The organism is Vibrio intestinalis, from assembly GCF_025195085.2.
Classification (GTDB): domain Bacteria; phylum Pseudomonadota; class Gammaproteobacteria; order Enterobacterales; family Vibrionaceae; genus Vibrio; species Vibrio intestinalis.
Genome location: NZ_JANAVY020000007.1, coordinates 1 through 57,671 on the forward strand (window position 1 = coordinate 1; position 57,671 = coordinate 57,671).

Here is a 57,671-nt window from a genome sequence, read left to right on the forward strand (position 1 = left end):
TTCAGGAAGTCAGAAGGGAGCGTGTCTGTACCAAGGAAGATGAATAAGGCTACGTGGGACAAAGATTATAGAGCAAAAGTTCTCTTTACATCAGCTTAACAAAGTACGTTCGCGCCCTTAGGTTACTTCCGAGATCCCAACGTGGCGTGGGTTCAAACCCCACAATGGTTCTTTGATTTACCCGAAGGTGAACGCTTACCTAAATTTTTGGCGCGTAAACTTGGTAAATGGTCGTCTTTCATCGGAACGGGCATAGAGAAAGTTTATGGCCCTGTTACCTTAGGCGAAGACCCGTTCGTCAATGACCCTCAAATGTTTTACGACGTGATTCAGCGACGTCGCAACTGGGTTAATGCCTCTTTCTGTTGTGGTGCAGGCTCTATCCACCGCCGTGAAGCGGTTATGGAAGCGGCGCTACGTGCATACGCAGAGCAAATCACCAAAGAACAAGACGAAGTTGAGAAACAGATTCGTCGCTTGACCAAAGAGAAGCAAGTCGACAGAGATATTTCCGACAATCTACGTAATGAAATTTTGTTCGATACCGAATTTACACCGTACAAATTCCACGTATCAGAAGACTTATATACCTCAATTGTTCTGCATTCTGACAGCGAGCGTAACTGGCGTTCGGTGATGCATCCGCAGGTCGAAAGTAAAATGCTGTCGCCCCAAGATTTGCAAACGTGGACAGTGCAGCGTTTTAAATACTCCGGTGGCTCAATCGATATCTTCATGAACGATAATCCCGTGTTCCGCAAAGGGCTTAAGTTCAAGCAAAAGCTCATGTATGGCGCGAGTTTCTGGTCAAACTTATCGGCCATTTGGAACATCATTTTCTTGGCGTGTCCAATCGTTTACTTCTTAACTTCTATCGCGCCAGTCAGTGCTTACGATGTGACCTTCTACATGCACTTCTTACCTTATGTACTCACTGCAGAACTTGCGATGATGATCGGAACATGGGGCGTGGCCGGATACAAAGGCAAAACCAATTTCCTTTCCTTCTTCCCTGTGAATATGCGGGCACTATGGACGGTTTTACGTGGGCGTAAAATTAGCTTCCCAACTACACCTAAAGAGCGACAAACCGGTAATTTCTTCAAACTGGTGTTACCACAAACTGCAGTGTTCTTGTTGAGCTTGTTCAGCTTGGTATTTGCGTGGGTAGGGCATTCGACAGGTATGTGGGGTAGCTATTCGTTTGGTGGCTTAGTGCTCAACACTTTTTGGATAATAAATAACATGATGGCAATGTGGGGCATGATGGCCGCCGCATTCTGGACACCCCCTTCATCGGATGAAGACCAAGAATCTGCGACAAATTCTGAGGAGCTAAAGTATGGCGTTTAAACAGGGATTATTAACAGCTCGACATCACATCGTATTCATTCTCGGTTTAGCCACCGCACTGGCCATTGCGTTCAGCATTGAAACTCGCCAGCAAGGCCATGTGCTAGGTAATATTACCTTTGAACAAGAAGAGAATATTCCGTTCAAGGATAATCGAGTTTTAACCACCCAAGAGTTTGAGTGGGCCAATATTGCTTGGCAGTATTTCGAGAACAATTACCAAGAGAATACCGGCTTAGTGAATTCGGTAGATGGTTACCCTTCAACCACCATGTGGGATACCGCTTCTTATTTGATGGGTCTAATTGCAGCTGAAAAGCTCAACGTGATCAGCACTGACGTGTTCAAGATGCGAATGGAAAAAGCCTTAACCACATTGGCGCGCTTACCTCTGGTAGACAACAAACTGCCTAACAAAGCGTACAACACCCAAACTTTGGAAATGGTGGATTATGCCAATAATCCAATGGAAAACGGTATTGGCTGGTCAGCGATTGATATCGGGCGAATTTTGGTGCCGATGAACATTTTGATTTGGCAATACCCAGAATACAACAAACAAGTGAATGATGTGCTAAACCATTGGAACGTCAATGCCATGCTGGTGGATGGCTACATGTTTGGTGCTCGTCCTAGCTCGAAAGATGGCACCATGGAGCGAGTACAAGAAGGCCGTATAGGGTATGAAGAGTACGCCTCTAAATCTCTTGCTCTGATGGGACGAGATGTATTCAACTCAATGAAATATATCGACTTCTTAGAGTTGATTGACGTATATGGCATCGACATTCCAACCGATAAGCGTGACCCCGCTGAGTTCCATGCTCATAACTATGTGGTCAGTGAGTCCTACATTTTGGATAGCATAGAGTTTGGCGCTGATTCGGTGTCTAAAATCTTCGCTCACCGTGTCTATCTAGCTCAAGAACGCCGTTATGACGAGACCGGCATTGTCACCGCCGTCAGTGAGGACAACGTTGATGAAGCTCCTTACTTTGTCTACAACACAGTATTTTCAGACGGTAAAAAATGGAATGCCATTTCCGATGACGGTAAAGACCAGTCCCATTTAAAAACCTTGTCGACCAAAGCCGCATTTGGCTGGTATGCCTTGTATGAATCGGATTATACCGACTTGCTGATGGAAGAAGCAGGTGAACTCTACTCAAGTAAAAAAGGTTGGTATTCAGGCCGTTATGAACTGGATGGTCGAACCAATAAAGCGATTACCGCCAATACTAACGGCATCGTCTTAGAATCACTGGCTTATATAGAGAATGGACCTCTACTCACCATTGGTGAGCAATAACCATGATGCCAAAGGCAAGACGAAAGTAATGGTTAAGGAATAAAAATAATAACGCAGAGGAAGGTGTATGCGCAGGATTAGTTTATGTTTGATCGCTCTGGCCATGGTTGGGTGTGGGAATAAATATAATCAGTTTTCAGAGGATATTATTGACCGTAAAACGCATTGGGATATACCTCAACCTAGAAGTGGCGAATTGACCGAGAAAGAGATGGATATGGCTCGGATCGCGTGGAAGTATTTTGAAAACAACTACCAAGAAAATACCGGGTTGGTGAATGCGGTAAACAACTACCCGTCGGTGACTTGGTGGGATGCGGCTTCCTATATGGCGGGCATGACCAGTGCCTATGAATTGGGGATCATTGAAAAGGAAGAGTTTGACTCTCGTCTAACTAAGATTCTGACCACTCTGAACAAGCTCGACTTATTCATGGGTGAGCTACCTAACAAAGCGTATAACACTCAAACCGCTGCGAAAGTGGATTACGGCAACCAACCGGGTGAGATTGGCTATTCCGCGTTGGATTTAGGCCGTCTTCTGATTTGGCTGCATATTCTTAAACATCGCTACCCAGAGTTTGCGACCAGTATTGACTCGGTTGTATTGCGTTGGAACTTCTGTAACGTGGTGGACGAGAATGGCACTATGTTTGGTGCACTGCTTGAACCAGGTAAAGAAGTGCAGTATCTGCAAGAAGGCCGCTTAGGTTATGAAGAGTACGCAGCAAAAGGTTTTGAGCTATGGGGCTTTGATACCACTCAAGCGGCAATGCCAGAACCATATTCAACCATCAATCTATTTGGTTATGACGTACCTTATGACACCCGAGACCCACGTAAACTGAAAGCTCATAGTTACGTTGTAACGGAAAGTTATGTTTTGGATGGCATCGAACTTGGTTGGGACGTCGTCTCCGATCGCTCACCCCATGATAGCACCTACTCACATGAGTGGATGGCAGAGTTCGCTTTGCAAATCTACCGCGTTCAAGAAGAGCGCTATCGCCAAACGGGTATTATTACCGCGCGTACTGAGCACCAATTGGCTGGCGCACCATACTTCGTTTACGACACCATCTACACGGATGGTTTTGCGTGGAACACCATTTCAGAGGTAGGGGACTTCCTTCCGCAATTTGCAGCGGTTGCGATCAAAGGTGCGATGGGGATATGGGTACTTTGGGATACACCATATACCGATTTAGTGTTTGATCATGTGTCTACGGCTTATGACCGCGAAAAAGGCTTCTACGAAGGTATATTTGAAAACGGTACAGGCTTAATTAACACCTTTACCTCAAATAACAACGGCATCACGTTAGAAATTCTCTTGTATAAGCAGCAAGGTAAGCTATTGACCTACAAAGATGACGTCGCGCCAAGTCTATGGGAAAAGGCGTTAGAGTCGCCATTTGGTTATGAAGGGCAATGTTTACCGCGTAAGAAAATTGAACCTGTAGAGTAAAGGGCGCTAGATGCTAAAGAGTTGGGTTGTATTAGCGTTAGCAATACTTCTTTCGTCTTGTGGGGTTGTCTATCAAGGTGTGAATGATGGCATTACGGCCATCAATCATTCCCAGATGCTACGGCAAGGTAGGCACGGTCCATTAACGGAAGAGGAACTTGCGTGGGCTCAAACTGCGTGGAAGTATATTAAAAATAACACTCAGTTATCGACTGGGTTAGTCAATAACCTAGATAGTTTTCCTACCACCAATATGTCGGGTATTGGTGATTATCTCATTTCGCTTTTAGCGGCCAAAGAGTTCGAATTCATTACTAATAAAGAGTATGACGAGCGCTTAACCATGGTACTGACATTTTTGAATAAAATGCCACTTAGCCAAGGGCAAGTGCCGAATAAGGTGTATGGCACTCAAACCGGTGAAATGGTCAATTATGGTAATCAATATCAAGATATTGGCTGGTCATCGTTGGATGTAGGCCGCTTGCTGATTGCATTAGCGATAGTCAAACGCCATTCGCCAGAGTTTACCGAATACATTGATAAAGCGGTTCTGCGCTGGAACTTCTGTGAGTTGATTAGTATTGATGGCGAGCTTTATGGCGGCGCTGTCAATGACGGGCAAGTTACTCGCTACAAAGAGGGGCGCTTAGGGGTTGAGGAGTACACTTCTTATGGTTATCTCGACTGGCAAATTGTGCCGGAAAAGGCGATGAATATAGAGCCATATGACGTGGCGACCATCTACGATGTCGATTTGATTTTTGATGGCCGAGACCCCCGAATTTTCAACGTGTTAAGACCGGTCTACAGCACCCCTTATCTCTGGATGGGATTAGAATTCAACTGGGATAAAGTCGGCGATGTGTCATCAAGCGATGCGACGCATACTAACAACACGTTATCCGCAATGGCGGATGCGGTTTACCTTGTGCAACAAAAGCGCTGGGACAATGAACGGATATACACCGCCCGTGGCGAGCACACTGTTTCCGGAGATCCATACTTCGTCTATGACGCGATTTATGCGCTGGGTACGCCATGGATTACCTTAGCTGACGATGGCTCATCGCACGATCACCTAGCGTTGGTATCTACTCGTGTCGCGTTTCAGATGTGGGCTTTGTGGGATACCGACTATACCGATCGCTTGATGGTGCTGGTGAAAGAACTGTATGACCCACAGCGCGGTTGGTACGAAGGGCGTTTTGAAATGACCAGCGCGTATGAAAAAGGCTTAAGTCTTAAAACCAATGCAGGGGTATTGGAAGCGTTACTGTATAAACAAATGGGTAAGCTCTACAAACATGGAGAAACCGTGGAGTATCGAGATGTGAAGTTTAACTCTCGATTTGATCATCCAGGGCGTTGCTTAGTGGAGACATTCAGATGAAGCGATGGATATGGATACTCTGGTTTGTATCGTCGACTTTAATGGCGATCGAGAAGCCAGTTGTGGATGCGTTAACCACACCTACTTTGCTGCTAGGCCAAGGGCGTTACGCGCAAGCCGCGGCGAGTTTTCATCTTCAAAGCACGCTAATGTTAACACTAGAAAAACAGCTCGGGGTCAAAGCCATGTGGCAAGCCGCTGGGCTAGCAGAGGGGCTTGCGGCGATTGCTGCTGAAAAAGATCAAGACCCAATCGCTTATGAGTACTGGGGCAATAGTGTGCGTTATTTCTTAATGTCCGGATCTAACTGGGAAAGTTTGCAAGCTGAGCTGCATCAGGAGTTTGAGCAAGCCAACACGCGTTTGCAAAGTAATGCTTCTGTCACGGGTGTGGGGGCGATACTCGACAATCATTGGTTACAGCTATTCACACTTGTTGAAGTATGGCAAGACAAGCTCAATTACTTTGCTTATAAAGCGCCTTCATCCGAACTCGCCACAGCGGTGATTCAATCTGCGGGCAGCCAAGGGAATGAGCCACCATCATCAGGTACGCAGCTCAAACAGTTTTCACCAAAAAAACAGCTGCAGTTAGACGCCGGATTTAAAGCTAAGCAAACCTTTGACCCGAGTTTAGCGATTCCTCCTACCACGCCTGCGCCCAAAGGTGAGAAAGATACGAAGAGTTCCACTGGGCTTCAGCTTAAAAGCAGTGAGCCACAAAATCCGCAAACTACTAACCCGCAGCAGCCGAAGCCATCGACTAGCCAAACTGTGAGTGGGGATAACATTAAAACATCTGCTCCTGTTGCACCTAAAGCGCCAGTGGTGAGTTCGGGCTTGATTATTGGGCCATCGCAAACCGAGTCACCAGTTAAGCAGCAAACCGATGAGAAGGGGGTTACTGTAGTGACACCAATCGATTTAGGGGGAAACATCGTTGAACATGATCACGATTCATTACCCACCAATCAAAAAGCCCCAACAGAATCTGTCCCCGCATCCCCTGCAGTCCATAGTACGGAGCAACAGATTTCGCGTTCTAATTTAGATTCACAAAGTACCGGTGGAGTGAAGGCCACTCAGCGGCGCAGTTTTGCACCTGTTGCAGATGAGTAATAACTTCAATGGATGATATTTTGACTAAGTCGGTTTAGTGACGTGCAAATTCATCATTATGCATTACGCTTATTATTGAATAAACAGAATGCATATAACAATGATGAATATTTTCCGATTTTTATTTTTAAGCCTGATCATGACAATTTCTCCGCTAACTCAAGCATTTGAGGACGAACTTACAAGCCTAGACTCAGAAAAGTGGTGGGTGGCTGATGGGTGGGAGAACGGGTTCCCTTTTGTTTCCCGTTGGGAAGATGAAGCGATAAAGTTTAATAAGCGTGGCATGAGTATTACGCTTAAAACCGATCGTGGCCGAGATGAACAGGGTAATCGCAGTTTCTATTCTGGTGAGCTGAGAAGCCATGGTTATTACTCTTATGGCTGTTATGAAGTAGAAATGAAACCAATCAGGGCGCCTGGGGTTGTTACGTCTTTCTTCTTGTTTGCAGGCCCTTACGATAAGCCAGAAAACGGCAATGGTAAGCACAATGAGATCGATATTGAATTTCTAGGCTCAAACACCAACATGGTTCAACTAAACTTTTGGACTGATGATGATGGGTATGAGAATACTCATGAAACCTTAATCTTCCTCGATTTTGATGCTTCGCAAGCGTTTCATAAATATGCCATTTATTGGTCTAAAGAGAGTTTGGAATGGTTTATCGATGGAAAATCTGTTTTAAAGGTAAGAAACAACAAGTATGACCCAATTCCGAGCGCAGAGTCTTCACATCTGCGAATTATGGCCAACGTATGGGCTACAAATTCCGAGATTTCCAACTGGGCAGGTTTATTTGATATCAGTAAGAAACAGTCGCACAAAGCGCGCTATAGAAACTTCAAATACACGCCAGATGTACGCTGCCAATAAAATCTAAACTGACAACTTGTATTCAACTATATGCGTACTACCTTTTAAGTAAAGGTACAAAAAATAACAACGTCAGCTAGGGCATAAGTATGGATACATCTCTCACAATAGCGTATCAGCTATTAAAAAACTCGCGTGTCAATTTTGATTTAACCGACTACTCTCACCAACAAGGTCTACTTGATTTAGCCGACCACCTGTTAGCGTTGGAAGACCTCAATCAGCAGCAACTCTCCACACTCGCTCAAGAGCATAATGCGCCATTGGAGTTCCAACTGGCACTTAAGTTAGTCCATTCTCGTCAACAAGTATTGCAACTCTCTAAACCAACCAATATCGGGGTAGTGTTCGCGATGTGGGGCGAGCATAACCGCCTTCAGCCAAAAACAGCGACCAATCAAAATGGCGAAGATTCACTAAGGACGAAGATTCGTCAGTTAAATTGGGTGGTAAAAGATTCATTAGTCGATTGGCAGCTTTATGCCGTTGATGATGGTTGTCCTCATGATAGCGCGCACATTGCAAAACGTATCGCTAATCAACAGCCAAGAAACATCGCAGAAAAAGTGCATGTATTGCAGTTGAGCAACGCGATCCCAGCTAAAAGTGGCCCTTTGAATAATCTTGCCCATGTGGATGATTCGCGTAAGGGCGGCTCAATCATCCTAGGCTGTCAAACCGCACTGGCGAACGGGGCAGATGCAATCGTGTATACAGATGCGGATAACTCAGTGCATCTTGGGCAAATAGGCTTGTTATTGGATGAGTATGTTGAGAAAGGTAAACAAGTGGTATTGGGTAATCGTAAACACCCTGATTCCATTTTGGTTAAACAGGAAGAACGCTGGGGCGTTGGGATTAAATCACTGCGTCACATGCAGCGGATGATTGGTGCGCAAATTTTTGAGCAAGGCATCAAAGATACTCAAGCCGCGTTTAAACTTTACAGTAAGCCCGTGCTAGAAAAAATACTGCAAAAACCGACAGTATATGACTTTTCGTTTGATACCGATTGGATTTTTGCCGCGATGGAAATGAACCAACCAATTTCAACTGTGCCGTTTGCCTTCATTGATTCGGCGGCAGAATCCGCTTCTATTGTGCAAGGACCAATGACCACTTGGTATGTATTGCTAGATGGTTTAGTGAAAGCCGCTAAAGCAAGACACGCAGACTACAGTGAGGAGATGGCCGATGTATTTGTCAAAGAGGTCAAATCACACAAAGATCTAGAATTGATTATTGATGTGTTGCCTCCAGAGCTTGCTATGGCGAGCGATAAAGATTTAGGCAACCCGAAAGTGATGTCGCCTCAATCCATGCGTGATTGGATTGTTAGTGCTAAAACACTGCGTGCGCAAGCGGTAACCCCAGCCTAACGTATATCGGATAAAGTAATAAAAAACGCCTGACTATGTAGTCAGGCGCTTTTTAATTATCTGTTCTAGGAGCATCTATTTGGAAAGTGATTATTTCAGAGCGTTCCCTAGCGTTGTAGCGTAGATTAAATCCAGTTCCTCTTGTGTTACTACATCAACGACTGATCGAGGTTGACGGCTCTCCTCAAGATATGCGATTAATTGTTGTTTCTCATCTAAGCTCATCTCATCGACGGTTTCATAGACTTCTTTTAGCTCTTGCACACTCATACGCTATCTCCTTCCAACTATGACTTTGTACGAATATTGTTATGCTATCGTTCACTCCCATCCTTGGTTGCGGCGAACGAAAATGCATTGGGCGGCGGGGCAGAATAGCCATGTTGCTTGCCTGTCACTACCCAATTGTTCCAGTTTGGTGGTAAGTCTAAACTATTGAGTTCTGATAGTAATTTGTTTAGGTGCTCATCGTGGATGCAGTCAAAGCGGTCACATTGAGCATGTAAATATTGAATCTTCGCTTCAGACGAGTGAGGGTATTGTTTGAGTAAATCTTGATAAAGTACCAACTCGCTATTGTTCTGGTGAAAATCAAATCCGCTGTAGGCAGCGTCTTCATTTTGGAAGAATCGTTTCGGCAGCTGAATGTTATTTGGATTAGCCCCGCGCGATTTCAATACGCTGACTAAGGTGCGTGAGATTTCTCGCTCGCCAAATAAGTCCAGTGCGGGCAAATATTCCAGTAATAAGATGACTGGACACTCAAACAACTCATCATAATAATTCGCTAAGCTTTGTAGCAGTTTACGGTGGCCAAGCGCCTCATTATTTTCATGGATCAACACATGACATTGGAAAATCAGATGTATCGATTGTAAGTGTTGAATCCGCTTTGGCGTCAGGCGTCGACTCGCGGTGTGGATAAACTGATTAGCATGATGCAATAGGTCGGTTTTAGCCGTGGTGCTTTCCGTTTGCAGATAGGTTTTTTCCAGTGATTGAAAATGGCCTATCACGGCTTTTAACCAATTGACATCGGCCATCGACATATGTTGTGCGTAGCTAAGGCCGACTTTGTAAAGAGGGGCTTTTTTGTTTGCTACTGCCAACAACTGGCTGGCATGAGAAGCGCGTTCACCAATGCTTGGGGTTAATTCAAACGCTTTTACCGCCCATATGGCCGCTTGTTCGTGTTGTTCTGAATCCGCATAGAGTTGAGAAATCGTATCAATCACTCGAATCGATAAAGGGTTTTCAATTAAGAACTGGTGCAACTCTTCGAGGGCTTGCGTAGTGTTATTGTCTCTATGCAGCAAGTGGGCAATCGCGCACATTTTAGAAGCGTGGCAGGATGTCGAAGAGAGCGTGATATACACATCCAGTAAATCCCATTGGTTTTGCTGCATGAAGTGCTCGATCAAATGGGCCTCAAGGCTGATGCTAAAGCCAGAACGATTGATCATTTCAAACAGGGTTGCGGCGTCAACGGTTCTATGGGAGAAGAGGTATTGATTGATTTGAACGAGCTTTTGGCTTTCTCTATGTATCACTAGGAGCTTTTCGGCCAACGAACTATTGCTCAATGGTTTAGTGACAAAGTGACGGACTTTGCCTGAAAGAGCAGTTAACACCGTCTCTTGACGCGCATCACCGGAGATCATCAATACCCCAGTGGAGTCACCAATTAAGCGGTTTCGATAGAGCAGCATAGCCAATTCGTAACCGGTTAAGTTTTGTTCTAAATGGTAGTCGAGAATGAGTACATCAAAGTGTCTAGATTCAATGGCTTTGATTGCGTTTTGATAGCGTTCAACGGTGGTGATTTGGTTGTGCTCAAGCCCCAGCGCAAGAAGCTGTTGTTTCAACAACAGTAAAGCGGTGCTTGAATCATCCACAATAAGCACTTTCATTTGCTTGATGTATTTTACATCCGCTTTTTTCAAGTCAGCCTCCTGCCAACAAAATTAAGCCATTAGTATGATGTTAGTCTACATGTTTCATAATGGGCAAGTTATTCATTTAAAGGGAAGAGGGTGTAAGGTTTTTAAGCGGTATTTATGGTATTTCGTTGTGAATAAGTACCAAGAGATTCGAGACTAGAGTGCTATAAAATTGAGTAAATGAGATTTGAGAGTGATTTTGTTGCTTGATCAGCTAATCGTATTGAGTTTGGTAAAAACGCTTTTCTCCAAACCTGCAAACAGGTAATAAAAAGCCCAAAGTATTCACTTTGGGCAAGCAGGATTAGCTAGTGATATTCATGGTGAGTTGTAAGTTTAGATCCAGTGGTGACAACTTCTGCTTCAATAGACGGCGAGCTTTTTCAATTTCAGCGACTTCAACGTGTTTGTTGTCACAATGCACATCGATATTCACTCTCAGCTCTTGGCCAACTTTAGCAACACCAGCAAGTTCCATATGTTGTGAGACTTGCTTATCGATATTGGTGACTTGCTGATTCACCGCTTGGTGGATATCGTCACTTGGCTTCATCATCAGTAGCTCTTTAACCGCCTGACGTAACATGCCAAATGGTACTTTGATGAAGTAGAAAGACATCGAAATCATCATCATTGGGTCAGCGTAGACACTTAGGTATGCAAATGGTGTTAACGTTACGATAAACGCACTCACAAAGCCTAAAGTCACAGTCACGCTCAATAGGGTATCCATTTGCCACTGCTTAGCTTCGGCCTCAATCAAACCTGAAGAAAACTGTTTGGATTTGTTGGCGATATACCACCAACCGTAACCACAACCGATCACGTTGACCACACCAAACAGCGTTGCAATCGATGGGTCAACAGCGCGACCACCAGTGAACATAGAACTCACCGCTGAATACAATGAGTAACCTACAATCGTAAGGATCACACCACCTTTGATCGCAATGACCACAGGTTCAATAACCGCTTTACCAAATTGGAATTGGTCCTTTGTAGGGCGGTTGATATAACGCGAAGCTGCCAGTGACAATAATGTTAACAGTAGGCTGACTAACGAATAGACACCGTCAAATACGATGACCAAAGAACCCACCCATAAGCCAAGCACAAGCCCACCAACAGCAAAGCCCGACGCTAAAAGGGCTGAGAAGGTTAGGATACGGTTTTCATTTTGGCTTGTTTGGGCACACATAATGAATTCTCAATTAAAATCTTACTGACATTCTTCAAATATCTGGGCAAATATACAAACTACTTCTGCCTCTTGAGTCAGTGTAAATTCATTGGGAATGTTAAATTTTAATTTAAATCAATGACTTATGTTGATTTTTTGCTGTCAACAAAATTGACTCTGGCTGTTTTTTACGCGGAGAGATTTGATTGATTTAAAAATCAAATAGATATTCGTTCAGTTTGTCTGCGAGCCAAGACATACCAGGGTGCTCTGCACGCCCCACCGCCGTAAACATACAAAAGTCTTCTTGAGTCATGCCGTAGGTGTGCTTAATGACGGCAAGATCTTGTTTTCTTAAGTGGTGACGAATTAACGGCTCTGGCAATACGCCCCATGCGTTTTCAGTAAGGATTGTGTTGAGAATGTAGTCGAAGCTAGAAAAACCAATATGGCGCAATGAGAGCGGCTGTAGCTCAGGGTTATCTTTCTCGTTGAGATACACCATAACTGCTTGCATCGAGTTACGCAGTTCATTGTCGGATACCCGGCGCATTTTGCTTAAAGGGTTGGCAGCATTACATACCGACATCATGCGGATCTTACCCAGTGGCTGATAGGTCACGTGAGGGTCATCAATGCGTTCGTAATCGACGCCAAAAGCAAAGTCGACTTGTCCTGTAACCACGAGGTTTGCCAAATCACCGGATGACGCCAATACGATATTAAAGGCGGTGGCGGGGAAGCGTTTATTAAGTCGATGCGCTAAATCTTGCCACATTTCATCGGGTAGTGAGTCGTCTCGTGCTATCCAAACCTCTGCGTTGAACTCACCAGTAACTTGCGCGCAAGTCTGTTTAATGCGCGCTTCGGTGACGAGTAAGTTTTCGCAATCTTTATAGATCGCTTTTCCTGCTTCTGATAGCGAGAGGTGGTTACCAGTACGCACAAATAGTTCAGTGCTAAGCTCTTTCTCTAGTGCCTTGATAGACATACTGAGTTTGGTGCGATTGCAATCGAGTTGGCGCGCCGCCTCTGAAACAGAGCCAGTGTCTGCGACGATACAAAAAGCCTGAATTTGCGACAGATTCATACAATAGCCTGCTATCGATTAGGGTAAATGATCTATATAGTATTCGTTGACGTTAAATGTGTTTTATGCATAAATGCGGCATGTTTATTCATCTTTGCGTTTGACGAATAGTATGTAATCATTGTTTTTCTCGCACATAAACGTGTAACAGTACAGCGCTAAGCTGTTGAAGTATATTAATTGAAGTTTGGTTCTATGTCTGTTTGGCAGACGTCAAAATTAATATATTGTTGGTTAACGCGAGGAATTCGCCTTCAGTAGGCATGATGTCAGGGAGAGTATTATGACTATCGATTGGGATGAGCACGCCCAAAACTGGGAAAATGATCCAGCCACCATTACCTTTGCAGAAGAAGCTTTTTCAAGCTTAGTAAAAGAGGTCGATATCAGCGGCAGGCACGTCTTGGACTTTGGCTGCGGTACCGGGTTGCTCAGTGAAAGAATGTCGCAGCGAGTAAAAGACATTGTCGCTTTGGATGGCTCAGAGGCCATGATTGAGCAATTGGATAAAAAATCACTCTACAACGTTGAGCCAGTGGTGGACTTTCTTACTCGCGGATTAGTGGCAATGCACCCAGCATTCCGTAATCAGTTTGATTTAGTGGTCGCGTCATCCGTCTGCGGCTTGATTGATAACTACGCTGACGTGTCAGACATTATCTATAGCCTGCTCGAAAAAGGCGGTTACTTTGTTCATTGGGATTGGCTTGCTTCGGCGCAAGATGAAGAACTGGCCATGAGCCCAGATTATGTAGAGCGTGTTTTAACTGGTGTTGGCTTTAAAGAAGTGACGTGCAGTGTGCCGTTTGATGTATCAACTACTCAAGGCATGTTCCGCGTGCTTATGGTGGTGGCGCGCAAATAGCCTCACCTATGGCTGAAATTTCCTTTAAGACCTCGGGGTTGGCAATAGCGCCGAGGTTTTCTATTTCATGACCTTGTAACAACTGTTTTACCGCCAATTCCACCAATTTTCCCGAGCGTGTTTTCGGTATCGAACTGACCGCATGAATTTGCCATGGCACGTGTCTTGGTGAACACTGAATCCTGATATAACGTTTTATCTGCTCGATTTTTCCAATACTCAGCGTTTTACCTTGTTGCATCTCTACCAGCAGTACAATCTTTTCGTCATTGTCTGCGGGATAACCCACGGCAATACAGTCAGTAATTTCTGCTATTTGATTGACTTGACGATAAATCTCTCCTGTACCAATTCGCACGCCTCCGGGGTTTAAGGTTGCGTCGCTGCGACCAAAAAACCGCATCCCGCCAGTCTTAGTTTGCATAACATCATCACCGTGGTGCCAAGTATTGCTAAAGCGCTGCCAATACGCTTGGTGATAGCGACTGCCATCATCGTCATGCCAAAAGCCTGAAGGCTGATTGGGAAAGCTATTGCGACAAACCAGTTCGCCTCTATGCTCTGTAATAGCTACGCCTTGTTGATCAAATGCCGCAACATCCATGCCTAGTGCTGGCCCTTGGCATTCACCTCGATAAACGGGGGAGATGGGATTGCCCAACACAAAACAGCCGCAAATGTCGGTGCCGCCTGAGATCGAAGCCAGATGTAAGTCTTGCTTGATATGCTGATAAACAAAATCGAACTGCTCAGGGTAGAGCACTGAGCCTGTCGAGCATAAGGTGCGCAACGCAGGAAGGGCAAAGTGCCGATTAGGATGATATTGCTGTTTTTGTAATGCTTCTAGGTATTTTGCTGATGTGCCAAACAAGCTGATGCTATGTTGGCGCGTAAACTGCCAAAGCCTATTTATATCAGGGTAGGTCGGGCTGCCATCGTAAATACACAAGCAAGCGCCAGAGGCTAAGGCTGATACGTGCCAGTTCCACATCATCCAACCGCATGTGGTGAAATAAAATACGCGATCACTAGGTTTAATATCACAATGCAGTTGATGCTCTTTAAGGTGATTGAGCAAAGTGCCGCCTACGGTGTGAATAATGCATTTGGGTTTGCCAGTCGTCCCTGAGGAATAGAGAACAAAAAGCGGGTGATTAAAACTGGCTTGGTAATAGTGGATGTTAGTGGCAGAGAACGTTGTGAGCAGCGTTTGCCACTCGGTGCTTGGTATAGAGCTATCTAGCTCTAGGGCTTTATCAATTAAGCAAATACCCTTTAATGAGCCCAGTTTGGCCTGCAATGCAGAGACTTTATCCTGCATATCGTAGTGCTGGCCGCCAAATTGATATTGTGCACATGTAAACAGCGCCTTGGGTGCAACTTGGCCAAACCTTTCGGTCACGCTGTCTATGCCAAAATCGGGAGAGCAGGATGTCCACACTGCGCCTAAACTGGTGGCAGCAAGCATCGCTATTACACTGTGATAGCTATAAGGCAGGTAACCAGCGACGATGTCACCTGCTTTTATGTCTAATGAGATAAGCCATTGCTGAATGCAAGACACTTGTTGTTTTAGTGTTTGCCAGGTTATCTGTAGATGCTCTCCAGACTCATGTTGGTAAATGATGGCTAATTCATCATCGGCCATGTTGGGAAGTTCAAGTAAGTTTTCAGCGTAGTTGAGTTTGCATTCAGGGAACCATAAAGTGTCACGCGCGGGCACGGCTTTCTGATCAAGGCGTCGTTTGGGGGCTCCCAATAGTTTAATCGGCGGGTTTTGTTCTCCTATCACGTGCGCGTATTGCCACCACAATTGCCAAAAAGTATCACTATGTTGTATCGACCACGCGTGCAAAGCGGCGTAATCCGATAACGTAATGCCTTTGGTGGATAGAAAGGACATAAACGACATCAGGTTCGAATGTTGGATACGATTGGCAGATGGTACCCAGCAAGGGCTCGATTCAGACATAAACTACACCTCCTAGCGTCATATAAGTATTTACCGTTATTGACCATTTTCAAATTGAAGCAATGAAACGAGCGTTAACCAAAACTGCGTGTGTAAAAAATATGTTACAAAATTCAGTGCTCATGTAAGCGTCAAATAGCGGAACAATCTCTGAAATTGCCATAAGGTTTAGATAGGGAGTTTTGATTTTAGGTAGGTGCAGTATGACTCAGTATCAATCTAAGCCAGTCGACACGGAAGGTCGAATTGCGTGGGACGATAACGAAAACTCAATCTGGCATGATTTAGTACAGCGGCAACAGCAACTGGTACAAACAAGGGCATGTCGTGCCTACCTTGATGGCTTAAAACTTCTGGACTTACCCACCGAACGCGCACCGCACTTATATGAAATCAACCGAGTTTTGCTTGCAACCACAGGTTGGCGGGTAGAGCCGGTACCTGCATTAATCAGCTTTGACCGATTTTTTGCATTATTGGCGGCTAAGCGTTTCCCAGTCGCGACCTTTCTTCGCTCGCGAGATGAGTTTGATTACCTGCAAGAGCCAGATTTCTTCCACGAAATTTATGGCCACTGCGCTATGTTGACCAATCCAGACTTTGCTCACTTTACTCATGTTTATGGACAACTAGGGCAAGCCGCTGAGCCAGCAGAACGTGCTTATCTCGCACGGCTCTATTGGTTTACCGTTGAGTTTGGCCTAGTTGAGGAGATGGGTAAGCTGAAAATCTATGGTGGCGGCATTCTTTCATCTCCAGGTGAGACTCGTTATGCCCTTGAAAGTGATCAAGCTCAGCGGGTGGAGTTTTTGATTAACCGCGTACTTAGAACCCCTTATCGTATCGATATCATGCAACCTATTTATTTTGTGTTGGGTGAAATTAGTCATTTGTACCAACTCAGTCAGGTCGATCTGATGCAAGAAGTAGGCAAAGCGCAGCAGCAAGGACTATTTGCACCATTGTTTGAGCAAAAGGCGGCAATTTAAAAGCAACTAATGAGGGAAGAAACATGTTAATAAACAAACAGTGTGCGCCGTGCAATGGCGAGTCTCAAGCGTTGAGCACGGATCAGCAAAATGCATTGCTCAAACAATTGGTTGATTGGCAAAGAGTGGTGAGAAATGATGTACCACAATTAGAAAAGAGCTATCGCTTCAAGAACTTTAAATTGGCGTGGGCATTTAGCGATAAAGTGGCTTCATTAGCAGAGGAAGAGTTTCATCACCCAACGATTGTACTGGAGTGGGGTAAAGTCACGGTTACGTGGTGGAGCCATTCAATAAAAGGACTACATGAAAACGACTTTATCTGCGCCGCCAAATGCGATGCGCTGTTTGAAAGCAACCAAGGCTAAAGTTTTCACCAACTTGCCGTTATAGTAGTTAAGCTTTAATTTAACTTGGACGGTAAAATGAAAAAAGTACTGATGGTTGTGTTACTACTGGTGGGCATTGCGCTTGCTGGTGGTGGGTACTATATGTTTTATCTAAAACCAAGCCAAGATGCACAGCAGGAAGAGCAAGAGCCAGAACCTGCCGCTAAACCTGTTCAAACCGAACCTATCCCTGTTCCTGAACCTGTACCTGAGAAAACGGACTACTACGTTAGCCCAGAAAAACTCGGTGTGCGAGAAGCACCTAATTACGATGCGTTTATTGAATCCGTTCATTATCGTGGTGACAAGCTGCACGTGTTAGAAAAGCGCGATGGTTGGGGACGAATCTCGCCGTATTACGTATATAAAGAAAATGGCCCTGAAGTGGCGGAATGGGTGCCGATGGAGGCATTACTTGAAGTGCCGCCAACCATCACCAAGCAGCAACGTATTGAGACAATCAGCAAATACATTGAAGGCTCGGATGACTTTAAACAGTACTTTGATGTGTTTATTAAAACCACCGACGATTTGATCAAAGAAGGGATTTGCATTCCGCTCGATTTCGAAGAACTGAATGGCTGGGTTCGCTCAGTGACTTACAAAGAAGAAGACGTGTACTTTGTTTATTGCGGCGGCTACAAGCAAGCGAATAAGATCTATCTCAACGTTCAAACCGGTAAGATATTTTACCGTTAATTGTTTTCTATCCGAATGAAACTAAAGGGGTTTACATTGTAAATCCCTTTTTAGTTTGTGCCGAATCAAAACATGGTTTAGAGTGAGCCCTTCGCGGTGTTTCATCACGTTTGACACCCATTAAGAACAAGTAGGACGGGCCATGAAGTACGATTGGATTCTTTTTGATGCGGATGAAACATTGTTTCATTTTGATTCTTTCCAAGGCATGCAATTGATGTTTAAGCGCAAAGGGGTAGAGTTTACCGAGCAAGACTTTGCAGAATATCAAAAAATCAATAAGCCTCTTTGGGGCGATTATCAAGATGGCGTGATTGACGCACAGCAGATCAAACACATTCGCTTTGAGTCTTACGCCAAACAGCTTAACACCACAACCGCAGAGCTAAACTCCGCCTTCTTGGATGCTATGGCGGATATTTGTACCATGATCCCTGGTGTGAATGAGTTTTTGGATGCGGTTCGAGGTAAAGCAAAGCTTGGTATTATCACTAATGGGTTTACCGAGTTGCAGCAAGTGCGCTTAGCTAAAATGGGTCTAAGTAACACCTTTGAACACGTGATCATTTCAGAAGAAGTGGGCGTGGCGAAGCCTGATGCCGGCATTTTCCATCACGCAATGGAGATGATGGGGCAGCCTTGTAAAACGAAAGTTTTGATGGTGGGCGACAACCTGCACTCAGATGTTCTAGGTGGGGTAAATTTCGGTATTGATACCTGCTGGTTTAACCATGCTAGGCAGCAGGGTACGGCAGAGATTAATCCAAGTTACACCATTGAGCATATTGATGAGCTAAAACATATTTTGTTGGCATAACTGCTTGTATGATTAACGGCTTAGGTGCGTGTTAAAATAAGTGAAATAAGGCTTCCTAGTAAATGGAAGCCTTTTATCTATGGAAGGAAAGGGATTTGAAAAAGGTACTAGTAACGGGTTTTGAGCCTTTCGATGGGGCGAAGATAAACCCGGCATTAGAAGTGATTAAACGGCTAGATGGTGAGCAGCTAAATGGCGGTGAAATAGTTACCTGCCAAGTGCCCGTAACACGATTTGAGTCAACTCAAGTTGTTATTGAGGCTATAGAATATTTTAAGCCAGACTATGTGATTACTCTTGGGCAAGCCGCTGGTCGAGCTGAGATTACGCCTGAACGTATTGCTATTAATATCGATGATTACCGAATTCCGGACAATGCCGGGAATCAACCTATTGACCAGCCTATCGTAGAAGATGGCCCCGCCGCTTACTTTTCTACTTTGCCAATTAAAGCTATCACTCAGCAATTGCAGCAAGCGGGTATAGCTTGTCAGGTGTCAAACAGCGCAGGTACTTTTGTTTGCAATCACCTTTTTTATGGGCTGCAACACTATTTGGTAGGACAGTCTATTCCCCATGGATTTGTGCATATACCTTTGGTGCCTGAGCAAGATACGACAGGGTCACAGCCAGTCATGCCTTTAGATATCATTGTTGATGGGCTGAAAATAATGGCTCAAACCGTCATTCAAACAGACGGTGACATCGAGTTTGGAGCAGGAGAAATTTGCTAACACTTTAATAGGTGGTGAACCACCACAAACGCGCGTCTATGGTGGCTAAAGATACGGGAGTAAGTAACTAGAGGTTTGGTTTCACTCTATCAATTTGCTTATACATCTTATCAAGATGTCGATTCGATGCGAGACATAAGCAACTTGCGACAAACATGGTTATGTTAAACCAAGTTATACAAAAGTATGATTCGATAACGACCGTCAGCCCTAAAAACGTGGTAGACAATACCAGAAGAACAGAAGGTGCGACGTTAAAGTGTCGAGTTCTCAACCATGTTGTTAATACGATTACGCCACATAATACGAACCAGTAAACCGTTCCGTCTGACATCCCTTCATGGCCACTTTGAGTTCTTATCTGATACCCAAACTGACTGAGCTTTCCAGACAGAGAGTAGAGAAATAGCAGGCCATGGTCTTCACATCGAGCTTGGTAGACCAGTGGTTGAAACCAAAATAGTAGAACGACGGCACAGCAAATTGTAATAAGTATCTTTTGGCCTAGAAAGTTACTTGCATCAAGCGCTGATACAATATTGTCGAACATTGTAGGTTGTTTGGATTGTTTGTTACTGTTCACAGCCTTTCCTTATTTCATCGTGTTCAGATACTTAGCGAGTTATCAATAAATAATTGAAGCGCCGGAGGTTATCACGTCAATGGCATACGCATACAGTGGATTGTTTGCGTTTTTGGCTCGCAATCGATTTTTCCGACCGATTTTCAGCACGTCGCTATGTACTTGTTTAATCGGGTAATAAGCTAGATGCTTGTTAAAGTACTCCCCATAAATTCATACTTTTGGGATTTTGTTTTAATGCATAATTTGAAGGCAGACGCTGAAGAACAAAGGAGAGAGTATGTCATTGAGCAAAGTATGCGACACTAAAGGAGTTAGGTTTACTCAAGAATCTATAGACGCTATCGATCGAATCAATAATAGGGTTGATTTAGCTAATCAACTAACGGGGTTACTCGCGTTTTCACCCGTAGTAGAGATATTCGGTAGCAAAAAGTCGTTTTCAAATTACTCAAGAGATATTTATGAATATCATTGGGAAGAGTTTGGAGATGCGATGGGAAGTATTAATCCAATATTGAAAAATCGTGTTTGGGAAGAGGCAACATATGCCGCGATGTCGACCACAGGAGGTGAGCGTGAGTTTTGGGAATGCGTTATGGAAGTTTCTCGCTAGCATCGCACTTTTAGCGAGTACTGGTTTAAAAGCTGATGACTTAAGGCTGTACGACTTATATAAACTATACGAGCAAAAAGTGGATGTTTGTTTAAGTCAAACTAATGGGATCTCTGCCCTATTACTAAAGCAACCTTGGTTATTAGAAGTCGACGACAATCAGTTAAAGGAAGTGATTGTCTATTTTTCTCGTTACGCTTTAGACCAGTGTTCATCTAAGGAGCAGGACAGTTTTGAACGGGCACTGAATAACGAATCGCTGAGTAGTCAGAAAATCATTTTAGAGTGGCTAGAATTCGATGTGCAGTTAGAGCCTCCTAAATGGTTGGATTCAGAAAAACTCAGAGAGATTCAGTCGAACGATATATCCCCATTTAATCCGATAGAAACCTATAAGCACATCAAGCAATCTAAATAGGAGGAGAGACGGATGATATGCTTATCGGAAAATTGCTTGTTCGATATCTGCTAACATGTTTTGTATTACTATTCTGATGGTTAAGTTAGCAAGCAGTTAAGTGGAGAGCGCATGGTAGAGCAATACGAGAAGCAGTTTTTGGACTTCATCAGCAGTGAGATGAAACAAGATTTAGCCCATGATTTGAACCATGTAAAAAGGGTAGTGAAAACAGCTAAAGAGCTGTGCGCTATTGAAGGAGCGAAGCTTGAGGTTGTTTTGCCCGCGGCATATTTGCACGATTGCTTCTCTTTCCCTAAAAATCATCCTGATCGAGCCAAAAGCTCTGAAATTGCAGCGGAAAAGGCACTGCGGTTTTTAGTTGATATTGGCTACCCATCTCAATATCACCAAGCAGTTCGCCATGCGATTATTGCCCATAGCTTTAGCGCAAATGTCACGCCAGAAACCCTAGAGGCCCAAATTGTACAAGATGCCGACCGACTAGACGCACTAGGTGCTATCGGCATCGCTCGCTGTATTTTGGTCAGCGCTGCGCTGCAAGTGGACTTATACAACTCAGAAGACCCGTTTTGTAATAGCAGAGAGGCCGACGATAAGCAGTACACGGTTGATCATTTCTATACTAAGTTATTTCGTCTTGTGGAGTCGATGCAGACCAAGACGGCCAAAATCGAAGCGAAAAAGCGGACGGAATTTATGAAGAGCTATTTGACTCAGTTAGGCCACGAAATTTTGGATTAGGTCAAAGACTCTCGGCTGATGCATAACATCTGCCGAGAGTCTATAAGTGTTCGAGTTAAGCTACAGTTGTTCTTGTAACTCTTTTCTAATGATTTCTGCTCCTTGGCTTAATGCGCTGAGTTTGCCTCTGGCGATAGAGCGAGAAAGGGGAGCCATGCCGCAGTTGGTGCAAGGGTATAATTTGTCTGCATCGACAAATTGCAGAGCCTTACGAAGCGTATCCGCGACCTCTTCTGGCGTCTCTATTTCGTCTGTTGCTACGTCAATCGCACCGACCATCACTTTTTTACCCCGAATCAGCTCTAGCAGCTCAATGGGCACGCGCGAGTTGTGGCATTCCAATGAGATGATATCAATATTGGATTTTTGCAGTTTTGGAAATACTTCTTCGTACTGTCGCCATTCTGTACCCAATGTATTTTTCCAATCGGTGTTGGCTTTGATGCCGTAGCCATAACAGATGTGGACAGCGGTTTCACATTTTAGCCCCTCAATCGCACGTTCTAAAGCCGCAATACCCCATTCATTGACCTCATCAAAAAAAACGTTAAAAGCAGGTTCATCGAACTGGATGATATCAACACCAGCTGCTTCGAGTTCTTTTGCTTCTTGATTAAGTATTTTGGCAAACTCCCACGCGAGCTTTTCTCGGCTTTTGTAATGGTCATCATAGAGGGTATCTATCATGGTCATTGGGCCGGGTAGTGCCCACTTAATGGGCTTGTCTGTTTGTTTGCGCAGTACTTTCGCATCTTCAACAAACACTGGTCGCTGGCGAGATACCGGCCCTACGACTGTAGGCACACTTGCATCGTAGCGATTACGAATTTTAACCGTTTTACGCTTGTCAAAATCCACTCCACTGAGTTGCTCAATAAATGTGGTAACAAAGTGTTGGCGGGTTTGTTCACCATCACTGACAATATCGATGCCCGCTTGCTGCTGCTCTTGCAGTGAAACACGTAAAGCATCGTGTTTGCCTTCGGTTAATTCTTCGTTGTCGAGTTTCCACGGAGACCATAGCTTTTCAGGTTGAGCGAGCCATGACGGTTTCGGTAGGCTGCCTGCTGTCGATGTTGGTAGTAGTAATTTCATAATCTATCTTGCTCTATTTTTGAAGAATTAAACGCTGTAGTTGGCTGACCACTGTTCAAGCAGAGTTTGGTAAGGCTTGATGAAGTGCTCTTCTGCGAACTTACCTTGCTCGATCGCAAGCAGACTACGCTCTTCACGGTCATAGACGATTTGCGTTAACGAATGGTCTAGGTTCTTCAAATTAGGCTGGTAGCGTTTCCCAGCGACCGCATTGGCGTTGTAGATTTCTGGGCGATATATCTTCTGGAACGTTTCCATGGTGCTGATGGTGCTAATCAACTCAAGGTTGGTGTAATCGTTAAGCAAGTCACCAAAGAAGTAGAAAGCAAGGGGCGCAACACTGTTAGGCGGCATAAAGTAGCGAACTTGTAAGCCCATCTTTTGGAAATATTGTTCAGTTAATGACGAATCATTAGGTTGGTATTCATAACCTAACACAGGGTGTTGATTTTCTGTGCGATGATAGGTTTTATTATCGGAAACACTTAGGCAAATAACAGGGCGTTTATTGAAATGTTGTTTGTAGATTTCTGAATCAACGAAATACTTGAACAACTTGCCGTGCAACTCTCCAAAATTATTAGGGATACTAAAAGTATCTTGATCTTTGTTGTGATCTAGCAGTAATACACTGAAATCATAATCGCGAACGTAAGATGAGAAATTATTACCAACAATACCTTCTATTTTTTCTTGGGTTTTATTATCAATAATATTGGTTTTTAAAATTTCAATTGAAGGGAATGCCTCATTGCTGCCTTCAATTTTCATATCAACAGAAACAATGCCGAGCTCGATAGAGTAGCGATCACCTTGAGGGTTATCCCAATGAGCTAGAGCGTTGAAACTGTTGTCAATCATCTTCAGTGCGTTACGCAAGTTTTGTTGGCGGCTATCACCACGTGCCAAGTTAGCGAAGTTGGTGGTGATTCGAGTATTGTCAGCAGGGCGATAATTCTCATCGAAACCAATGGTATTGATCGCAAATGTAAAATCTGTAGTCATTGTAATTATGTATCCTATTCCTTAGATGAAAGCTGAATTAACGCCTTGTATTAACTGAGTGATAATAACCCTAGTTAAACTGTTGTTTTATTATTTGCCTCTGACGAGCAATATCAGAGATGAACAGTATTGTTTTTAAGTGCGTAACGTTTTTATAGATTGAGTAGGGGATGATTAATAGTGGTATTATTTCACGTGCTACATGAGAAATATTCATGATGATTAGTGTTTGAATATTCAATTAAGTGTCAGTTATATTATTTGCCCTTAATATGGAACGATTTATATATTCAGTTAAATAACCCTAATTATATTGTGAGATCAAAGGAATGAGTGAACTCGTATTACTGATAGTATGCTGCGCGTTATTAGGCAGTGTGGTTGGCTTTTTGGCCGGATTGCTAGGCATTGGCGGAGGGTTAGTGATCGTCCCGATACTCAGTCTTATTTTGCTTCATTTTGAAGTATTGCCTTCTGAACAGATTGTGGTTGCAGCCATTGCGACCTCTTTAGCTTCTATATTGTTCACTTCTACCTCTTCTGCACTTGCCCACCATAAGAATGGTAATGTTCCCTGGAGCCTTGCCCCTTGGATCATGACAGGCGTTGCCCTTGGTGCTCTCGTGAGCGGATTCATGGCAGCTTTGCTACCAGAAAACGTGGTGCGACTTGTCTTTGCTATCAGTGTGGCGCTCATCTCTTTGAAAATGTTTTTCAGTGGTGGAGAATCAACAAAACGCAGCATGCCGAACAAAGGGATTTTAACCGTTCTTACCACCATCACAGGGGGCTTGTCAGCGATGATAGGCATTGGTGGCGGGGCGCTTTTAGTACCTCTATTAACCTTCTTCTCTCTCGATATCAAAAAAGCGATTGGTTGTGCTTCAGCTTGTGGCATCGTAATTGCCTTGTTTGGCTCGGTGGGTTACATCAGCTCAGGTAGTGCTTACTTTTCGCTACAAGAGGGCTTTGCAGGGTTTGTTTATCTGCCTGCATTGCTCGGTATTGTTTGTACCTCATGGTTTACCGCGCCATTAGGTGCAAAGGCGACCCATCATATGCCAGTCGCGACCATCAAGAAAATTTTTGCGGCGCTGCTTCTTGTGATGGCGGCCAATATGGCCTTCAGTTAATCAAGGGGCATGGTCGGCACTAAGCAAAACTGTTATTTCGACCGATTAACTGCGATGTCGCAGTGTTCATGAATGACCCAAGCCGTTAACCTGCTATTCGGAACGGGTTCAAAGTCTGGTGACAGGCTTTGAACATCAATTTAGCCGGATAAAAGGAATGCAATGGAAGAGCTTCAAGGTGGTCGAGAACACTCGATCTATCGTTCTGATGAAAAAGTTTACCGACCTAAAGGCGATTGGTCGGAAACAGTGCAAGATCTGTTGGCTCACATTGCCAAATCAGGATTTGGCGGCGCTCCGCTGCCGTTTGGTTTTGATGACAGTGGCAACGAGATTCTCTCTTACGTTGAAGGTGACGTAGCAAACTACCCGCTGACAGGAAATATCGCCTCAAATAGCGCTTTGATCTCGGCGGCGAGGTTGTTGCGTCAATACCACGATGCTTCGCAGTCGTTCTTATCGGCGGAGAGAAAGAACAACTTACAGTGGATGCTTCCAAGTCGCGAACCGATGGAAGTGATCTGTCATGGTGACTACGCTCCTTACAATGTCGTTTTACAAGGCGATCAAACGGTCGGTATTATTGATTTTGATACGGCTCACCCAGCACCTAGAGCTTGGGATATCGCTTACGCGCTTTATTGTTGGGCGCCGTTTAAAACCAACGAGTTTGATGCCATGGGTGATATTGCCGCGCAGTCTTTAAGAGCAAAGCAGTTTTGCGACGCTTATGGCTTAGCTATCACAGAGCGAAGCAGCTTGGTTGAGAAAATGATAGAGAGGCTGCAAACCTTAGTTAATTTTATGCATGCTCAAGCAGCGCAAGGCCACGCCGGTTTTCTCGACAATATCAACGATGGCCATCATTTGGCTTACTTGGCAGATATTGATTATCTATCTAAGCACAAGCAGTTCATTACCGATGTTCTTGTACAAGAGGGATAATGTACTCAATAGCCGAAAGATGTATTGCTGTGGAAGGGCGAGAAGTCACGTATACTCGCCTTTGTAATTAATAATCTTAGGTTTCTTTATGTCTGCGTCACTACAACAGCAAATTGGCAACATCGCCCTTGTGGTTGATAACTACGATGATGCGATCGCTTTTTACACTCAAAAACTGCAGTTTTCCTTGGTCGAAGATACCGATTTAGGTGGTGGTAAACGTTGGGTTCAGGTGTCTCCGCCCAATTCAAATGGTACGAATTTGCTTCTTGCTCAGGCGACAACCGAAGAGCAAAAGCAAGCCATTGGTAATCAGACTGGTGGGCGAGTCTTTCTTTTCCTCCAGACCAATGATTTTTGGCGAGACTACAACAGCATGAAGGAAAACGGCGTGGTGTTTACCGAAGAGCCTCGCGTTGAGGCGTACGGCACGGTGGTGGTATTTCAAGACTTGTACGGCAATAAGTGGGATTTACTCCAGTTAAACAAATAGTGATGAAGCGGCACAATCTGAAACAGTGAACGGATTAACGGCTCTATGGGATTCATAGAGCCGTTTCTTTTTTAGCAATTCGTGTTTTAGCGATTTGTGTTCATCAATGCTGATAACGTAACGTTATTATATTTATAATTATTGATAATTTTCTGAAATTGAAATGTCTCCATATACTGCATCCAACGAAACGAAAGACCCCTAAGAATTTGGAGCAGATTATGAAAATGAATCACGTAGGCATCATGGTTGGCGATATGGATAAAGCGGTAGAGTTTTATACCAAAGCGCTTGGACTACGTATTGTAATGAACAACACAAAAGTTATTGAAGAGCGTGAAACCGCAATCGGCCGTATGTGTATTGCCGTGTTTGGTGAAGGCTTCAAAGGCTTTAACATTGCTCACCTTGTAACCACAGATGGTATTGGTGTTGAGCTGTTTGAAATGAAAGAACGTCAAGAGCGCCACGAAGTAGATTTCTCTCGCCTTGGTATCTTCCATTTCTGTCTTCAAACCGATGACTTTGATGGCGTTATCAAACGCGTTGAAGAGTTTGGTGGTAAAGCTCGTATGGATATCATGCGCTACCACCCAGAAGACGACAGCAAGCCAGCACAAATGATCTACATGGAAGACCCGTTTGGTAACCTGTTTGAGCTGTACTCACACACGTACGAAGAAACTTACGCATCAGACTACGAGTAACTAAACTCGCTCAGTTGATATTAAGGGCTGCCTGTTGAGGCGGCCCTTTTCGTTTTTTGGAGTTGGAGTGGAGTAATACAAAGTTATTTTTGCTCGGCGTAGAAAGCGGCAATGTCTTTTAGATCTTGCTCATTAAGTTGTTTCAACTGTGCTTTCATCATTTGCCCCATTGGGCTAGTGCGCTTGCCGTTTTTGTAGTCCAACATGGATTGATAGAGATATTGCGCGTTTTGGCCGTTTAAGTGTGGGTAGCGCGGGTTGAGTGCCTCCCCAGTTTCACCATGACAAAATACGCAGCTAGGCGATTTAATTTTGCCCAACTCAGCATTACCAAATGGCTCAGCTTGAGCGTTACTCGTCATAAGAACCAATGAAAAGAGAATGAATTTACGCATTGCTTAAGTGCTTTTTATATTTGATTTGTTTTTATTGTAAAGCTTCCCCTAAGGGGAAGCTCAATATGATAAAGAGCGTGAATCTAGCGGAACTGCGCAAGCGCTGAGAGGGCAGTTTCAATATCGTGCGCGGAAATGTCTTTGTGGGTGACAAAGCGCATTGGATTTGCCGCTGAAGCTGTGATGCCTTTCTCCGTTAAATAGTGAACTAAGGCTTTTGCGTCGATCTCTTCACCGAGTTTGGCAAACACGATATTGGTTTGCACGAAGTCAGGATTGACGTGGAAGCCTTTGATCTCCGCAAGTCCTTGCGCGAGGCGCTTAGCATTTAGGTGATCTTGTTTAAGCTGCTCGACCTGTTCAGTCAGTGCGAGTTTTCCCGCTGCTGCAAGGATGCCCGCCTGGCGCATTCCACCACCGACCATTTTACGTAAACGGCGCGCTTTGGCGATGAAGGCTTTATCACCCAGTAGCAACGAGCCAACAGGAGCGGCAAGCCCTTTCGACAAACAGACCGTCATTGAATCGAAGTATTGAGCAATTTCTTTTACATCAATATCGAGTGCGACTGCTGCGTTGTACACTCGCGCTCCATCTAGGTGAAGGGATAGGTTATGGGTATCGACGAACTCACGTGCCTGAGCCAAATAGCTCATCGGTAACACTTTACCGTTGATGGTATTTTCTAGACTAAGCAATTTAGTGCGAGCGAAATGGCAATCATCTGGTTTGATGGCCGCCGCAAGTTTATCTAAATCAATGGTGCCATCAGGGTTGTTCTCTATCGGTTGAGGCTGGATTGAGCCCAATACTGCAGCGCCGCCCGCTTCAAACTTGTAATTATGAGCTTGTTGACCACACAGGTATTCATCACCGCGTTCACAGTGTGCCATTAAACCAAGAAGGTTTGCTTGAGTGCCAGATGTGGTAAATAAGGCGGCTTCAAAGCCGTGTCGCTCTGCAGCCCATTGCTCCAATGCGTTAACTGTTGGGTCATCACCATAAACATCGTCACCAACAGGTGCTTGAGCCATGGCTTGGCGCATTTGAGGGGTAGGTTGAGTTACGGTGTCAGAACGAAAGTCCATCTAAAATTCCTATATGTAGCCACACAACTTGGCTTTGCTAAGACAGGCGATACTCTTAGCATCGCTAATCTCTCCATTAATGATCATTTGTTCTAGTTCATCAACTGATAAATGTATCACTTCGATGATTTCATCGTCGTCACATTGGTAACGAGCGGTTTTATTTAAGCCCTTTGCGACAAAAAGGTACTGAATTTCATCGCAAAATCCGGCGAGTGGGGTAACTTGCCCCATAGGAATGATTTGTTGGGCGCTGTATCCGGTTTCTTCTTCAAGCTCGCGTGCTGCGCATTCAGCTATGGGCTCGTTATCTTCGAGCGTCCCGGCAGGCAGTTCAATCAGCCATTTTTTAAGTGAAGGGCGAAATTGATTGATTAAAACGACTCGACCTTGTTCATCAATTGGTAGGATTACCGCGGCCCCAGGATGGGCAATGGTGGTATGTACGATGTTAGAGCCATTTGGCAGTTCAACGGTTTCTTCAACTAAGGCAATTCGCTTCCATTTATGGAGCACTGTTTTCTGATTCGTAGGTGTCATTTATTGTAATTCGTTGTTTTCTTAGCGCTGCGGTTACATTAGCGATTATTGAGGGCGAATAAAAGGTGAATAATATCGGCTGCTGATTTATGCGGCATGGCACTTGTGAAGTGACTCCCAATAATGCAAACAATGATTGCAGCGAGTTTCGTCTATGGGCCATCTGCTATAAAGGTTGGTCCGATTCTCGATTTGTTACCTTGTGAAGATGGCCTCAGCCATTGCCAGATAAGGGGTGACAAGCTGCTTAGGAGCTCTACATTGAACAACACATCTAGATTGAGTCACTCAAATAAAGCTTTGCTCTCTGAACGTATTACCAAGTTAGCAAAAGCCTTGTCTGATGGGGTGTACGAACGTGAAGATACGATCAAAATGTGTTTGCTTGCAGCGTTAGCGGGTGAAAGTGTTTTTCTACTTGGCCCTCCGGGAATCGCAAAAAGTCTTATCGCCAAACGCCTCATTCAAGCGTTTGATCACTCCTCATACTTTGAATATTTAATGACGCGTTTTTCAACGCCTGAAGAAGTATTTGGCCCATTAAGTATTCAAGAGCTCAAAGACAATGGCCGTTATCTGCGCCTTACTAAAGGATACTTGCCAACCGCACAAGTGGTGTTTTTAGATGAGATCTGGAAAGCAGGCCCAGCGATACTCAACACCTTGTTGACCGTGGTGAATGAGAAAACCTTCAAAAACGGTAGCGATATTGAACGTGTGCCGATGCGTTTGCTGGTTTCTGCGTCAAACGAACTACCTGATGAAGACAGCGGTTTAGAAGCATTATATGACCGTATGTTGGTGCGCATTTTCGTCAACCGAATCCAGAATAAGCAAAACTTCAAATCTATGCTGACTGTGGGAACGGTACAAGAGGCGGAAGTGCCGAAAGAGTTGGTCATCACTGATCAAGAATACCACCAATGGCAACAAGAGCTTGAACGCTTAACCTTAAGCAATGAGGTGTTCGAAAAGCTATACCAATTAAAAACCATGCTTGAAGAGAAAGCGAAACAGGCAGGTGTCGAGTTTGCTCAATCGGATATGTATGTATCAGACCGTCGCTGGAAAAAGGCGGTTAAGTTGCTTAAAGCGAGCGCCTATTTTAACGGCCGCGATGAAATCAATCCGCTTGATCTGCTGTTATTGCAAGATTGTTTGTGGAACAGCCCTGAGTCACTAGAAATCGTGCAAAGTGTGCTTAAAGAATTTGCATTGAAACACGCTTTTGACCAGCAAGAAGTGGAGCACCAAATCAGCGTGTGCCGCGAAGACCTTGCTGAGATTCAAGAAGAGTTAGAGTCTGAATTTGCGATGATGTTGTCGATGGAATCGACAACGGGACTGATTAAAAAGCAAATTCATCATTTTGATATTTCTAAAGCCAAGCAATACAAGGTGGGTAACGCGACGGATTTGGTTAAGCTGGTACTACTGCAAAGTAATATGTCGGTGTCTGAATCTGAAAAAGGCGACAGCCGCTGGGTGTACGTGCCGAAAAACGAACTTGAGCGTGTAATCAAAGATGGCCAAGGCGATGTGTATGGTTATGTTAACCAAAATACTAGCTTGTGCCGTATTCGCTTTGAGATGGATGCCGCCAACAACCTAGTGATTAAAGACATCGCAAACCGCGCGGTATTGGTTGGATTGGTGACCAATAAAGGGTTGGACGCGTCCTTGTATCAAGAGTGGCAAAGCAAATCCCAGCAGGCACTAGCTCAGTTAACTCATGCAGAACATCATTTACGTCAGGTAAAATCAAACTTCCGTGGCGCACTGCCACACGGTTTTGTTAACCCTGAACTACCAAGGTTGATGGAAGCCAGCCTACAGCAACTGACTCAACAGTTAGAATCGACCAAAACAGAGTGCGAGCGCACTGTGTTTAGATTCAACAATCTTGATCAGTTCTTCTCTTAAGGGTTTGTGATGTTAGGTGTTGATGGGTTAAACCTTGCGTTAATGGTGGCCGATTCCGGCATTATTGATACCGCAGTAAACGAGGTTATGGTTCGCTCACAAGTGATTGCGATGGCCGAGAATAACGGCGTGAAAGCGTCGGTAAAAAGCCACCTTGCTAAGTGGAGCAGCAGTGTAAAGCAACGTATCACTAAAGTGTGTGATACCGAGTATTTTCAACAAGAGATCGGCTTGTATCAACAAGTCATCCATTGGGACGAAGCTGAGTTTTTTGAGCGTATTCCTGATGTGATCAAGCAGCTAGAGTGGCACAGCAGTTTTTACATGCAAGCTCGCCAATTAATGGAAGACAACAAAGGGCTACATAACCCTATGTTCCCTCATTACTTCTGTGACCAATGGTATAAGAGCCTATCGGAGGCCGTTCGCCAAGCGCAGTTAAACGAGCTCGAAGTCAACAAAGAGAAAGTACTTAAAGATCTCTACCAGCGCATGGAAACCATGAAAAACATGGATAAAGTGACGCAAGAAGGGGATGCAAGCAGCGTTGGCCGTTTATGGGATATGGCGTCGGCCAAGCTTAGCAAATCTGATTTGAGTGTCATGAAACGTCACGCTGAGTTCTTGAAAAAGCACAAAGCGCTGCAAGAGATCGCTGAAAAACTTGGCCGTATGGCAAGTGATGTGAGCGATCCGAGTTTGTTCAAAACGCCCGCCGATGATTTGCAAATGGTGGAAGAGAAATCCGATGAAGCGACAGACGATATTGTCGGTATTCATGAAAGTGATGATCTCAATAAGCTGCTGCCAAATGAGACTATGTTCCTAGCGTACCCAGAGTTGGAAGTGGTGTTCTACAAGCATTTAGTGGATAAGCGCTTAATGAACTATCGCATGCAGGGTAAATCTCGCACCTTACGCAAAGTAAGAGCGCATAAGCCAGACAATAAAACCGCGGATATCGATAAAGGCCCATTTATCGTATGTATCGACTCGTCAGGCTCTATGAGTGGTTTTCCCGAGCAATGCGCAAAAGCGATGGCGTATGCTCTGATGCAAATAGCGCTAGCAGAAGATAGAGACTGTTACGTGATTCTATTTTCTACCCAGTTGATTACCTATCAATTGACCAAACAAGACGGACTGCGTGAGGCAAGCGACTTTCTAAGTTATAGCTTTCACGGCGGAACGGACTTAGAGCCTGTCATTAAACAAACGGTTGAACTGATGCAAGGCGATCAATATCGCAACGCAGATATGGTGGTGATTTCGGACTTTATTGCGCCATGTCCAGTGGAAGAAGCGCAGCAACAAGTGGCTGCACTTAAAGCGTGTTCTAACCGCTTCCATGCGATTAGCTTGTCTAAGTATGGTAACCCAGATCTATTGAGTATGTTTGACCACAGTTGGTCGTATCACCCTAACTTGGTTGGTCGTTTGATGAGAAAGTGGTAGAAGCCACTTTCTGCTCTTTATTCCTTTTCAACCCGCTGACTATCTGTGGTAACAGCGACATAGCAACCATTCCCGCCATGAGTAAGTATTGAGTCGGGCTGTAGTCGTCGCCGATCAGCACCATGCCAAACACTATACCTGCAATCGGGTTGGCAATCCCGCCAAAGGTAAACTCAACCACCGTCATTCTTTGTAGTACCCATACATACAAACCGTACCCAAGTGCAGTGTTAAGCAAAATGACCCAAGCTAAACCACCAAGGTTTAATAGACTTATATGTTGCAGTGCATGGAGGTAGCGCTCTGGGTTGAGAACACCATCAAACAATGCCGCAACACTTAGCACAACGCCGCCTAAGATTAACTGCCAGACCAAAACCTGCCACCAGTGCATCTGTTTTGCGAGAGACTTAGTTACGTCACTGCCTATCACGATACTGATGATGGCCGCGAGCATTGCCAGTAAGCCTAGTGGGTTGAGCGCCATCTCTCCCGGGCTAAATAGCAGCCATGCAAAAACGACTAGTAGCGTGCCACTGACAATTTGCACTGCACTGGGCGTGCGTTTGTGTAATAACCAATGATAAGCCATGGCAAACACGGGTAATGACATCATACCGACGCTGGATATTGCTGAAGGTAAAGTAAGCGCCATGACAAAAATTAAGCAGAAAAACACCGCGATGTTGATTGTCCCTAAACAAGCGAGTTGAAGCCATTGTTTGCCTTTAGGCCAGATTGGTTTTATCGCGAGCAAGAGCAAGCCTGCTGGAAGTGCGCGTAGCGCGCCCAATAATATCGGCGGCCAATCAGGCAAAGCATATTGAGTGACAGCGTAGGTTGAGCCCCAAAAAAAGGCCGGGATCATTGCGAGAAAAATCATAATTCATTCATTTATCTTTACGTGAAGATATATCGCCAATTTACTGCTGCGAAGGCGTAATGTAAAGTATCTTTATATAAAGTGACTTTATGTAAAGATATTTGAGCAGTCATTAGGTGACAAATGGATACTGTTGAAAACGCTATTTGCCAATGGGCAAAGGAAAAACCTAAATTAGATACCCAGCCAATGGCGATCATTGGCCGAATGATGCGGGTGACGAAACATCTCGAAACTCAAATAGCGCAGCTTCATAAACAGCATGGGCTTAAGTTAGGCGAGTTCGATGTATTGGCGAGTTTATTGCGCAGCGGAGCACCTTACTGTTTGACGCCAAGTGAGTTAATTTCTGCTTTAATGTTGACCTCAGGCGCGATGACCAATCGCCTTAGCCGATTGGAAGCAAAAGGATTGATTGCTCGCATTCACAGTGAACAAGATAGACGCAGTGTGTCAGTTCAACTCACTGATCAAGGTTTTGCTTTAATTGATCCTCTAATATCAGAGCATGTCGCGCTGCAAACTCAGCTGGTGGAATCAATTCCTGTAGATCAGCGCGAGCAACTGAATCAGCTATTGTGCGGGTGGTTAGGTCAATTTGAATAGGAGCCGATGATGACCAATAAGGAATTAGCCAAATATCTAGATACTTTTATGGCGGCTGAGGCCGATTACCCATTCGGCCCTGATGCATTGGTGTACAAAGTAAAGGGCAAGATGTTTGCCATTCTCGCCAAGCGCGAGGGGCGTGAATACGTCACGTTAAAAGTACAGCCAGAAGATGGAGAAGTGCTGACTTCGCAGTTTGATGATATTACTCCGGGATACCACACCAATAAACGTCATTGGATCACCGTGTATTACCCGGGCGATGTGGAAGATGGCCTAGTGCATGACCTTTGCGAGCGCTCGTATGAGCTGGTTGTCAAAGGCTTGAAGAAACTAGAGCGTGTCGCGCTAGGGTACGATTAGCCTATATCAATAGTGCTAAATGACTGGCAGATTTTATTCAATTAGATCAAAGCATCACCGAATTGTTCTATTTGTCGGCAAACAAACAGATTTATGTCGATTTTTGTTTGACTCTTTTTTTCTAATCCGTAGAGTAGGCACCCGAACGCAGCGGTGGGTATTCAAAGCGTTCAAACGGTAAGGCGCCTTGGCAGAGTGGCTATGCAGCGGATTGCAAATCCGTGGACCTCGGTTCGACTCCGGGAGGCGCCTCCATTCTACTTCTCTAAGTAGAATAAAAAGCGACACTAGCTCAGTTATTGAGCGCAACCTTACCAAGGTTGAGGTCATCCCCTTTTGTTTAGGATAGAAACCTAGTGTGTTGCTCCAAATTTAAAGATGGTGTTTATCTCATTAAACGGCATCACAAAGTAATTTGTGTGCCCTGGTGGTGGAATTGGTAGACACAAGGGATTTAAAATCCCTCGACGTTCGCGTTGTGCCGGTTCAAGTCCGGCCCGGGGCACCATCTCAATACAATATGTAAGGCGCCTTGGCAGAGTGGCTATGCAGCGGATTGCAAATCCGTGGACCTCGGTTCGATTCCGGGAGGCGCCTCCATTATTCGACAAAGCCCCAGCAGAAATGCTGGGGCTTTGTTGTTATTGAGCTATCAAACTCTCAACTCAATAATGTCACCTTCATATATAACTCGATTGTTTACCGCTTTAAGTTTTGATTGTTGTTAGGTACTCGCTTGGTGTAATTCCAAACTTTTCTTTAAAGCGCTGACTAAAGCGCGCTTCAGATTGATAGCCACACATTTGTGCGAGCATCGTGATACTTTGTTTTTCATTTTGCATTAAGTACAGGGCATGATTGAGCCTAACTTCAATTAAAACTTCTTTGTACTTGGTGTTTTCTTGCTTTAGTTTTCTGATTAAGGTCGAGCGGCTGATTGCGAAATGCTGAGCCGATGATTCAAGGGTATGTTCATCGCTGGGGCTATGCGCAAGGTAGCGACTTAAGCGCTGGTTAAAAGGGATGCCTGTTTTAGAAAATAACAAATGCAGAATGCCACGCTCCGCCAGTTGCTGATATAAGGCATTTAACCAAAACATCTGCGTGTCTTGACTAAAGAGACCAAGATCAAAAGTAGATAAAACATCTAGCGTAACTTCTAGAGCCTTGTCAGTGCCATATACTGGGGATGTTAAATTGGCCGCATTGTGCTTACTTAGATCAATGGTGGCATCGCTTGGTGGGTAATGAAAACTAAACACTCGAGAGAGAAAGTATCCTTTGTTCGGTAAGTTTTCAAAGCTCAACGAAGTGGAAGCTTCACACAGTAATAGGTTCGAAGGCGTCAAAATCATCGCAGATTCTCTCCAGTACAAACGCTTACTTCCGGAGACAACTTGAATAATGCAAGGGGAGTGCATCCTAACGTTTCGAAGCTTTTGCAATTGTTGAGCTCGAAAAGGTGTTACTTGATACAGATTATTCATCACTCCCCTCAAGTCTATTTAGTGTAAGTTGCGGTTAATCTGGCTTTATCTAAAGCCATACTATTTAAGTTAAAACCCACGACAGCGGCTGGCGTATCTTGCGTAAGGTTTAATTTTTTCGTTGGCAATGCCCAGACTGTAAATTGATAGCGATGCATTCCGTCACCAACGGGTGGGCACGCGCCTCCAAAGCCTACGCTATTGTAATCAATGCGAGTTTCTTGCCCGCCCAATTTTTTAATATCGACTCCACGGGGTAGTTCTCGAACAGATGCCGGAATATCAAATGCGACCCAATGCCAAAACCCACTTTCTGTTGGAGCATCAGGGTCATAGACCGTTATCGCGAAGCTCTTAGTTCCTTGTGGTGGGTCTTGCCATGAAAGTTGAGGAGATACGTTCCCTCCATCACACCCCCAGCCTTTATATTCAAAAGTCTTCGCCATTGGATGACCTTCTTGAATATCAGAGCTCGTTAACTCGAATGCTTGGGCTGAAAAAATGGTACATAGGCTTAGTGTCAATATAGACTTAGTGAATATCTTCATAGTTGAGTTTCCTTTTAAAGTTCGAGTTAAGTCTACGTTTTCTCTAAAAGTTATACGTAACAGTAAGTTTCACATCGCATTCCTAAATGGGAGTTTTTGATACTTTTATGCTCAAGATGCTAAATGTGTTTTCCCACAATTAAAAACGCCAAACCCTGATTGAGAGTTTGGCGTTGGTAAAGCACTGACGATTGTTTTTATGTGATTAGAATTTCACTTGGTAATTCAATGTGTAAGTTCGGCCTCGACCTTTATAGTCATACGCAGCGGCATCATAGTGTGCAGCATAGAGGATTTGAGCGCGTTGACCCCAAACGGTGGTGTAGTCGTTATCAAATAGGTTTTGAATACCGAAACCTAAACTGCCAACTGGTAATTGATAAGTACCTACAAGGTCAAATACTGTGTAACCATCGAGCTTTTTCTGCGCGTCATCTTCATAGTCAAACATCGTTTGGCTTTGTAGTTTCAATGCCAGGTCTGAGCCCTGCCATGATGCTCGAAGAAACAAGGGGTACTCATTTTTTAGGTTCTATTTATAGAGTCAGTGGCGCAAGAATAGATAAATTCAACCCTCAGTACAAATGATTCTCGTTCCTAAAAAGGAAAAGCCTTAGTGATAGCTAAGGCTTTGTATTGATAGATTGGCCTTTAAAAAGGCGGAGTTTTTACGCTTGCTTGGTTTCTTGCGCTTGGAACTGCTTCATTAATCGCTGCATCGCTTCAATGTTTTCTACCAGTTCACGTGTACGGTCGATAGAGCTGTGTGATGTCTGAGAAGTTTCATCAGCAAGTTGTTTAATGTTGGTGATGTTGCGATTGATCTCTTGAGTCACAGACGCTTGCTCTTCGACAGCTGTGGCGATTTGATGGCTGCTGTCTGTTACGCCGTTTAACTGATTAGAGATGTTTCTCAATACTTCGCCTGTTTCATCGGCACGTGTTTTACACCTGCTAGATAGTTCAATACCTTGATCCATTGCACTTACGGCGTTGGCTGCTGTTTCTTGTAAGCCGCGAATCATCGAGTGTATCTCACTTGCTGACGAGCCTGTTTTTGATGCGAGGTTACGTACTTCATCGGCAACAACGGCAAAGCCTCGGCCTGCTTCCCCCGCTCGCGCCGCTTCAATAGCAGCATTAAGCGCCAATAGGTTGGTTTGCTCAGAAATAGCGGTGATAACCTCTAAGATTCCATCGATTTTTTGCGTATCTTGGGCAAGTCGATTAATGATGGTTTGCGATTGTGCTAACTCGCTGGCGAGAACGTTCACTTCACCAATGGTCGCCTCAATACTTTCTAAGCCAATGGATGATTGTTCGTTTGCTTGCTCCGCGACCATAGAGGCGGCTGACGCTGCGTTAGCCACTTCCGCTATTGAGTGGGTAAGTTCTTCTACCGCGGTTGCCACTTGCTCAGTTTCAGCGCATTGCTGACTTAAGCTCTGGTCGATAGTTTGAATAGTGCCGAACTCATCTTCAGCCGAGATCAGAATGTGCCCAGAGGTTTCTGTTGCGCGGCCTGTAATGGCGCGTAATTCCGCTTTACGCATCATTAAAGCCAGTTCCATTTGCGAGTAATCGTCAAACTTACCGGTGTAGACTTTTTCCATTAATGGGTTGTCATAAGCTTGTTTCGATAGCGTTTGCATGCGCTTGAATCGACTGTATTGATAGCCAAGCCCGCATAACATGACCGTGGATAGAGCAAGTAGGAAAAACGCTAACCAGTGGGGCTGTAGCACTGCATGCGCAAACGCAGCGATGAATAACAACGTACTCACTAGTAGAGAAAGGGTGTGGAACCCGACACGCTGTAGGCGTGGCGTTTTACCTTCGCGAAGCTTTTTATACAAAGATTGTGCTCTTGCCACTTGTTCTGGCGCGGGTTTTGAGCGAACCGACTGATACTCAATGATATTGTCTTCGGCATCTTTAATCGGGGTAACAAAAGCGGAAACCCAATAGTGCTTTTCGTCGTTACACTGGTTTTTCACTAAGCCCATCCAACTATTGCCAGATTGCAGGTACTTCCACATTTGTGCAAAGGCAGACTTAGGCATGTCAGCGTGGCGAACCACGTTGTGAGGTTTACCTAGCAACTCTTCTTGTCGGTAACCTGCAATGTCGCAGAACTCATGGTTAGCATAGGTAATGTAGCTGGATGGATCTGTGGTCGAAATTAAGTTGGCCGCATATGAATAGTCTTTATTAAGTGATGCGTCATCGAGTGAGGCATCGATGTTTGATTTATTATCGTCTTTTCCGGTAGTCATAATCATTCCATTTATGAATCAAGGCTTTCTACAAACAAAAATATTCTTATAGTTCTCGTTGCGTATAATAAAATCTCAATGCTTCCAAGTTATGATATAAATCAATTGCGTCGATTGATGTTGCTTTAGTAGGGCAAAATGAGACCAGATTCAATGGGTTTTGAAACTGTAATAAAAGATACAGAGCGCCGATTGGTAAGGGTTTGAAGCGATTTTCCTGATTGAATTACTGTCCAATAAGAGGAATTTGGAATAAAAGAAAACTTAATTTACATAAATGACACTTTGGTAGTTATAAATTCTGTCAATTTATGGGTTAGTCCTTTTTCCAAATTGGTTTTAGTAGCAAAGTGTAGGCTTTTAAATATTGAACAGAAGTGATGGCTGTTTTTACCGCGGGTTGTGAGCGTGATTTGATCGGGTTGTGCTTAAAGTAACCATCTGATAAATAGAAGCAAAATTATAGTTGACCGTAAGACATAATCCGGTAAAGTACGCATCGTTCTCAAGGCAAAGCCAAGAGGATGATGGTGTTTCCATCGCATGATTGCGTTGCCCTGGTGGTGGAATTGGTAGACACAAGGGATTTAAAATTAGTCGCATTTCAGCGCACTTTGATTAAATGCCTTGTAAATACAACCACTTAACACCAAAAAGAGACAGAAAAAAAGTTATTACATAGTGTTACATATCTCAGATATTGCACTAAGTAGTTTGAAAATGCGGCTATGGTGGAATCGGTAGACACAAGAGATTTAAAATCTCTCGCTTTAGAGCGTCCCAGTTCAAGTCTGGGTAGCCGCACCATTTTCAAGCTCAGATATTAATTTATCTAATGCGACACTAGCTCAGTTGGTAGAGCGCAACCTTGCCAAGGTTGAGGTCACGAGTTCGAACCTCGTGTGTCGCTCCAATCTCTTCTTTTCGTCTAAGAGACTGACTTGTTGATCAAGTCTTTGCTATTAAGCAAAAACAATATGGCGTTTTGGTAGATTGGTTATACATCGGATTGCAAATCCGTGGAGAGCGGTTCGATTCCGCTAAACGCCTCCAAATTTTTAAATTAAGCTACTCATTGAGTAGCTTTTTTTATATCTGTAATTCCTTCCATTACAAAAAACACTCCTAAACGACCTTAGAGCGATTCTAAAGCTCAACTCGATACATAGGACAGAAAACACGTTAAAACGATTCAGAAGCGTGTTTAGAGCGTTGTAACTTTGATTATGAAGAATCTGAACAGTGAAAGACTCAGAACGATATGAGAAAGGGAAGGGCGATCACTGGTTAAAGGATAGGATTTGCTTCAACCACTTCAAACCAGATCTAAAGCTAAGTGAAACGGAACAAATTTAGGTCTTCAAGTGTTTGCAAAACTTACAACTTACAGACTTGGATTTTTTACCCGTTTGTGAAAGTTGGATTTTCGCAAGTGTCGTTGATTTAAACACCCCACACAAAAAGGTGATGTGTTTTTCATCGTTTTTCATTATAGAAATGCACGTTTTATCTTGTGGCTTTGCTTTTGTTGATTTGTAAAAGCCCTTGTTGGGCTTTTACAACGATAACTTACTCGAACTTTTGAATTTATCCGACAAATCAAGTCCCAACTCATCACCCAAGCTAGTACAGTTACATAGCTCTTGTTTTACCTCTAGCTCGGATAGTTTTTTCTCTAGGTTTTTAGCTGCTGTTCCATAGACATTGATGCACTTTTTATCGGTGTAAACCGCCAGCCCTTTATCTAGCTGGTTGAACCCAACAATGCGCTGATTTTTCAGAGGGATCATTAATCCGTAGGAGCGTGATTGAGTATTGATAAATTCGTTTAACTCTTGGTGATACTGCTCATCAAAATCTATTCTTGTATCTAACTCGTTAGGGATGCTGTAAGTGGCTTGATTGGCAAGTTTTAGTTTGTGACTCGCTACCTTATCCGCTATGTACTGCTGTGCATCTTTGGCTTGTTTGCAAATGCTTAACAGTGTTTTTTTCTTATCTACAAAATTGTTCGCCCAACTTTCAAGGTATTTTGCGTGGGAATGAAAAGTTTCTAATCCTTCATCTAAACACATAAACATAGTTGCTGTTTCAGCGATCAGTTCTTCCTTGGCATAACTCGCTGAACCAAAAGGATGGTTTATCTCTCTGCCTAATGCCTTTGCGGTTGAATGGCTTAACTCGTGCAATACCACGGCAAAAAATGCCTTGTCAGATTTAAATTTATTGCGAGGAGGAACAATAATACTGTGCTGATTTGGTGAGTAATAGGCTCGATCTTCGTTTCTTTCTATAATAGGAACGCCCATTGCGTCAATGATCAACTGAGCTTGTTCTATAAAGCGTTGATCTTCCATTTCAGGTGACATCGTTTGAGCTTCTAGCGCTTGTTGTTTGGCAAAATAATCACGTTGATTGATGAAGGATTGTGGTAGTAGATGTTTGATTTTCTCAATAGGAAAGACCTTGTAACCTCTCAAACCCTTACGAACTTCATAGCCCTTATCTTTCATTTGTTTAAAAGATAATCCTTTAGTCCCTTTTTCAAATTGGCTTTTGCTGATCACTTCGCCATCTTTTTTGTACGACTCTAAATATTTCACAACCTGAGCATTTAATTTAATTCCTTTCAATGGCTTATCAGGATCAAAATCATCTGATTTTGGTGGTAAATGTTGTTTGTTTTGCTCAAGCAAAGCTGAGGCTTGTTTAAATGTTGCATAGATTGGCACTTTAGTAGCAGATTCTTCTTGAGCCATTAACAACATAACAATATTTACACCATTGTAATTATTATTATGAAAATTCTTCGGTAGAGCATTAAGTGCGGATTTGTAGAAACTCACTTCAATATCACTATCAGAGGTTGGTTTTTCGCCTTTAGGTTTTGAAAAGTAATCGAATAATCTATCTAATATTAGATCTTGTTGGCTCTTTTTCTCGTTAGTGTGAGTTGCACTCGATTTTGATTTATCCATAAATAACTCCTTTATAGTGGCTGTTACTTATGTCGTATCATGAAAATAAACTTTTAAAAGTTATTGATGGAAATAGTCCATTTGTTATTAATTGATTTTGATATTTATGATTAATGAAATTTTAAATCAGAAACAAATTTGCGTTAGCCATAAGATAAATAATATTGCCAATATTTAGCATTGATTAAAGAGGTTATTATTAAAAGAGTAATAACCTTAAATGTGTTTATCTTATTAGGACACCACTTATCAGTATTTGCTAACACCATTAATAATCAACTGCTACCAACAGTTATTATGCACTGCACCCACCACTTTAAATTTGACTTATTGTAATTTTATGTATTAATACTCCTAAGTAACCATTATAAGGAGAACATATGATTAACTATATTACTTTACCTCAAGAATTGATTAGCAACAAAAACAACTTTCATTACAAGTTGTTTGATTTTGATAATATTTATCATTTTAAATTGTTTTTATTTATTCTGGCAAAAGCAACGGTTATATATAAAACGAATAAGAAAAGAATAAAAGGCATGCAAAGTTTTCATATTAGTGAGATATTCACGAATAATGATGTGTTATCTAAAGGTTCAATGACCTATGAAAATATAAATAAGTTTATTAATGGATTAGATACACCTTTCTTTAAAGAGATCGGTTATTCTAATAAAGAGGTGAATTTTAAATTGTCACATCAATATATTAAGTTGCTGCTATCCACAGAAAACCACTACTGCTTTGATTTTCAAAAGCTTAAAGGGGTACGAGACGTAAGAGCTGCAAAATTACAGGTATTGCTGGGTATCTATAAAAAGTCAGGTTTCTTTCATTTGAACTATCTTTTTAAAGTATTAGATCTTAATAAGATAGCAAGGCGTGATCGCAAGATCTATAAGATAAAACACTGTTTTAATAGCTTGGGTGTAGAGTTTAACTATAAGCACCCTGTTAATCAATATACTGAAAGGAAAGATGAAGATTATAAATTTCATTATAATCTTGAAGCTAAAAATATTTCTAATGAAAGGCTGGATGACGATAAGTTAATTGATGATATTTTTAATGCCGATGATCTTTTTCTTAATAATGAAGAGGTTGAAAAGTCAATAATCTCATCAAATAATCTTTTGCTGGTCAATGAGGTTATATATGGAAATGATGAATAAGAAACAAAGTCTATTACATTCAAAACGATTTGTATGTGTTTCGAGATAGGATTTTTTGTTGTTTAGCAAATTCTCTCTCATAACGTCTTGATTGATCTTGTTGTAATCCTTGTTTCACCTCATCCATTAAAATTTTTCCAGCTTGTTCTCGCTCTTGAGCAAGTGCTAGATGAAGCTCGACAGGTTTAGTTAGATCTTGATCAAGGCTGGATTTTTTGAACGTTAATAAGCCGTTAAACCATTGTTCAAATTTTTCTTCAAACCATTGTGTAAGATTGGCCTTGGTACGTTGGAATAGCTCCTTTTGCTGTTTAGCTTTTTTGTTCCAGTTGATAGCTGTTCTTCGCTCCTGACCAGCTTTATCTTTCCAGTGTTGTTCTTGGTGTTTAAGATCGCTTACTGCTTCCATCAGTTCTGTTTTATCACCATTAAGTTGATTTACTCCGTTGTGAACTCGTTGTCTGATCTTTAAGTTCGAGTAGTGATGAGCATCTTTTTTTACTTGTTCGGGGGTTCGTTTTACTGCATTGATGCTATAGCCTATTTTTTGTAGCTGAGTATTGCAGTATTTGAACATAATATTTTGGTAGAGCTGTCCGAAGTGCTCTACCTCATTAGGGGTCAACTTACTCCATTTTTTACCCCTGAAAAGATCAGGCTTGTTATATAGTCTACGCACCATATTTAATTCGTGATCGGGTAGGTCAAATTGTTTGGTAACGTTATTGTAACCGCTTAATCTATGATGAGCGTGGGGGTTCTCTTGTTTTTCGTCTAGATGGATCGCTGTGTAATAAGCGTCATAATCACTATAAAATTGGTTGTGGAACTTCTGGATCAACGTATGCCAATCCTCTGCTGATATGGTAGTTTCGTGTTGGTCAGGAATTTTAAATATTTTTTCTGATGAAATTACTTTTAGTGACATTGAACCATTATCGTGTATTTTTAGTAGTTTGTTGCACTTCTCCAACTGATCTAGGGCTTTTTTCTTGTCGTTAAACTTTTTAATTTTGCCAAAGCTGGAAAGCGTTTTAAGTGCCTTTTTAGCATAAATTTTCTCCACGCCAACCCTAGATAGTAATTCATTGAAAAAGTCTCGCTCTAGTGGGTTTGAAGCGTTATTTGCCCATTTTTTTAGTTTCGATTTGCTCTTAGAGCGAGTCAAATTCAACTCACCGACATATTTATCCGACATACCGCCTTTGATTTGTTTTAGCTTGTTCTGTTGATCTTGGTCTATCTCAGCAAGTAGGGCGGATAATTGTGAGGATTCAATAATCTTGCCCTGTCGGAATACTACATTATTTTTGGTGCGTTCTGGATGGTAATTACGCTCTTCAGGTGTAAGGTCGTCAAGTCTAAAGTTATGTTTATCAAATCCTATTTTGTTCTTGTGGAAGCCGTAAGTATGCGCTGTTCGGCATAATAATCGTATTTGTTTCACTGCTCTTTTTTCTCCTTTTTATTTGCTCAACTTTTTGAAAGCTGGCCAGCATTGATACCCACTTTACTCAAACGGAGAGCTGAGAAAGTCGGTATCAATACAAGCTGGTTGTATTAATGCTTACTTTTAGTAGTCCACAGATATCAAGATTTGCAAATTTTCAGCGGTCAAGGTGCTGAATAGACTTCGGTTCTTCTCTTTAGTTATGGCGATTTTATGGTTGAAACGGGTCCATCTTTTAGCCACAAAATTGTCTACCACTTTTGTTATTAGCATTAGGGTACGGATGATCTTTTTACTACTAACCTATTGTCATTGCTTGTTTTTGTGGTAGTTCAATAAGTATGGATAGGAGAAAATTATGAGTGGAAAGAAACAAGAAAGCCGATTAGAATCCGCAGCAAAAAATGAGCTGAAAAAAACACAAGAGTTGGCGAACTCTGACTTCATCAAAGGTCAGTTTAAAGAGTTTATGAACAACAAGCTTCGCAAAGACATAGTTCTGCGTGATGACTTAATCAAAAACGGGTCTGCACCGCCTGAAAAACTGATTAGCCGAATAGAGGGAAGACAGGAAGCTTTGGATGAGTTAGTCGCTGAGACTTCGACTACTCAAACAGAGCTGTTAGGCACTTACGATATTTTTAAAGCCCTGATTAGTGAGCTAAGAAAATACGCCCCCGAAAAAGCGGATAAATTTGAAGGCGCACTGGCTCTAAAGATTCAGCAAAGTGGTTCAACAACTTATCGCTGGGGTGAGTTAAAGCGGGCTAGGTAACAAGTTTAGAAGTTAGAGTGAACTTTTTTTTATTAGATACTATCTCAAATATGATATTTTAGTTAAAATGTCGAGTGTGAGTCTTAGAAAGCGAGTGTGGAAACGATGAACGAGTTTAAAATAAAGATAGCGGGGTCTATCGGAGTGCTTATTGCTGTAATAGTTATTACATTGATTAGTATTAATTATTTTTCTTTTAAAAATGAAAGTATTGAGTTAAATAAGCAACTGCTAATTGAGAAGAATTCTACGATAGAGACGTACTTCACTCAAAAAATTAAAGGGCTTAAAAGGGTTTTTTCGGCGGTAAAAGTTAACAATTCTGATATAAATGAGGCTAGGCTTTCTAATGAAGGCGTTTCACAGTTGAAGATGCTTTATGATGCTCAAGCTGGGTTTGTAGAAGAAACCTATATTATAAATAAAGAAGGTTCTATATTTAATCGAGAAGGCGATAAATTAAACTTTAATGTGAGAGACTTGGAACGTACATATTATAATGCAATGTTCAAAGAAAATAAGAGTTTTTATATTTCTGCTCCATTTATATCTAAAGTTACACGCAAAGAAGTCATTACTATGGCTTATAAAGTCGACACGGATATTGCAGTTATTGCAACGCTGTATTTAGATTCTTTAATACAATCTGTGGTGGAACGTAAAGATTTATTTTTATACGCTGAAGATGGAACAATTTTCGTTGCACCTTATCCAGAAATGCGAGGTAAAAACATCTATCAAGAACATCCACTTTATAGGAAGTTTACAGCAAGTAATCCCGAGCTTCATTACACAACAAATTTGAATGGCAATGATGTTGCATTTACAGCATTTTGGACGCAGCTTGAGATTACTGGGTGGAAGTTTGTTAGTTTTATAATGGACTCTGAAATTGAGAAAGGTGCTCAGTCTCAATTTTATACTTCTGCAATTATCGGAATTTTGAGTCTCGTGTTAGCATTATGTGTATTATTATTAGCAGTTAATAGCTTGGTTTTGAAGCCAGTAGGTGGTTCACCAAGGGAGATTGCTGTTTTAATGGAAAATATTGCGGACGGCGATCTTTCCCAAAAGATCAATCAGACTGGTAAAGAAACAGGTATTTATTTGTCATTGATCAAATTGTCAAAACAGCTGTCGGAATTAATAAAAAATTCACATGGTATATCAGAGAACGTTTCGTCTGCTTCTGAAGAATTAAATGTAATAATGAATGATTCGAAAACAAATGCACAGGAAGAATTGTCTCAAGTTGAGCAGATTTCAACTGCTATAAATGAACTATCTTCAACAGCTCAAGAGGTGAGTCAACAAGCTGGTGTAGCAGAAGAACAAGCAATTAACGCTATTAAAAACGTTGAATCTGGAAAAGATACATTAGAGCAGAATATTACTTTAACTAACTCCATTGACTTATCTATTAATGAAAGTGCAACCATAGTTAATGAGCTAAGGCAGTTTGCTATTGAGATAGGTTCTGTTACAGAGGTCATTAATTCCATTTCAGAACAAACGAACTTACTCGCCTTAAATGCGGCGATTGAAGCTGCAAGGGCTGGTGAACATGGGCGTGGATTTGCGGTAGTAGCGGATGAGGTGAGGAGTTTAGCTTCTAAAACTCAGGAGTCAACGGTTAGCATTCAAGATATAATTGAAACACTTCAGAAGCAATCTCAAGTGGCCCAAGACAATATGGTTCATAACATTGAGCTTATTGAAAAATCAGTTCAGCTTGCGGATAATGTGAAAGCCTCTTTTGAGGACATCTCTAAATCAGTTCAATCAATATCCGACATTAATACAATGGTTGCGACTGCTGCTCAAGAACAATTTAGTGTAACGGAAGATATATCCAAAAATACCACGCTTGCGTTTGATTTGGTTCAGCAGAATGTGTTAGGTACAGAAGAAACTCTTCAAGCATCATCTGAACTAGCTAAGTTAGCGGAAACTCAGAAGACAGAGTTAGATTTTTTCAAAGTATAATTATAGATATCAGTAGGATGTGGTGTCAGTCAGCGATGATGATTGACACCACTCGTATATAACGTACCACAGGATAAAGATGTCAAGCTATAAATATGAACGCTTACTATCTACTACTGTAGATAATGCATTGCTACATTTATTTATTTCAGTTGCATATTCAGAACGACACGTTACGAGAGAAGCACGTAACCAAATTTTGCTCAGATGGTTTAAGCCACGATTAAAACAAAATAAATATAGGCTAATAAAAAAAGAGATTAAGTCAATTATTTTAGCAGGTAAGGAACATCACAGCTTATTGGAGGAACGGCTGTGTGATTTAAGAGAATTATCACAACATTATCAGACAAAGCTTAATGATATGCATAAGCTACATTATCTTCTAGAGCATCTCCGAGAGGAGCACGGAATAAAAGCAGATTTATCTGACGATATAACCCAATACCAACCTAATACGATCTATATTTCTAAGCAACATCTAGAGCAGTGTTTTTCAAATGATAAAAAGCAATTGAAACCTCTGTTATTTATTTTATCGAAAGTAGATATAAATAGTTTCACAAAGTTTGTAGGTGATTTTGGTTTCCATAAATTAGAATTAAATGAAGAAATGATAAATGATATGGCTGCGGTAAGAGTTTATTCCATTACCTAGAGAGTGGAATAAATAATACACTTTATTTTTTGAATAATAAATCTAAATGTAATCAATCATCAAAGGTCATAGGTACAAAATATTCATCATCACTCAGATCAAAAGAATCTAACAGTTCTTTCATTTCTTTTTCTTCTTGCTCTTTTTGAAGGGCTTCACTGAGTTCTTTATGGCGATTAGGGTTAATCACATCTAGTTCTTGCTCTCGCTGTTCCATTTGAGATAGAAACTCTTCATTTTCTCTATCTCTGAATGTCATAGTGTCGATATTATCAACTTTCATCATTTGAGCAGCGTGATCGTAGTGAAGACGAATCATATCAGGCGAGTTACCCACGAATTTTGATAGAAGATATATATCAACGTCTTGACTTAAACGCTTAGTGATAAAGTAATGTCGGCAAGAATAGAGAGTGTAGGGCTGTGAAACTTTCTTATCAGCAATAAGACTATCAATCAATGTTTTGAACATCTTCACGAAATCGCCCTTTGTATCATAAGAAGATTCTAAGATTGGTTTACGAACAAACACAAAGTTCTTTTCAGTAATATTTTCTGATGGATTTTGTATCTTTGCCATTTCTACAAGGGAATTAACAGCACTTTTACTCAAAGGGATCTTGCGACTTCTCGAATAGCCTTTCGTTTTACCTTTCTCAATAGTAATGAAATGGTGAATTTCTCCATCAATTTCATCTTTAATCACATTACTGAACATAAAACCTGCTTCTTCACCTGCTCGAATCCCTGTTTCGACCAAGAGATTAAAGTAATGCTTTAGTGTTTTACGATACTCTTTAGTTTTGTCTGTGCGTCCATTCAGCGCAAACTCATCAAAACTTTCTTGAATAGCAGCTAAATCAAGGTTGGTAAACGCTACACGATTCTCAACTTTCTTACTTTCTGATTTTGGTAGGGAAGGGATCTCAGACTTTTTAATGTAGTCTTCTTCTTCTAGGTATTGAAACATCAACATAAAGCAAGTGTTAGTCATTCTCTTGCGTGTTAGAGATAACTCACGGCTTTCATAGTAAAGACGAATGTTCTTAGCGGTAAGCTCTTCAATCGACTTACACTTGAAGTAAGGAATGATATGTTTGTTGATAAGCGTCTTGTAGCTTGTGTAAATTGTTTTTTGAACGTCTTTAGCATCGAGTAGGGCAATCGCACCCTCAAACGCTTTTTTAATCGTCATTGATTTAGTTTCGATGATCGGCAAACCTGCAAACTGACGTTTCTTCATTTCATCTTCAAAACGAATTGCCTTTCTAAGAGCTTCATCACGATTAGTTGTTTTAAGGCTACGCTGCACGTTTTTCTTATCAATCCTAAGACGAACATAGTATGATTGAGAGTGCTTTTGTCGGTAAATGGCTAGACCTTTACCGATTTTAAAATACATTGAATAGTCAGGTTTTTCGATCATCACAGACCCCTAGAAAACTGAAAAGTATTACATTTTTAATTACATGAATTTCTAAAAATGCTCTAAGTATCTGTAGTATATGATTATATTGTAGGGCTTGGCAATTTAAAATCCCTCGGCGTTCGCGCTGTGCCGGTTCAAGTCCGGCCCGGGGCACCATCTAAAATATGAAGATGTGTGAGATTAAAACCTCGCCTTCGTGTCGGCTGGCCGATATGTCGGACCATCAATTCCGACCGGAGCACCATCTTGATTTTGCTCATTGAGCACATAAATAAAGGCGCCTTGGCAGAGTGGCTATGCAGCGGATTGCAAATCCGTGGACCTCGGTTCGACTCCGGGAGGCGCCTCCATTCTCTCTCTGTTGGAGAGGAATAAGACAACCAGCGTAAGCTGGTTTTTTTGTGCCCCCAGTTTATTGCTTAAAGCTAATCCTCAATTAGAAAACAAAAAAGCGAGCACTTGGCTCGCTTCGATTGATAATACAGAGTATGGCCTCTGTGAGTTTAAAGGGTTACTTTACATAAACTCGTGGGTTCGCATTGCCCCAGAAGGTGTATAGCTCAGGGAAGATAAGCTCTGCGTGGTTTTCCATCTCAGAGGCTGTAATTGCTTCACCTTTTTGAACGCCAAACAGCACCACTTCATCACCGGCTTTCACGCCTTTAACACTAGATACGTCAATCATAGTGGTGTTCATTGATGTAACGCCTACCACTTTTACACGTTTTCCATTCACTAGCACTTCTGCTTTGTTACCCATCTTACGTGGATAGCCATCTGAATAGCCGACAGGCAGGTTCGCAACCACGCTTGGTTTCGTTGTTGTAAAGCTGCTGTCATAACCTACAGTCGCGTTATCTGGCAGATCGTGCAGTGAAGCGACACGAGTTTTGAACGATACGATAGAAGGGTACTCAGGGTTGGTCGGCAAATCGCCGTACAATACGCCGCCAGGACGAACCATGTCTAACTGAGCTTCAGGTACGTTAAGCGCTGTGTAAGAGTTCGCAACGTGAAGCAGTACATCATCACGCTCTAAATCTGTGTTGCTGATTAACCATGCAGAGTTGTCTTTGAATGACTTAAGTTTCGTGCGAATGTCATCAGAGTTGTAGTTAGGGAAGTGCGTCATGATACCCACGATCTCTACGCCAGCTTGAGATGCGATCGTAACCGCTTCTTTTTTGCCTGAGTCAGTCGACATATCTACGCCATTACGGCCCATACCACCGTCATTCAGTGCAAGGTGCACTTTGATCTCTTTACCCGTATTTTTGGCAAGTTCAGCCAATGCGATGCTTTGTTCTTGGCTGCCGATCAGCTCTTCGATGTTGTATTGTAGCGCGCTTTCGATTTCGCCAATGTCAGCAGAGCGTACACGCATTAACTGGCCTTTAAAGCCACTATCACGCACAGCTTTTGCTTCTGCGTTGCTTGCTACAGCTACACAAGGGATCTGTTGCTCAATAATGGTTGGCATCAAGCCTTCAATGCCGTTGCCGTAAGCATCAGCCTTCATTACTGCGCAAATCTTGCTCTCTTTATTGATATGAGATTTAAACTGCTCTATGTTGTCAGAAAACTGGCCGAGGTTCACCTCTAACCATGCGTTAGCCGCTTGGATCTGCTGTTGTTGTTGAGCGGTGCTGTTAAGTTCTAATGGCGCCGCAACAGTTTGAAGAGTTGGAGCTAATGTAGCAGCTGCAATGGCAATAGAAAGTAGAGTTTTGTTTAGACGCATAAATTCTCCATACGCGTTCGAGTTATTGTCGGGGGAACGAAAAATCGAGGGCTCCAATAAGGAACCCTCGAAAATATTAGTGCGGGATGTGAGTCGGTTTAGCGTTAAGCATTAGCTTAGTTTGAAGCGGCTCATGACATCTTTTAACGACACAGACAACTGGCTTAGCTCACGACAAGCTTGCGCGGTTTGCTCTGAGCCATGGGCAACTTCTTGTGAAGCCACGTGAATGTTGTCGATGCTTTGGTTGAGCTCTTCTGCTACCAAATCTTGTTGGTTACAAGCGGTGGCAATTTGAGTACCCATGTTCGAAATCTCAGAAATAGATTCCTCAATGTTGCTCATTAGCTGCTTTGATTGTAAGCCTTGGTCTGCACACGTTGTGATGCTGCTGCGAGATAGCTCTGTCGCTGATTTTGCATCGACAGCTAATGATTGTAGCTCTGTAATGATGGCAGTGATTTCACTGGTCGAGTCTTGGGTACGGCCAGCAAGTGTACGAACTTCATCGGCAACTACCGCAAAGCCACGGCCAGATTCACCGGCACGTGCCGCTTCAATCGCTGCATTTAGCGCAAGTAAGTTAGTTTGATCAGCGATATCGCGGATTACATCGACTACAACATTGATCTTGTGCGATTGTTGCTCTAGTTCAGAAACTGTATCACCTGCAGTACCAATCACATTCGCCACTTCATTAATTGAGTCGACCATGGTTTGCGTTTCACGAACACCGTTTTGCGTGCGCACGTTGGCTTCGTTCGATAGCGATGCTGTGTTTTCTGTAGTGTGTGCTACATCAGCCACTGCTGCTTTCATTTCCGTCATCGCCGTTGCGATGTGGGTAATCTGCGCTTGCTGCTCTTTCATACCTGTAGATGAAATCTCAGAGATTTGGTTCATCTCTTCAACCGCGCTGCTCAATTGGGTTACTGCTGCAATGACATTATCAATAATTTGGCGTAGGTCGTTTTGCATTTGGCTGGTGGCATCAGCCAGTTCGCCTAACTCATCGTTACCAATCGCTTTGCGGTTGATATCTTTTGAGAGATCGCCAGTGGCAATCGCATGGGCTTGCTCAACAACCAATTTTAGTGGGCCGCAGATAAGTTTGGTCAGTAGCAGAGTCATTGCCACCATAATCGCAAGAATGACAACATTACTCGCAATTGAAGAGTTACTTAGGCCATTTACTGATGCAAGAATATTGCTCTTGTTGCTATCCATCGCGCCTTTCAAAATATCGATCAGTTCACCCAGTTCACGATCGACTGACTCAAACTGGCCAAGCGAGTTGGTTAAGATAGGGTGTGCTGTTTTTTTATCATTGTTGAGCATGGCAGCGTTGTACTGATCCATGGTGATTAGGTACTTATCCCAATTACGCATTAGCAGATCAAATGTTTGTTTTTCAACGCCTGGCCATACAGTTTTACCGTAAGCTTCAAGCTCTTTGGCAATCTCATGGCGGGTTTCAATGTTACTCTTGATGATGCTCTGTACACGGTGTGGCTCATCAAAAGTGAAAGCAGCAAATTGTCCACGACGCCAACTTGATAGGTTATCTCGTATAGCATCAACGCGTTCCATCGCGGGTAAGGTGTCGTCGGTGTAGTTCAGCAATTCTGATTTAATGTTTTTCAGCTCAGCTGATAAAAATACGCCAAAAGCAATGTTAATAAGCGCAATAAGCAAGAATGAAAGCGAAATCTTCTTGGCTATAGATAGGTTTTTAATAGACATCGTGATTACCTGGTTCAAATTTATAAATTGTTGCGTAAGCTAACTTTATTTTTATGTGTGATATTGGTCACTATTTTGTATGCAACGGCGGTAATGTATCACCGATTTAAGTGATTTTCGATAGTCTGTTTAAATTTTAATACAAATAATCTATGTCAATGATTTTTAAAAGGTAAGACCAGTTTTAGGCTGAGAGTTTAGTGAGATTTAAAGGCTGAAATCTATATATGACGGGCGTTCTAGGGCTTTAGTTAGAAATTGTAACTGACTATAATTTGAGTGTTGTTGTACGAAATTCAAACACCTTCATTTGGCTGATATTTGACCAGTTGTGAGTGAGGTTAATGATATTTACCGCGCTAGTTTTATCTATATCAAAGCATTTTGCTTTTATACCAATAAAATAGAGTTACTATTATATCAATAGGCGAATGTTTCGATGGCGAAAGTATTTTCTCAAATTTTATCAGGCGAATTGCTGACAGAATTTAAAACCGTTACTTACATGGTTCAAATATACTGTCGTTCTCATCATGGCAGTCAAAATGGGCTGTGTGAGGCTTGTCAGCAGTTGCTTGATTATGCAGAAGTTCGCTTGGATCGTTGCCCTTATGGGCAAAACAAACCCACCTGTAACAAATGCCCAATTCACTGTTATAAGCCAGAGCCAAAAGAACAGATGCGTTTAGTGATGCGATATTCTGGGCCACGGATGTTACTGCCACATCCATGGTTAGCGATCCGCCATTTATTACATGAACGCAAAAATGTGCCGCATAAACCAAAGCCGAATCAATCAAACCGACATATAAGAAAAATCAATTCAGGCGAATAGTGCCGTCGAGAACAGAGAGCCTATGTTGCAGCTTTGATGGCTCAATTAAATGAATAGAACCTCTTTCAATACTGATCTCTCCGCTCGACTCCAACATCTTTAACACTTCATTAAGCCGTGGTCTGGAGATGCCAGTAATCGCGCTGAGCTGCTTTTGGGAAGCGCTGACTTTTATAAAGCTGCCTTTGACGGTTTTCATTAACCTAGCGATTTCAAGCAAGGTAAACACAACGCGGGTTTGTCTGTCGTGCAGCGAAGTGATTTGCGCAAAAAGCCATTGCTGCTGCGCTCTGACACTACAGTGGTAGAGCCATTTATAAACAAACGGGTCGGTTGCGGCGAGGGCATCAATACGTTCTTTGGGAAAGTAAATTACTTCAACAGGTTCAAGTTCCTCAATCGAGGCGTGCAGGTGCACTGACTGGTTGATCATCGAACTGCCAAGCCAACTACCTTCACCGTAAATTCCCGAGTTCATGGTATTGGTGTTTTCATTACCAAAGGTAATCGCAATAATGCCCTTTTTAAGGTAAGTCACACCGCCTGATTTCGCTTCAGATTTGGCAATCGGAAATTGGCTAGCGCGAATCGCACAAAGCACGATGGCATCTTTGGTTTCGGTAGGCAGTTCGCACGGCCATTGTATGGTGTGGTGTAGAGTGTCCAATCGCTAGCACTTAGTTAACTGTGTCGTTAACTAAGTGTAATTCGCAAAGCAGTAAATAATCAAATAGTTACTGATTCACCACGAGTTTGAGGTTTCAATTGTGTGAGGACGCAGGAATTAAAAAACGCTTCCGCCGACATAGGTTTATTGAAGTAATAGCCTTGCAGGCTATGGCAACCAAGTTTTGCCAGCATTTTTGCTTGAGCTTGTGTTTCTATACCTTCCGCAACCATACGTAGATCGAGGCTTTGCGCTAAATTGATGATGCACTGCAGCGCAGCAAAGTGTTTGTGGCTGCTCGACATCTTATCGATAAACAGACGGTCGATTTTGAGCTCACTGAATGGGCTACTGATCAACTGATTAATCGACGAATAGCCGGTACCAAAATCATCAATAGAGAGAGTAACACCACGCATGCGCAGTCGGCTTGTATTATCTAGCGAGCGCGCCAAATCTTTAGTCACTTCTACTTCTGTTACTTCTAACGTAAGTTTGTTGGCAGGAAAGCGAGCCTGTTCGATGATTTGCAGCACTTTGTCGGCAAAATCGTCTTTCTCAATGTCTGACGGTGAAATGTTGATCGACACATTAATATGTTGACCCGCGCGGTGCCACTTGACGGCTTCCTCTACGCTATAGCGCAGCATCTTACAACTGAGGGCATAACTTAGCCCTTGCTCAATTACGATGGGTAAAAAGCGATCGGGTGGAATCAGTCCGAATTCAGGGTGTCGCCAACGAACCAGTGCCTCTGCGCCGATTAGCTTGCCGGTTTTCGCGCAGTAGTGACCTTGGAAAAACGGTTCAAATTCATCATGCAGTAACGCGTAGCGAACATGTTCTTCATTCACTTGCATCACTTGTTTCGGAATGGCTTTACTCTGGTTTTGAAACTGGTGACGCCAATGATCGACGATCTGGCTGACTGCTTCTTTGCTGACGGGTTTACAAATGCGCGAGATAGGCTCAAACCCATATGAGCGAGACATATCAATCACGGCATTTTGTACATCGTTGGTCATGCTACTGGTGAGCACGATAAATGGGCGCATGTTGGTTTGCGCAATATGGCGGATAAACTCAACGCCATCCATATCTGGCATACAAAGGTCAACAAAGATAATGTCAGGTTGCTGCACTTCTAAGTGGGTTAACGCTTCACGACCATTGGCAACGACCGTTACCTCGGCATCGCAGACACTGCGCACTAACTTTTGCAAGATAGTGGCGTGGAAGTTCTCATCTTCAAGGATCAGGATATGTTTCAGTGTCATACTTATACCGCTAGTGAACCAGTCACTCTTAAGTCAGAATATTTTAGCTGTTTGGCTAAGGTGTCACATGCTTTATAAAAGCGTTTGGTTTTTTCATATTTGGTACCATGCAAATGTTCTTTGCACAGTATAGCGGTACGCAGCACTTGGTTACGATTCCAATTCAGTGGCCAAGATTGGGTCAACACTTCCATCGTCAGTAGGCAAATTTCAGAATCGACAACATTCGTCGAAACAGCCTTACTTAACAGGGTTGAAGCCTTTTCAAAATGTTTAGATGCTACATACTGCTTAGCGTGTTCTTTCACTTTGACAATGTGGGCATAGCCTTGCTCTGCCTTACTACGATATTGCTGGAAGTAGCTAAAAATCGGCTGATTTAATGGGCTAGGGTCGGCATTTCTAAGGTGATCGGTCACTTGCTTTGCCGCTGCGCGATATTGGTCTGTGTCGTGCACTGCGAAAGAGGCTTTAGTGAGCTCGATTTTTTCATATAGAGTCACTTCGCGCTCTGGCTGCTCGCTCAGCAAATCTAAATATTGCTTAAAGTAAGCTCGGCTTTTTTGGAAGTCACTTTTCAAATGGTAAACGCGGCTGAATAACAACAGCTCAAACGCCTTGTATTCATCGCGAACAAACTGTTGTCGCCACTGATCCACAAGTTTTGCCACCGCGGCAATATGAACGTCGCGGTTTTCGTTTGATTGGAACTGCGCTTGGTCAAGGGTAATTGACGCGCCGAGTAGGTAATGGTCGACGCTGTCGCGGAATGAGTTCTTCACCTCAGCTTGCATTGTCACAATCGAGGAGATAGCGCTTTTCAAATCAAATAGCGCCAGATTATAAGCGATGCGTTTTAAATGACGTTCAATCACCTTTGGTGAGATCGAAAGTGCGGCTTCAATTTCATCTACTGCTTGTTCGTATTGCGATTGAGCTGCATAGATTTCAGCACACAGCTCATTGGCTTGCGCTGAGCGGAAGGCGTCTTGCTTTACTTGTGTCGCAAGGAACACCGCCTGTTTGTATTGGCGCTGCTCAAAGGCCAATTTTGCCAGCTGTAAATTAACCGATGATTGCTCTGGTGAATCTTTAACATTAATTAAAATGTTGCGCGCTTCATCTAATTGGCCAAGGCCAATTAAGGCTTGCGCTTTAAGAATTTGTGAGCGAACGATGATGTCGTCTTGCTTGTAGAAGGCTTGGTCAATCGCATCAATCGCTTTTTGGTACTCTTTGTTGCCAATGATGGTCATCACATCGCCAAGGTGGCGTTTCTTGTTGGCAAATTGCGGTAAGCGTTCTTTAAGCGTGGTGTAGTTGAGCGGCTTCAGCAGGTAGCCGTCCGGCTCTAATTCCATAAAGCCACGCACCACTTCAGGAGTGGAGTCTGCGGTCACAATGATGTTGACGCAATCAGGGCTTAATAGCTGTTTTTCTTTTAGCTCATCAATTAACTGATAGCCGTTGGCTTTTTTACCTAAGTTGTAATCAAAAAATACCAACGAGTAATTATTTGTTCGACATTTGGATATGGCTTCTTTGGCGTCCTGGGCAAAGTCGATCGTTGGAGAAGAATAGCCGAGTTTTTGCAGCATGCCTTTTGCGGCAGTGCGGTACATAGGACTATCGTCGATGATCAAAACAGGGCGATTAAGGGCAGCTTTATCGTTAAACATGCAGTACCAAATTCAACAAAATGAAACGCTGACATTATTTTCTATTTTTATACAGAAGTCTGTTCTTTAAAGAACAGAAACCTTTTTATTGGGGCAATATACTGTAACTCTAAATAGCCAAGAGGTGTCGAGCTCGTGTTGAACTCTGTTGTACGTCGATTATTGACTTTGTCGCTTATCGTTTTCGGCTCAGTGCTAACTAGCACTGGTGCTCACGCGCAATCTTTTCAGAAAGCGATAACCGTAGGTATCCCTGCCTCAGAGGATGGCAGCACCGTTTATCCTGATTCGCAAAGTGTACAACGTCTTGCAGAATTCATGGGTCAGTATTGGCAGGTTTGGGGCGCTCGCTATAGCTATGAAGTGACCATTGTGCGCGAGCCATACGAGTCACTGACAG

The 57,671-nt window shown here is 42.9% G+C and carries 53 protein-coding genes, 7 tRNA genes and 1 pseudogene (1 of these 61 running past the window's edge); 37 read left to right on the forward strand and 24 right to left on the reverse strand.

Annotated elements, in window-relative coordinates; translation table 11 throughout:
• The first annotated feature begins 141 nt into the window (after positions 1–141).
• From MU515_RS11430 to MU515_RS11460, 7 genes are all read left to right on the forward strand, one after another.
• Positions 142–1,353, forward strand: a complete 1,212-nt coding sequence (locus MU515_RS11430; protein ID WP_260260564.1) for a glycosyltransferase family 2 protein — start codon at positions 142–144, stop codon at positions 1,351–1,353.
• Complete coding sequence (locus MU515_RS11435; RefSeq protein ID WP_260260565.1) at positions 1,343–2,662, forward strand: DUF3131 domain-containing protein; 1,320 nt, start codon at positions 1,343–1,345, stop codon at positions 2,660–2,662. Before MU515_RS11430 ends, MU515_RS11435 begins: the two co-directional genes overlap by 11 nt.
• A 67-nt stretch (positions 2,663–2,729) precedes the next feature.
• Positions 2,730–4,130, forward strand: coding sequence for a DUF3131 domain-containing protein (locus MU515_RS11440; RefSeq protein ID WP_260260566.1), 1,401 nt, complete (start codon positions 2,730–2,732; stop codon positions 4,128–4,130).
• A gap of 10 nt (positions 4,131–4,140) precedes the next feature.
• Positions 4,141–5,523, forward strand: a complete 1,383-nt coding sequence (locus tag MU515_RS11445; protein ID WP_260260567.1) for a DUF3131 domain-containing protein — start codon at positions 4,141–4,143, stop codon at positions 5,521–5,523.
• Complete coding sequence (locus tag MU515_RS11450) at positions 5,520–6,641, forward strand: hypothetical protein (RefSeq protein WP_260260568.1); 1,122 nt, start codon at positions 5,520–5,522, stop codon at positions 6,639–6,641. The genes MU515_RS11445 and MU515_RS11450 overlap by 4 nt, the downstream gene beginning before the upstream one ends.
• Before the next feature lie 139 nt (positions 6,642–6,780).
• A complete protein-coding gene (locus MU515_RS11455) occupies positions 6,781–7,518 on the forward strand; it encodes a family 16 glycosylhydrolase (protein ID WP_279257200.1) in 738 nt (245 codons plus the stop codon).
• Positions 7,519–7,607: 89 nt separating this feature from the next.
• Positions 7,608–8,897 carry a glycosyltransferase family protein gene (locus MU515_RS11460; RefSeq protein ID WP_260260570.1) on the forward strand — a complete coding sequence of 430 codons (1,290 nt, stop codon included), beginning with the start codon at positions 7,608–7,610 and terminating at the stop codon, positions 8,895–8,897.
• A 90-nt stretch (positions 8,898–8,987) separates the two neighbouring features.
• Here the strand turns inward: MU515_RS11460 and MU515_RS11465 are convergent, their stop codons facing one another.
• The 4 genes from MU515_RS11465 to MU515_RS11480 form a co-directional block, all read right to left on the reverse strand.
• Complete coding sequence (locus MU515_RS11465) at positions 8,988–9,167, reverse strand: hypothetical protein (RefSeq protein WP_260260571.1); 180 nt, start codon at positions 9,165–9,167, stop codon at positions 8,988–8,990.
• A gap of 44 nt (positions 9,168–9,211) precedes the next feature.
• A complete protein-coding gene (locus tag MU515_RS11470) occupies positions 9,212–10,840 on the reverse strand; it encodes a response regulator (protein WP_260260572.1) in 1,629 nt (542 codons plus the stop codon).
• Positions 10,841–11,141: 301 nt separating this feature from the next.
• On the reverse strand, positions 11,142–12,035 hold the full coding sequence (locus tag MU515_RS11475; protein ID WP_260260573.1) for a cation diffusion facilitator family transporter: 894 nt from the start codon (positions 12,033–12,035) through the stop codon (positions 11,142–11,144).
• Between the two features lie 193 nt (positions 12,036–12,228).
• The gene (locus tag MU515_RS11480; RefSeq protein ID WP_260260574.1) at positions 12,229–13,107 is read right to left on the reverse strand and encodes a LysR family transcriptional regulator; all 879 of its coding nucleotides are present in this window, start codon (positions 13,105–13,107) and stop codon (positions 12,229–12,231) included.
• Between the two features lie 283 nt (positions 13,108–13,390).
• Here MU515_RS11480 and MU515_RS11485 point away from each other — a divergent pair, with 283 nt between their 5' ends.
• Positions 13,391–13,972 (forward strand): class I SAM-dependent DNA methyltransferase, encoded by a 582-nt coding sequence (locus tag MU515_RS11485; RefSeq protein ID WP_260260575.1) that lies wholly within the window; start codon positions 13,391–13,393, stop codon positions 13,970–13,972.
• On the opposite strand, the gene MU515_RS11490 is transcribed toward MU515_RS11485, so the two are convergent.
• Complete coding sequence (locus tag MU515_RS11490; protein WP_260260576.1) at positions 13,950–15,944, reverse strand: acetoacetate--CoA ligase; 1,995 nt, start codon at positions 15,942–15,944, stop codon at positions 13,950–13,952. The two genes, MU515_RS11485 and MU515_RS11490, sit on opposite strands and share 23 nt — an antisense overlap.
• Before the next feature lie 203 nt (positions 15,945–16,147).
• On the opposite strand from MU515_RS11490, the gene phhA reads away from it, so the two are divergent.
• The 5 genes from phhA to pcp all read left to right on the forward strand — a co-directional run bounded on the left by phhA (position 16,148) and on the right by pcp (position 19,572).
• Positions 16,148–16,933, forward strand: a complete 786-nt coding sequence (gene phhA / locus MU515_RS11495) for a phenylalanine 4-monooxygenase (protein ID WP_260260577.1) — start codon at positions 16,148–16,150, stop codon at positions 16,931–16,933.
• 23 nt (positions 16,934–16,956) lie between these two features.
• Positions 16,957–17,301, forward strand: a complete 345-nt coding sequence (locus MU515_RS11500; protein ID WP_260260578.1) for a 4a-hydroxytetrahydrobiopterin dehydratase — start codon at positions 16,957–16,959, stop codon at positions 17,299–17,301.
• Positions 17,302–17,358: 57 nt separating this feature from the next.
• Positions 17,359–18,021, forward strand: coding sequence for an SH3 domain-containing protein (locus MU515_RS11505; protein WP_260260579.1), 663 nt, complete (start codon positions 17,359–17,361; stop codon positions 18,019–18,021).
• A gap of 142 nt (positions 18,022–18,163) precedes the next feature.
• Positions 18,164–18,838, forward strand: a complete 675-nt coding sequence (gene yjjG, locus MU515_RS11510) for a pyrimidine 5'-nucleotidase (protein WP_260260580.1) — start codon at positions 18,164–18,166, stop codon at positions 18,836–18,838.
• A gap of 95 nt (positions 18,839–18,933) precedes the next feature.
• Positions 18,934–19,572 (forward strand): pyroglutamyl-peptidase I, encoded by a 639-nt coding sequence (gene pcp / locus MU515_RS11515; RefSeq protein WP_260260581.1) that lies wholly within the window; start codon positions 18,934–18,936, stop codon positions 19,570–19,572.
• 67 nt (positions 19,573–19,639) lie between these two features.
• On the opposite strand, the gene MU515_RS11520 is transcribed toward pcp, so the two are convergent.
• Positions 19,640–20,155 (reverse strand): hypothetical protein, encoded by a 516-nt coding sequence (locus tag MU515_RS11520; RefSeq protein WP_260260582.1) that lies wholly within the window; start codon positions 20,153–20,155, stop codon positions 19,640–19,642.
• A gap of 280 nt (positions 20,156–20,435) precedes the next feature.
• On the opposite strand from MU515_RS11520, the gene MU515_RS11525 reads away from it, so the two are divergent.
• The 3 genes from MU515_RS11525 to MU515_RS11535 all read left to right on the forward strand — a co-directional run bounded on the left by MU515_RS11525 (position 20,436) and on the right by MU515_RS11535 (position 21,933).
• Positions 20,436–20,771, forward strand: a complete 336-nt coding sequence (locus tag MU515_RS11525; RefSeq protein WP_260260583.1) for a hypothetical protein — start codon at positions 20,436–20,438, stop codon at positions 20,769–20,771.
• Positions 20,734–21,189 (forward strand): hypothetical protein, encoded by a 456-nt coding sequence (locus MU515_RS11530; protein WP_260260584.1) that lies wholly within the window; start codon positions 20,734–20,736, stop codon positions 21,187–21,189. Before MU515_RS11525 ends, MU515_RS11530 begins: the two co-directional genes overlap by 38 nt.
• Before the next feature lie 111 nt (positions 21,190–21,300).
• On the forward strand, positions 21,301–21,933 hold the full coding sequence (locus MU515_RS11535; protein WP_260260585.1) for an HD domain-containing protein: 633 nt from the start codon (positions 21,301–21,303) through the stop codon (positions 21,931–21,933).
• A gap of 60 nt (positions 21,934–21,993) precedes the next feature.
• Here the strand turns inward: MU515_RS11535 and MU515_RS11540 are convergent, their stop codons facing one another.
• Positions 21,994–23,028: a methionine synthase gene (locus MU515_RS11540; RefSeq protein WP_260260586.1), complete on the reverse strand. Its 1,035-nt coding sequence runs from the start codon at positions 23,026–23,028 to the stop codon at positions 21,994–21,996.
• A 27-nt stretch (positions 23,029–23,055) separates the two neighbouring features.
• Positions 23,056–24,033, reverse strand: a complete 978-nt coding sequence (locus MU515_RS11545) for a DUF1852 domain-containing protein (protein ID WP_260260587.1) — start codon at positions 24,031–24,033, stop codon at positions 23,056–23,058.
• A 329-nt stretch (positions 24,034–24,362) separates the two neighbouring features.
• Between MU515_RS11545 and MU515_RS11550 the strand changes: the two genes are divergently transcribed.
• The 4 genes from MU515_RS11550 (at position 24,363) to MU515_RS11565 (ending at position 27,311) form a co-directional block, all read left to right on the forward strand.
• Complete coding sequence (locus tag MU515_RS11550) at positions 24,363–25,166, forward strand: sulfite exporter TauE/SafE family protein (protein WP_260260588.1); 804 nt, start codon at positions 24,363–24,365, stop codon at positions 25,164–25,166.
• A gap of 162 nt (positions 25,167–25,328) precedes the next feature.
• The gene (locus tag MU515_RS11555) at positions 25,329–26,111 is read left to right on the forward strand and encodes a phosphotransferase (RefSeq protein ID WP_260260589.1); all 783 of its coding nucleotides are present in this window, start codon (positions 25,329–25,331) and stop codon (positions 26,109–26,111) included.
• A gap of 88 nt (positions 26,112–26,199) precedes the next feature.
• The gene (locus tag MU515_RS11560) at positions 26,200–26,604 is read left to right on the forward strand and encodes a VOC family protein (RefSeq protein WP_260260590.1); all 405 of its coding nucleotides are present in this window, start codon (positions 26,200–26,202) and stop codon (positions 26,602–26,604) included.
• 221 nt (positions 26,605–26,825) lie between these two features.
• Positions 26,826–27,311, forward strand: a complete 486-nt coding sequence (locus MU515_RS11565) for a VOC family protein (RefSeq protein WP_260260591.1) — start codon at positions 26,826–26,828, stop codon at positions 27,309–27,311.
• A gap of 83 nt (positions 27,312–27,394) precedes the next feature.
• Here MU515_RS11565 and MU515_RS11570 read toward each other — a convergent pair whose 3' ends face one another.
• From MU515_RS11570 to MU515_RS11580, 3 genes are all read right to left on the reverse strand, one after another.
• The gene (locus tag MU515_RS11570; RefSeq protein WP_260260592.1) at positions 27,395–27,706 is read right to left on the reverse strand and encodes a c-type cytochrome; all 312 of its coding nucleotides are present in this window, start codon (positions 27,704–27,706) and stop codon (positions 27,395–27,397) included.
• A gap of 83 nt (positions 27,707–27,789) precedes the next feature.
• The gene (gene ltaE, locus MU515_RS11575; RefSeq protein WP_260260593.1) at positions 27,790–28,794 is read right to left on the reverse strand and encodes a low-specificity L-threonine aldolase; all 1,005 of its coding nucleotides are present in this window, start codon (positions 28,792–28,794) and stop codon (positions 27,790–27,792) included.
• Between the two features lie 9 nt (positions 28,795–28,803).
• A complete protein-coding gene (locus MU515_RS11580; protein ID WP_260260594.1) occupies positions 28,804–29,334 on the reverse strand; it encodes an NUDIX hydrolase in 531 nt (176 codons plus the stop codon).
• A gap of 261 nt (positions 29,335–29,595) precedes the next feature.
• Here MU515_RS11580 and MU515_RS11585 point away from each other — a divergent pair, with 261 nt between their 5' ends.
• The gene (locus tag MU515_RS11585; protein ID WP_260260595.1) at positions 29,596–31,257 is read left to right on the forward strand and encodes an ATPase RavA domain-containing protein; all 1,662 of its coding nucleotides are present in this window, start codon (positions 29,596–29,598) and stop codon (positions 31,255–31,257) included.
• A gap of 9 nt (positions 31,258–31,266) precedes the next feature.
• Entirely contained in the window at positions 31,267–32,712 is a 1,446-nt protein-coding gene (gene viaA, locus MU515_RS11590) for an ATPase RavA stimulator ViaA (protein WP_260260596.1), read from the forward strand.
• Here viaA and MU515_RS11595 read toward each other — a convergent pair.
• Positions 32,678–33,598 carry a DMT family transporter gene (locus tag MU515_RS11595; protein WP_260260667.1) on the reverse strand — a complete coding sequence of 307 codons (921 nt, stop codon included), beginning with the start codon at positions 33,596–33,598 and terminating at the stop codon, positions 32,678–32,680. The genes viaA and MU515_RS11595 overlap by 35 nt on opposite strands.
• Before the next feature lie 120 nt (positions 33,599–33,718).
• On the opposite strand from MU515_RS11595, the gene MU515_RS11600 reads away from it, so the two are divergent.
• The 5 genes from MU515_RS11600 to MU515_RS11620 all read left to right on the forward strand — a co-directional run bounded on the left by MU515_RS11600 (position 33,719) and on the right by MU515_RS11620 (position 35,167).
• Complete coding sequence (locus MU515_RS11600) at positions 33,719–34,201, forward strand: MarR family winged helix-turn-helix transcriptional regulator (RefSeq protein ID WP_260260597.1); 483 nt, start codon at positions 33,719–33,721, stop codon at positions 34,199–34,201.
• Positions 34,202–34,210: 9 nt separating this feature from the next.
• The gene (locus tag MU515_RS11605) at positions 34,211–34,567 is read left to right on the forward strand and encodes an MmcQ/YjbR family DNA-binding protein (protein ID WP_260260598.1); all 357 of its coding nucleotides are present in this window, start codon (positions 34,211–34,213) and stop codon (positions 34,565–34,567) included.
• 181 nt (positions 34,568–34,748) lie between these two features.
• Positions 34,749–34,822, forward strand: a tRNA-Cys gene (locus MU515_RS11610).
• Positions 34,823–34,988: 166 nt separating this feature from the next.
• A tRNA-Leu gene (locus tag MU515_RS11615) sits at positions 34,989–35,075 on the forward strand.
• Positions 35,076–35,093: 18 nt separating this feature from the next.
• Positions 35,094–35,167: transfer RNA gene (locus MU515_RS11620), tRNA-Cys, on the forward strand.
• Between the two features lie 107 nt (positions 35,168–35,274).
• Here the strand turns inward: MU515_RS11620 and MU515_RS11625 are convergent.
• The 4 genes and pseudogenes from MU515_RS11625 to MU515_RS11640 form a co-directional block, all read right to left on the reverse strand.
• Positions 35,275–36,054 (reverse strand): helix-turn-helix transcriptional regulator, encoded by a 780-nt coding sequence (locus MU515_RS11625; RefSeq protein ID WP_260260599.1) that lies wholly within the window; start codon positions 36,052–36,054, stop codon positions 35,275–35,277.
• Positions 36,055–36,068: 14 nt separating this feature from the next.
• On the reverse strand, positions 36,069–36,602 hold the full coding sequence (locus tag MU515_RS11630) for a YbhB/YbcL family Raf kinase inhibitor-like protein (protein WP_260260600.1): 534 nt from the start codon (positions 36,600–36,602) through the stop codon (positions 36,069–36,071).
• 205 nt (positions 36,603–36,807) lie between these two features.
• Positions 36,808–37,083, reverse strand: a pseudogene (locus MU515_RS11635) (TonB-dependent siderophore receptor); the annotation flags it as partial.
• Between the two features lie 187 nt (positions 37,084–37,270).
• Positions 37,271–38,878 (reverse strand): methyl-accepting chemotaxis protein, encoded by a 1,608-nt coding sequence (locus MU515_RS11640; protein WP_260260601.1) that lies wholly within the window; start codon positions 38,876–38,878, stop codon positions 37,271–37,273.
• 722 nt (positions 38,879–39,600) lie between these two features.
• On the opposite strand from MU515_RS11640, the gene MU515_RS11645 reads away from it, so the two are divergent.
• The 3 genes from MU515_RS11645 (at position 39,601) to MU515_RS11655 (ending at position 39,931) form a co-directional block, all read left to right on the forward strand.
• A tRNA-Leu gene (locus tag MU515_RS11645) sits at positions 39,601–39,685 on the forward strand.
• A 30-nt stretch (positions 39,686–39,715) separates the two neighbouring features.
• Positions 39,716–39,791 (forward strand) — tRNA-Gly (locus MU515_RS11650).
• A gap of 66 nt (positions 39,792–39,857) precedes the next feature.
• Positions 39,858–39,931, forward strand: a tRNA-Cys gene (locus MU515_RS11655).
• A 503-nt stretch (positions 39,932–40,434) separates the two neighbouring features.
• Here the strand turns inward: MU515_RS11655 and MU515_RS11660 are convergent.
• On the reverse strand, positions 40,435–41,856 hold the full coding sequence (locus tag MU515_RS11660; RefSeq protein WP_260260602.1) for a zincin-like metallopeptidase domain-containing protein: 1,422 nt from the start codon (positions 41,854–41,856) through the stop codon (positions 40,435–40,437).
• A gap of 380 nt (positions 41,857–42,236) precedes the next feature.
• Between MU515_RS11660 and MU515_RS11665 the strand changes: the two genes are divergently transcribed.
• Positions 42,237–43,031, forward strand: coding sequence for a hypothetical protein (locus MU515_RS11665; RefSeq protein WP_182020520.1), 795 nt, complete (start codon positions 42,237–42,239; stop codon positions 43,029–43,031).
• Between the two features lie 19 nt (positions 43,032–43,050).
• Here MU515_RS11665 and MU515_RS11670 read toward each other — a convergent pair whose 3' ends face one another.
• Positions 43,051–44,478, reverse strand: coding sequence for a hypothetical protein (locus tag MU515_RS11670; protein ID WP_258516600.1), 1,428 nt, complete (start codon positions 44,476–44,478; stop codon positions 43,051–43,053).
• Positions 44,479–44,839: 361 nt separating this feature from the next.
• On the opposite strand from MU515_RS11670, the gene MU515_RS11675 reads away from it, so the two are divergent.
• From MU515_RS11675 to MU515_RS11685, 3 genes are all read left to right on the forward strand, one after another.
• A complete protein-coding gene (locus tag MU515_RS11675; protein WP_258516601.1) occupies positions 44,840–45,256 on the forward strand; it encodes a hypothetical protein in 417 nt (138 codons plus the stop codon).
• 105 nt (positions 45,257–45,361) lie between these two features.
• On the forward strand, positions 45,362–47,242 hold the full coding sequence (locus MU515_RS11680) for a methyl-accepting chemotaxis protein (protein WP_260260603.1): 1,881 nt from the start codon (positions 45,362–45,364) through the stop codon (positions 47,240–47,242).
• Positions 47,243–47,321: 79 nt separating this feature from the next.
• A complete protein-coding gene (locus MU515_RS11685; RefSeq protein WP_182020517.1) occupies positions 47,322–47,900 on the forward strand; it encodes a DUF2913 family protein in 579 nt (192 codons plus the stop codon).
• 52 nt (positions 47,901–47,952) lie between these two features.
• Here the strand turns inward: MU515_RS11685 and MU515_RS11690 are convergent, their stop codons facing one another.
• Positions 47,953–49,326 carry a tyrosine-type recombinase/integrase gene (locus MU515_RS11690; RefSeq protein WP_260260604.1) on the reverse strand — a complete coding sequence of 458 codons (1,374 nt, stop codon included), beginning with the start codon at positions 49,324–49,326 and terminating at the stop codon, positions 47,953–47,955.
• A gap of 279 nt (positions 49,327–49,605) precedes the next feature.
• On the opposite strand from MU515_RS11690, the gene MU515_RS11695 reads away from it, so the two are divergent.
• A tRNA-Cys gene (locus tag MU515_RS11695) sits at positions 49,606–49,679 on the forward strand.
• A 161-nt stretch (positions 49,680–49,840) separates the two neighbouring features.
• Here MU515_RS11695 and alr read toward each other — a convergent pair.
• Positions 49,841–51,070, reverse strand: coding sequence for an alanine racemase (gene alr / locus MU515_RS11700; protein ID WP_260260605.1), 1,230 nt, complete (start codon positions 51,068–51,070; stop codon positions 49,841–49,843).
• 111 nt (positions 51,071–51,181) lie between these two features.
• Positions 51,182–52,813 (reverse strand): methyl-accepting chemotaxis protein, encoded by a 1,632-nt coding sequence (locus tag MU515_RS11705; RefSeq protein WP_260260606.1) that lies wholly within the window; start codon positions 52,811–52,813, stop codon positions 51,182–51,184.
• 439 nt (positions 52,814–53,252) lie between these two features.
• On the opposite strand from MU515_RS11705, the gene MU515_RS11710 reads away from it, so the two are divergent.
• Positions 53,253–53,648, forward strand: a complete 396-nt coding sequence (locus tag MU515_RS11710) for a nitrous oxide-stimulated promoter family protein (RefSeq protein ID WP_260260607.1) — start codon at positions 53,253–53,255, stop codon at positions 53,646–53,648.
• On the opposite strand, the gene MU515_RS11715 is transcribed toward MU515_RS11710, so the two are convergent.
• The 3 genes from MU515_RS11715 to MU515_RS11725 are packed head-to-tail and all read right to left on the reverse strand — an operon-like array spanning position 53,632 to position 57,271.
• Complete coding sequence (locus MU515_RS11715) at positions 53,632–54,315, reverse strand: Crp/Fnr family transcriptional regulator (RefSeq protein ID WP_260260608.1); 684 nt, start codon at positions 54,313–54,315, stop codon at positions 53,632–53,634. The two genes, MU515_RS11710 and MU515_RS11715, sit on opposite strands and share 17 nt — an antisense overlap.
• A 59-nt stretch (positions 54,316–54,374) precedes the next feature.
• A complete protein-coding gene (locus MU515_RS11720; protein ID WP_260260609.1) occupies positions 54,375–55,592 on the reverse strand; it encodes a two-component system response regulator in 1,218 nt (405 codons plus the stop codon).
• 2 nt (positions 55,593–55,594) lie between these two features.
• On the reverse strand, positions 55,595–57,271 hold the full coding sequence (locus MU515_RS11725) for a response regulator (RefSeq protein WP_260260610.1): 1,677 nt from the start codon (positions 57,269–57,271) through the stop codon (positions 55,595–55,597).
• Positions 57,272–57,406: 135 nt separating this feature from the next.
• On the opposite strand from MU515_RS11725, the gene MU515_RS11730 reads away from it, so the two are divergent.
• A protein-coding gene (locus MU515_RS11730) for an ATP-binding protein (protein WP_260260611.1) crosses the window boundary here: on the forward strand, positions 57,407–57,671 show its 5' portion. 3,335 nt of this gene lie beyond the right edge of the window; 265 of the gene's 3,600 nt are visible here — the first part of the coding sequence; the start codon lies at positions 57,407–57,409; the stop codon falls past the right edge of the window.

Coding starts and splice junctions, on each gene's coding strand:
- MU515_RS11680 (WP_260260603.1), top strand. CDS start 45,362: ATGAACGAGTTTAAAATAAAGATAGCGGGGTCTATCGGAGTGCTTATT.
- MU515_RS11560 (WP_260260590.1), top strand. CDS start 26,200: ATGTCTGCGTCACTACAACAGCAAATTGGCAACATCGCCCTTGTGGTT.
- MU515_RS11690 (WP_260260604.1), bottom strand. CDS start 49,326: ATGATCGAAAAACCTGACTATTCAATGTATTTTAAAATCGGTAAAGGT.
- viaA (WP_260260596.1), top strand. CDS start 31,267: ATGTTAGGTGTTGATGGGTTAAACCTTGCGTTAATGGTGGCCGATTCC.
- MU515_RS11625 (WP_260260599.1), bottom strand. CDS start 36,054: ATGAATAATCTGTATCAAGTAACACCTTTTCGAGCTCAACAATTGCAA.
- MU515_RS11660 (WP_260260602.1), bottom strand. CDS start 41,856: ATGGATAAATCAAAATCGAGTGCAACTCACACTAACGAGAAAAAGAGC.
- MU515_RS11640 (WP_260260601.1), bottom strand. CDS start 38,878: ATGACTACCGGAAAAGACGATAATAAATCAAACATCGATGCCTCACTC.
- MU515_RS11555 (WP_260260589.1), top strand. CDS start 25,329: ATGGAAGAGCTTCAAGGTGGTCGAGAACACTCGATCTATCGTTCTGAT.
- MU515_RS11460 (WP_260260570.1), top strand. CDS start 7,608: ATGGATACATCTCTCACAATAGCGTATCAGCTATTAAAAAACTCGCGT.
- phhA (WP_260260577.1), top strand. CDS start 16,148: ATGACTCAGTATCAATCTAAGCCAGTCGACACGGAAGGTCGAATTGCG.
- MU515_RS11720 (WP_260260609.1), bottom strand. CDS start 55,592: ATGACACTGAAACATATCCTGATCCTTGAAGATGAGAACTTCCACGCC.
- MU515_RS11540 (WP_260260586.1), bottom strand. CDS start 23,028: ATGAAATTACTACTACCAACATCGACAGCAGGCAGCCTACCGAAACCG.
- ltaE (WP_260260593.1), bottom strand. CDS start 28,794: ATGGACTTTCGTTCTGACACCGTAACTCAACCTACCCCTCAAATGCGC.
- MU515_RS11710 (WP_260260607.1), top strand. CDS start 53,253: ATGGCGAAAGTATTTTCTCAAATTTTATCAGGCGAATTGCTGACAGAA.
- yjjG (WP_260260580.1), top strand. CDS start 18,164: ATGAAGTACGATTGGATTCTTTTTGATGCGGATGAAACATTGTTTCAT.
- MU515_RS11525 (WP_260260583.1), top strand. CDS start 20,436: ATGTCATTGAGCAAAGTATGCGACACTAAAGGAGTTAGGTTTACTCAA.
- MU515_RS11505 (WP_260260579.1), top strand. CDS start 17,359: ATGAAAAAAGTACTGATGGTTGTGTTACTACTGGTGGGCATTGCGCTT.
- MU515_RS11450 (WP_260260568.1), top strand. CDS start 5,520: ATGAAGCGATGGATATGGATACTCTGGTTTGTATCGTCGACTTTAATG.
- MU515_RS11440 (WP_260260566.1), top strand. CDS start 2,730: ATGCGCAGGATTAGTTTATGTTTGATCGCTCTGGCCATGGTTGGGTGT.
- MU515_RS11630 (WP_260260600.1), bottom strand. CDS start 36,602: ATGAAGATATTCACTAAGTCTATATTGACACTAAGCCTATGTACCATT.
- MU515_RS11455 (WP_279257200.1), top strand. CDS start 6,781: ATGACAATTTCTCCGCTAACTCAAGCATTTGAGGACGAACTTACAAGC.
- MU515_RS11565 (WP_260260591.1), top strand. CDS start 26,826: ATGAAAATGAATCACGTAGGCATCATGGTTGGCGATATGGATAAAGCG.
- MU515_RS11490 (WP_260260576.1), bottom strand. CDS start 15,944: ATGTCTGAATCGAGCCCTTGCTGGGTACCATCTGCCAATCGTATCCAA.
- MU515_RS11725 (WP_260260610.1), bottom strand. CDS start 57,271: ATGTTTAACGATAAAGCTGCCCTTAATCGCCCTGTTTTGATCATCGAC.
- MU515_RS11445 (WP_260260567.1), top strand. CDS start 4,141: ATGCTAAAGAGTTGGGTTGTATTAGCGTTAGCAATACTTCTTTCGTCT.
- MU515_RS11685 (WP_182020517.1), top strand. CDS start 47,322: ATGTCAAGCTATAAATATGAACGCTTACTATCTACTACTGTAGATAAT.
- MU515_RS11550 (WP_260260588.1), top strand. CDS start 24,363: ATGAGTGAACTCGTATTACTGATAGTATGCTGCGCGTTATTAGGCAGT.
- MU515_RS11545 (WP_260260587.1), bottom strand. CDS start 24,033: ATGACTACAGATTTTACATTTGCGATCAATACCATTGGTTTCGATGAG.
- MU515_RS11600 (WP_260260597.1), top strand. CDS start 33,719: ATGGATACTGTTGAAAACGCTATTTGCCAATGGGCAAAGGAAAAACCT.
- MU515_RS11500 (WP_260260578.1), top strand. CDS start 16,957: ATGTTAATAAACAAACAGTGTGCGCCGTGCAATGGCGAGTCTCAAGCG.
- alr (WP_260260605.1), bottom strand. CDS start 51,070: ATGCGTCTAAACAAAACTCTACTTTCTATTGCCATTGCAGCTGCTACA.
- MU515_RS11605 (WP_260260598.1), top strand. CDS start 34,211: ATGACCAATAAGGAATTAGCCAAATATCTAGATACTTTTATGGCGGCT.
- MU515_RS11475 (WP_260260573.1), bottom strand. CDS start 12,035: ATGTGTGCCCAAACAAGCCAAAATGAAAACCGTATCCTAACCTTCTCA.
- MU515_RS11675 (WP_258516601.1), top strand. CDS start 44,840: ATGAGTGGAAAGAAACAAGAAAGCCGATTAGAATCCGCAGCAAAAAAT.
- MU515_RS11580 (WP_260260594.1), bottom strand. CDS start 29,334: ATGACACCTACGAATCAGAAAACAGTGCTCCATAAATGGAAGCGAATT.
- MU515_RS11480 (WP_260260574.1), bottom strand. CDS start 13,107: ATGAATCTGTCGCAAATTCAGGCTTTTTGTATCGTCGCAGACACTGGC.
- MU515_RS11705 (WP_260260606.1), bottom strand. CDS start 52,813: ATGTCTATTAAAAACCTATCTATAGCCAAGAAGATTTCGCTTTCATTC.
- MU515_RS11535 (WP_260260585.1), top strand. CDS start 21,301: ATGGTAGAGCAATACGAGAAGCAGTTTTTGGACTTCATCAGCAGTGAG.
- MU515_RS11485 (WP_260260575.1), top strand. CDS start 13,391: ATGACTATCGATTGGGATGAGCACGCCCAAAACTGGGAAAATGATCCA.
- MU515_RS11465 (WP_260260571.1), bottom strand. CDS start 9,167: ATGAGTGTGCAAGAGCTAAAAGAAGTCTATGAAACCGTCGATGAGATG.
- MU515_RS11435 (WP_260260565.1), top strand. CDS start 1,343: ATGGCGTTTAAACAGGGATTATTAACAGCTCGACATCACATCGTATTC.
- MU515_RS11665 (WP_182020520.1), top strand. CDS start 42,237: ATGATTAACTATATTACTTTACCTCAAGAATTGATTAGCAACAAAAAC.
- MU515_RS11570 (WP_260260592.1), bottom strand. CDS start 27,706: ATGCGTAAATTCATTCTCTTTTCATTGGTTCTTATGACGAGTAACGCT.